The following is a 57,671-nucleotide window of genomic DNA, read 5'->3' on the forward strand; positions in this document are numbered from 1 at the left end:
TTATCAGGCTCTTGTTGTTTAAACGGTATACCCAGCCCTCTAAAAATGTGCGATTTCAGCAACTTCAGGTTGTTTGGGTATATGGCGGCAGTACAATAGCAAAAACAATCATTAAGGCTCGCCATGGAACTGGTTATTTCGTTGCTGCAGCAAATGTGTGTGTATTTGGTTCTTGCCTACACACTCAGCAAAACCCCCATCATTTTGCCATTGCTAAATATTTCCTCTCGGTTAAGTCATCGTCTTATTTGTTACGTTCTCTTTTCTGGCTTCTGTATTCTTGGCACTTACTTTGGGCTTCACATTGATGATGCCATTGCCAACACTCGTGCCATTGGTGCCGTTATGGGTGGCTTGTTTGGCGGGCCTGTCGTGGGCTTTTTTGTCGGGCTTACTGGCGGGATTCATCGTTACACTTTGGGCGGTTTTACCGATATCGCCTGTGCCATTTCGACCACAGCCGAGGGCCTGATTGGCGGTTTGCTGCATGTCTATTTAGTAAAACGTCACCGCGCCAGCCTATTGTTCAACCCCTTCGTGGTGTTCGGCATTACTTTTATCGCCGAAATCGTTCAAATGGCAATTTTACTGCTCGTCGCGAAGCCTTTTGACCAAGCCTATGCTCTGGTTTCAGCCATTGCAGCCCCGATGATCATTGCCAATTCACTCGGCGCCGCGTTGTTTGTAAGCATTCTTCAAGATCGCAAAACCATATTCGAAAAGTACTCCGCAACGTTTTCCCGACGCGCACTAACCATCGCGAAACGGTGCGTGGGTATATTACACAGCGGTTTTCATCAAGAAAGTGCCAATAAAATTGCCCGCATCATTTACGAAGAAACCCAAGTTGGCGCGGTGGCCATCACTGACAAAGACAAGATCCTCGCGTTTGTCGGGCTTGGCGATGATCACCATTTACCGGAAACGAAAATCTCCTCGCAAAGCACGCTCGACGCCATGCACCAAGACACCATTATCTATCTCGATGGCACGGAACATCCTTATCAGTGCTCACTCTCATCGGAGTGCAAGCTAGGCTCAGCCTTGATTATTCCGCTTCGCTCAGGCGATGACGTAGTCGGCACCATCAAGCTTTATGAACGTAAGCATAAGCTGTTTTCCACCATCAACATGTCAATGGCCGAAGGCATTGCCCAACTGCTGTCGAGCCAAATCCTATTCAGTGGCTACTTGCAGCAAAAGTCATTGTTAACGCAGGCTGAAATTAAGCTGTTGCAAGCGCAGGTGAATCCCCATTTCTTGTTCAATGCGCTCAATACCATTAGCGCTGTAGTTCGCCGTGACCCCAACAAAGCAAGGGAGCTTATCCAAAATCTTTCGCAGTTTTTCAGAAGCAACCTCAAGCAGAACATCAATACGATTTCGTTAAGAGAAGAACTGGCGCATGTGAATGCGTACCTGAGTATTGAAAAAGCACGCTTCACTGACAGGCTCAACGTCGACATCACTATTGACGAAGCATTGCTGGATGTTCAGATCCCCAGCTTTACGCTGCAACCCCTCGTGGAAAATGCCATCAAGCACGGGATATCTACCTTGCTAGAAGACGGGCATGTGCGAATTTACAGCCAGCCATCACCGCTAGGCTTTGCCATTTCAGTAGAAGACAACGCGGGCTGCTACACTCCCCCAGCGACGAATCATCAAGGGTTGGGTCTAGAAATTGTCACCAAACGACTCGAAAACCAGTTTGGGCGTGACTCACAGCTAAAAATAGACTGCGAGCAAGACCAATTTACGCGAATGACGTTTATCATTCCCGCCGCCAAAATGAATAAAGGTGCATAAATAGGATGTTAACGGCGCTCGTTATTGATGATGAACAGTTTGCCCGTGAAGAGCTGATTGATCTGCTGAGTGAATCCAATGAAATCACGGTTGTCGGTGAAGCGCCGAATGCCATTGTTGGGTTGAAGAAAATCAATGAATTGAAACCTGATGTGGTGTTTGTGGACATTCAAATGCCACAAGTCACAGGGTTAGATCTCCTGTCGATGCTCGATCCTGACACTATGCCATACGTGGTTTTCGTTACGGCTTACGACCAATATGCCATTCAGGCTTTTGAAGACAACGCGTTCGATTACCTCCTCAAACCTGTTGAACCACAGCGTTTAGTGAAAACCCTGCAAAAATTGGTGCGCAATGCCAACAAAGGAACCTTGTCACAGAATGTGACCCCGATTGCTAGCGAGCAATTGGCACAAGTTCCTTGTATGGGACACAACCGTATTGTGCTGATCCCCACGCCTAACGTTGAAAGCGTGTATACCGACCTCAGCGGCGTACATGTTCGCTCTGCCGACCAAACTGCCAGTACCCAACTCACGCTAAAAACACTGGAAGATAAAACACCCCTGCTTCGGTGTCATCGTCAGTACTTGGTTAACGTGCAACACATTCGTGAAATCACGCTATTGGAAAACGGGTTGGCAGAAGTCATCACCACCAGTAATTTCACGATCCCTATTAGTCGTCGTTATCTAAAAGCCTTAAAAGAAGTCATAGGACTAAAAGCGCACTAAATTCTCTCCTAGCCCAACATGACGTTGGGCGAAGCAATCATGCTCGACAGTTAGCGTCCATTGATGCGTTCTTTCTATGTCACCAACCCCCGTGCTTCGCTCTGCGGATCTGTTTCACCGCTCTGTTGCTCGAACCCATCCCTGATTTGTCACACATACGCGCCAACACCGCGTACGGCTGTGAACTATCGTCCTAGTTACCTTATTTCTTCACTCACCCGATAAGTATTCCTATGACAGATCCTAATGCGTCCCATCATCGACATATGACCCTTTGGGGCGTTGTGGCGCTAGGCGTCGGCTCAATGGTCGGTGCAGGTGTGTTCGCCTTACTTGGGCAAATCGCCGTCAATGTGCGGGGGGATACCTGGATTGTGTTTGTACTTGCGGGCATCGCCGCGCTGTTTTCTGCTTATTCGTACGCCAGACTCAGCGCCAAATTCCCATCTAGGGGCGGAGTGACTGATTTCTTTGCTCTGGGAATGGGCTCTCCCAGAATCGAACGTGCCCTCGCATGTTTATACCTGATCACGCTAGTTCTTACACTCGCGTTGGTGTCCAAAGCTTTTGGCGCTTACGCTGCTCGTGTCGTCCACCAGCCGGAGCATAGTGATTGGGCAAATATCTATGCCACAGGCGTGTTGATCGTGCTGACACTCGTCAATTTAATGGGGTCAAAAACCATCGGGCGCGTTGAAGTATTTCTGGTCGCCATCAAGCTCGCTATTCTCGCGCTATTTATCGGCGTGGGCGCGATGACACTCAAACCCGCTATGCTTGAAGTCCACGCGGATGTCGCGCCATCACTGATGTTTTCTAGCATTGGGTTGGCATTTTTTGCCTATTCAGGGTTTGGTATGATGGCTTCTGCCGCCGCCGATGTCCCTCTACCCGAAAAAACAATGCCCCGCGCATTTATGCTCGCGGTGAGTTTGGTGATGGTGCTTTATGTGGTGTTAGCCTTGGTTGTACTCGGCAACGTCACTCCCTCTGACCTCGTCGCGTATTCAGACACCGCTGTTGCACAAGCTGCCGCGCCGATACTGGGTGATTGGGGCTTTTTGCTTGTCTCTCTCGCTGCATTGTTCGCTACTGCTTCGTCCATCGTGGCGAATATATTCTCCATGCTCAACGTCTCCAAACAAATGGGAAACAACGGCACACTGCCCCAAGTATTTCGGACTCAAGCCATTGCAGGCGGTACTAGGGGGTTTTACAGCCTGATTGCCGTCATCATTGTGCTCACCAACTTCTTCGACTTATCGTCTATAGCCAACGTCGCCAGTGCGACCTTTCTTGCCTGTTATATCGCGGTATTTATTGTCTGCTGGCGAAGACGAAAAGACTGCCACGCCAACCCATTGATTATCGCAGTGGGTTTCTTGGTGATGTCCGGTATTTTTGTCACCTTCATTGGGGAAATGATTGCAGAAAAGCTTTGGCTACAGTGCATCACCCTTGCGGGGGCAGCCTTGCTCAGCCTGCTGATCGGTTGGCGATCCCCTAACAGCAGCGATAACCAACAAACAGATAGTCACCATAGTGGGCAACAATGAATGTCATTTCTAGTACGTTAAGTCGTATCCAAGGCGAAGCCAGAGGCCGTTTATTCACCCTAGTGGGCGTAATGATCCTGAGCTTCGACAGCTTGCTTGTCCGCTTGATTGATAGCGAAGAATGGACGCTGATTTTTTGGCGAGGTTTACTGCCTGCCATCGTGTTCTATTTGGCGCAATGGAAGATGGACAATCAAGTGCTTAAAGCGCATTTTTTTCACCCCAAGATCAGTACGTTGCTCACTGCTTCACTTTTTTCTGCTTCTACCATTTGTTTTGTATTTTCACTCGACCATACCGAAGTCACCAGCACGCTAGTGATCACCAATACCGCGCCATTAATCACGGCAGTTCTGGGTTTTTTCTTTCTTAAAGAAACGCTCAATCGCTCAACAATTGTCGCTATCATCATTTCTGTGGGAGGTATTTGGTTAGTGTTTGGTTATCAGCCAAACCCTGCAGAACTTGAAGGGGATTCGTTGGCGCTAGTCACCGCGGTTTCAATGTCTGTTTATATGATTATGCTGCGTAAAACCCAAGCGCGGTATGCCACTGTATTTTTGATTTACTCCGGCATCTTCACGGCCATTATCGCCCTCATCGCTGGCGCTAAACCGTTTTCCCTGCCGCCCATCAGTGATCTCTATATTGTCTTGCTGTGTGGCGTGGTATTACCTTGTTCATTTTTGCTGATCAACGTTGGCCCGCGATACCTTCCCGCCGCAGAAGCCAGCCTGATACTGCTGCTAGAAGTGCTGTTCGGCCCACTGTTGGTTTGGCTAATTCTTGGAGAAATGCCAGCGCCCGCCGTTGCGTTAGGCGCAGGGATCATCGTTGTTACACTGGCTGGTCACACGATCTGGAGTCAGCGCAAACACACATAGCCAGCGCTCGTGGCATACTTACCTGATTTAAAATCTCACTGCATGTGTGGAAACACGAAAGAAAACTAGTCGCTATTGGCTTCTTTGCCCGTTTCTTTAACAAGCCCCTGCCCCGAGCGCAGCAGCATGCTAAGCAGTTTGTCATTGTCGATCGCTTCACCAGACAAAATACTGGCGAGTATTTCGCTGCCAAACAACTGAGGGGAAAGAAGCACATCCGGTTTTACTTGCTTCACTTTGTTCATGTTTTTTGCGTCATTTACTGCAACCACAGTATGAATGTCTAGGTTCAACTCTTTCACTGATAACACGATAAATGCATTCGTTGCATCATCATCTGTCAAAGCGAGAATAGCGCGACTTTGTTCAATGCCAGCGGTTTTTAGCAACGCATCATCCGTACAATCCCCAGAAAGCATATCAAGCTTCATTCCCATTTTTTGCTCGATGAGAGGGAATTTGTCTTCGTCCTCTGACGTCAACACGGTGACATCCAATCCGCGCCGCTTTAGCTGCACAATCGTACTCGTTGCCAGCACCGACACACCGCAAACAATATAGTGATTCTTCCGATTCATTTTCTTGGGCGATCCTTTTACAAGTTTATTTAAACCACCCCAAATGAGCGGCCCAAATACCGTGGTTAACGATGTGGCAAAAACGGTGATCCCTGCGATGATCACCGAGATTGTGAACAGTCTTGCGCTTTCAGTCATGGGCGTAATATCTCCATACCCCACCGTTGTCATGGTGACCATGGAGAAATAAAAAGCCGTCATCAGATCATGAATTTGAGGGTGAAATCCGCCCCCAAAATAGAGTGCGCCATACGTGGAATAAAAGAGTAATGCGATGAAGCTAATGAACGCTGCAATCCCACCCGCTGTCGCACTCGAGTGACTAAAGTCGTTACTGGTGACCATCAGGAGGGCAATGGCGCCAAAGCTCCAATAGAAGTGCTTGGTAAGATGGGGGAAAAAATGCCATTCAAAGGCCAGCAAGATCAGCAACAATATAATACTGACAGCCCAAGCAATGCGGGCTCGGAACAGTAAACCAATGGCATTGAGCATGAGAAAAATGCCCAATAAAAACCAAGGTCCATTAGCAATATCAGCCCAATTGATACCGGTAAATGTTTTGATATTGAACACAGCAAAAACGTCGGTCGACTGCCCCCAAACCGACAGGAAGATAAACGCGCCGTTGGCGAAAACCATTCCCGCCACCAGATAGTGCCGGATGGTCATCCATGCTGACACGAAGTGCCGAAAAACCTGCCGTATGATGCCCAAACTGCACCCTCAATATGCTGATAACTCAGGCAGTATAGTCAGCGATAGGCGCACTAACGTGCTTCATTATTAGGTCAGTGCGGAACTATTGGAAAACCCCTCGGCATGAGGAAAATCACGGCAGACCGGCTTATCTAGTCACGAAGGGGAAGAACAAACGGAATAACAAAAGCAAAAATCAGTGATGGTATGGTCATAAACAAAAAAACCGCGGGAACATCTTATGATGTTTCCGCGGTTTTTTAACCGTCCAAACACTATCTCTATACTTGCGGATCTATTGATCGCAACCCATGATCACGACAGGGTTGGAACTAAATAGGTAGCCATCAAAGTTAGGGTCATCAATGTCAGACAGCTCTATAAGTCGTTGTTTTACATTTTCTAGGTGTTGCCACATAGCACTCTTTGCAGCAATAGGGTCTTTCCTCTGCATGGCTGCTAGAATCCGAGCGTGATCGTCTAACCATTCATCGCGGTAGTCTTGAGTGCTGATACGTGAATGAAGCTTTTTCCACATAGGGCTTTGCTCACGTCGATCCCAAGACTGCTTCAGCATATCCACCAACACAGAGTTTTGCGTCGCAGCAGCGATAGACATGTGGAACTCTTCATCACCACTGTATCCCGTGATACCGCAAGACAATTCACTTCGCTCTAATTCGAGCGCAGCACGCATCTTCACAATATCACTGGGAGTGACTTGAGTGGCCGCAAACTCGGCAATATTGCTTTCCAACAATTGACGAGCCTGTAGCATTTCAAACGGACCCGCTTCATCACTCACCTGATTATCATGCAAGTTAGAGACACTCGGAATATTCAGGATATACACGCCAGAGCCTTTCTTAACTTCAACTAAGTTTTCTAGCTCTAACATGATGATAGCCTCACGTACTACAGTGCGACTGACATCGAGACGTTCTGCAATATCACGCTCAGGAGGCAACCTATCACCGACCTTATATTGGCCATCGCTGAGTTCGTTTCTTAGTATTAGACCTATCTCTTGGTAAGGTCTTTTGGGTTCAAAAGGTTTCATGACAATACTTGTACTTTATCCGTTTGCTTTCTCGAACCATCATAACGACCAATGGAAATTGGTCAACCCAATTCCACTGGACAAATTTAAGGTATTGTTTTTAATTGATTTAAATCTAAAAAAATGAAAATGATTCGATGCATTGCTATCAACCAATTTACTCAACTAGCGCCTTTTCCTACCTGTAATTTATTGTGACTCGCGGTCGTGATCACCCGAGCTTAGCTTGGAGATGATACTAAGCGCTCTGACTTCATCATTCGATATGCAGTAATTACACCTAAAAACAACAGAATGCTTTCGATAGCAATGCCGCCGATTGACCCAATGATTACTGCATTTGAAATCCCGAAGAAACATGAAAAAATCAACACAAGGCGCATCTTAATCCCTTTAAGAGTAACAATGGCCATTGTATTGATAACCGCCCCAATGACAGGAAGCATATCAACGGGTTTTGACATAAGTAAAATACCAACAATTGAATAGATTGCTGCGAATATCAATGCCACCCACAGAGAACTATACCTAATAGAGACAACATTTCTTACAACCCCAACCATGAGAGTACTTGCTGTGACCATTGAACTTAACATGACGTAGTGAGATGCCAGCAACATATAACCAATGGTCATCCAAACTTTCAACTTAATATCATTTGTTTGTAATATCGCGATTATCGCTGTTGAAAATGCCAAATAACCAAGAATCTGAGACGGTGAAAATATTTCGTTCACGTTAGTTTTCCAAGTTAAGAAAAGGGAGGTTATACCCAAAAAGTGACATGCACGAAGCAGAAGACGAAGTTGTTCAATTCGCCATACAAAAAGAGCGGCCATATGACCGCTCTTTGCATTCGTATCGCTTAATTATTTTTGGTTGAAGTCTTTAACTACACCCCAACGAGCACGCAAGTGGTGTGCTGCCATCTTAGGTTGACGGTCACGAGTAAATGCACCCTTTTTGTTGCCGTTAACACGAATAATGCCTTGGCCAGTATTAAAGTCATGCATATTCCAGCAGTGCTCACCAACGACTGCGTCACAGCTATCAAATGCCGCAAAGTTCTGGTCTAAGTACTCGTTGTAATACTCTTCAGTGAACATTGTCGATGGCAGAGCGTGGAAGCCTGAAACCGTGTCGGCACCGAATTCAGTGATGATGACTGGTTTGCCTTCCGTCGCCCAGCCAGCAAGTTCTTTTGCGAATTGATCACCCGCATTTGGCAAGTCAGCACCGTTAGTCACGTACCAACCGTAGTAGCGGTTTAAACAGACAACATCTGCAAACTGAGAAGCTTTACAGTTGCCGTAAGCAGCCAGCATAAAGTTAACCATTGTCATCGGTCGGTCTTGTGCATCTAAGCCATCACGAGCAAACGCAAAGATTTCTTTGAAGTAAGCTTCGGATGATTCTTGAGATGAATCAGGTTCGTTCGAGAGCGACCACATAACAACACAAGGGTGGTTCTTATCACGTGCGATTAGCTTAGTAATCGCATCTTTGTGATTGACCATACCTTCAGTTTGCACATCTTCACGGTCGAAGTGCTTAACAGGAACGGCATTAGAACCACCCATACCCGCTTGAGAAACATCTGTCATATTCCAAGCACCAACGTGCGATACTTCGTCGATGATGACTAAGCCACGACGGTCAGCAAGTTGCATGAACTCTTCTGGATAAGGGTAATGCGAAGTACGTAAAGAGTTAGCGTGGATCCAGTCTAAACATTCAAGATCGCGTAGGTTCATAATGTCGCTGTGACCACGGCCGATGGTGTGTGCATCGATGTGGTGACCAAAACCTTTGAAGTAAAAAGGTTCGTTATTGATTAGGAATTTAGTTCCTTCAACTTTCACCGTACGAACACCAACAGGTAGCGTGTAGATGTCGACAAGCTCTTCACCTTCAACAATCGTCGCGACAAGGTCGTACAGGTAACCTTTGCGCGGTTGCCAAAGAATCACGTTCTCAACGGTTAGCGACCCTTGCTGACCATCCGCGGTAGCGACAACTTCACCCTCTGCATTAAGCAGCGATACACGGATCTCCTGACCAGCATTCAGTGCAGACTCAATCGTATATTCTACGGTACCGGTTGTCCCTTCGAAGCCGGTGACAACAGTGATATCATTAACACGCGTTTTAGGCACTGCAACCAAACGAACTGACGAATGGATACCTGCGTAGTTAAAGAAGTCGAATGCAGGCGTACATTCTTTCACGCCGTTGTCATGTGTCTTCACGGAACCAACAGGGATTGTTACCTTAGATAGTTCGTTGTTAACAACGACAACAACCGTGTTTTTCTGGCCAAACTTAGCGACGTCATTTAAGTTGCCACCAAAAGGCGTGAAACCGCCCTCATGTGACACAAGTTCTACACCGTTTACAAAAACAGTGGCACGATGTGTTGCTGAGCCAAATCGAATCAGTGTATCCAGTGCTTCGAATTCAGAAGGAATATAAAAGTCTGTTTGATACCAAACATCACCACAGAAATCTCGTTTTGCAGCTTCGGTGAAAATGTCGTTGTAAGAGCTTGGAACAACCATTTCGATGGTGTCGGTAAGACCATCTTTCCAATTTTCGTTACGACCTACACCTTGGGTATCAAACTTAAATTTCCAAATACCATCAAGTGAAATTACACGGCGCTTTTCATTATCTAGTGGGTACATGAATACAGACATTTTTATTCCTTTGATATAGTAATTTTTGATTAAAATAACTTATTTTAAAATTTGGTTAGTGACCTAAATCACCATTATTAATAAAACAATAAATTAAAAAAATTAATGATTAAAAAGCATTCAAACAAGTATCAGCATGGGACTACTGAAAGAAGTTAAAATCATATTGCGCAGCAAACTTAATATCATAATAATCAAGCTGACCTGCCTTTTCTCCTGTTTGATCCTCTTCAGCCTTGTTAAGAACAAGTGATGACTTTAATCCTTTAAGTTGGCCAGAAGTAAATTTATGGGAAATTGTCAAGTTAGCACCAATACCATCTACTACGGTTGTTTCGTATGAATCTAAATCACCATCAGTCTTAACGATGAATAATCCTGAAGACCAGTTTTCATTGAAGTTGTAGCCGCCACCAACTTGCCAAGATGTCGTATTGTGTCCATTCCGTGCAATTGACATATCAAATGGAAATACAATATCGGTATCGATTGAAGATCCTGTAATCTTGTCACCGACTTGACCAAAGCTAGCCACACCAAAAACCTGACCTTTGGCAATAGTTATTTGCGTCGAAGCGACATAAGTGTTTTCTACATCATTTAATTGGTTTTCTTTTGTGTAACCGATTGTTTGTCCATAGAAAATACGACCGTCGAACTTCACAAATAAGTCGCTATCAGTGACAAACGCATAATCTAAGTTGCTTTGTAATTGATAAGTGTCATCTTCTTGATAGCGGGCACCAAATGATGCGGCATACATTGGCGCGTCATACACGACACCAATATGATAACGCGGTGTATGTTTTCCGTTGACTGCGTCATCTTTCCAAGCGGTATCAAACCCACCCGCTGTTTTTGTTGTCACTGCACCATAAAAGTCCAGTGTATCGGTTGCTTCGTAATGAACTAAGCCACCCTCTTTCATCGATGGCATGGTTCGAACTGATGAATACTCCAACAATGGCACGATATGATCCATCGAACCATAAGCGTAATCGGTTCCCCAGCGACCTAACTTAATTTCAAGTCCTTGGACAGGTTTAAGATTGACAGAGCCACCAAGCAAATTGAATGATTCATCGTTTGCATCTAGATATGCACGCGATGTTGCATCATCAGCCACACTCATGAGTTTGTGGATCGAGTAGGAATAGGCTTCTACATCAAACCAACTGCTTAGGTTAGATGTTTCATAGTCAACCATGACACCTTGAACCCAAGCTTCTACGTTTCCGTACTTACAATCTTGAGCATCAGGATCACTGCCACAAGCACTTGGGCGATCTGCCATACGTAACTCATTGCGCAAACGAACACGTAAATCTTGCTCTAGTTCATCAGAAGTGGCTCCTGATTGACTTTCTGATGCCATCGCTCCACCAGATAGCGCCAATGCAATAGCAGATACTAAAAGTCCTACATTGAATTTCTTGCTCTTCATAAGATACCTTTCTGTTTCACGTTATGGTTTTTAATATTTATAAGTAACAACTTCATTTGGGTTACGTTTTTTATTATTTTGAGTCAGCACCAAGCTTCATCATTGCTTGGTTGTGTAAAACCATTTGTTCACGTTTTTCAGGAGTGATATTCCACATAAATTTGAAGATTAAGAACATGGCAACGGATGCGATGGCAGGCAGTAGGAAGATCATCGCGTGCAAGCCGTTTTGTGTTTCCATGGTCTGAGTGGCAAGTGACGGGTCATAGCCAATAACACCGATACCCACACCCGCTAGAGCACCCGCTAACGCGCCAGCCACTTTACGAGACAGGGAGTAAGACGCGTAAATAACGCCAGCTTCACGCTTGCCACACTTATATTGGTTGTATTCGATACAGTCAGAAACCAGGCACCACATAATCGCGACAGTAAACATACTGAACAGTTTTTCTGATGTGTAGAAAGCGAGATATTGCATTGGGGTTTCAACGTAGAAGTAACCCACCACGCATAGCAAAACTGTCATCAAGGAGCACATCATGATGATGTTACGCACACCAAAACGAGCAGTTAATTTCGGCGTAACAAGCAGAATCACAATCATTGCACCAAGGTCGATAATGCCCGTATACGCTAAGATTTCGAGTGCATTGTCCATGTTGCTCTTAATCCAGAAGATAAGAGTCGCACCGACACCGTAAAGCGCAGTTAGGCAGCAAAGTCCGGCTAAACTCACAGCAATTAAAGGACGATTCGAAGCAAGAGATTTAATTTGCTGTGTGAACGGCGTCATAGGCGCTGGTTCTGGTTTGATGTTTTCTTTAGTATTGAAAACAGCAATCATGTGGCAGGTAATACCAAATAAACCGAGTACCGCCATCGCAAATAAATAGCCTTTACCAATATCATCAGCAAATAGGGTTAACATGATTGGAACTACAAACTTAACCATGGTTGAACCAACAATCGCGCCTAACGTTCTGAATGTTGATAAGCTGGCTTGTTCCGCTGCATCTTGCGTCATTGAACTGGCTAGAGAACCGTAACTGATATTACAGATCGTATAACACATACCCCATGTAATATATGTTAGGTAAACCCAAGCTAATTTTTGCCCATCTGACAATGAGTCTGGAACAATAAACATGAGTATTGCTGAAGCCGCTAAAGTAAACGACCCCCACTTAATAAATGGTCTAAATTTATCCTCTGAAGGATTATTTAATTTAGCGTACCTCAGCTCAGCGATAGTACCCATCATTGGGTCGTTGATTCCGTCCCATATCCTGGCTAATAGAAATAAGGTACCTACTGCCGCGGCAGATATACCAACAACATCAACATAAAACGCAAGTAAGAATGTGGATGACATAGCAAATGACATGTTGTTACCTATGTCACCAAACATGTACCCCACTTTATTTCGTAGAGTTAACATTTTCATTTTTATTATTCCATGTTATTGAATTTGGCTGGGTGACCAAGACATTTAGCCACCCTAATCATTAAGTTCTATTGCTGTTCATTTATTAAAAAGGGCGCGTTTAATCCCTAGTTCTAAGCCGCGGACTTCTGCGAGTCCTTTTAGTCGACCGATACAGGAATAGCCTGGGTTGGTTTTTTTCTTCAGGTCATCAATCATTTGATGCCCATGATCGGGTCTCATTGGAATAGAGCGCATATCGCCTTTAGCAATACGTTTTTCTTCCTGAGTAATGAGTGCTTTAACAACCTCGTACATATCGACGTCACCCTCTAGGTGAGCCGCTTCATGAAAGCTTGATTGGTTTTCTTCACGTTGTGTTGAACGCAGGTGTGTGAAGTAAATACGATCGCCATGTTTATTGATCATGTTCACTAAATCATTATCGCCGCGAACACCGTAAGAACCTGTACACATGGTGATGCCGTTCGTCATGCTTGGCACGGCTTCGGTTAACCAGTCGATGTCCTCAATGGTTGATACAATTCGCGGTAGGCCCAAAATTGGACGCGGTGGATCGTCCGGGTGTACTGCCAGTTTTAGTCCATATTGCTCACAAACAGGCACTAACTCTCGTAAGAAAGCAGCCATATTTTCACGTAAAATGTCTTTGGTAATGTCTTGGTAGCGGTCAAGTTGGGATTGGAAGTCTTCTAGCGTGTAGCCTTCTTCCGCCCCTGGTAATCCCGCGATGATATTAGAAGTAAGCTTGTTTAAATCTGCTTCAGACATTGCGTTGAAGTAATGGTTAGCTTGTGCAATTTCTTCTTCGCTATATTCTTTTTCTGCACCAGGGCGTTTCAATATAAAGAGTTCAAATGCGGCAAAAGCGATGTGGTCAAAGCGCAGAGCTTTAGAACCATCACTCATTTCAAACTCAAGATCAGTTCGTGTCCAATCTAATACTGGCATGAAGTTGTAGCACACAGTGTCAATGCCACATTCCGCCAGATTAACAATGCTTTGTTTGTAATTCTCAATCCATTCGTTGTAGTTACCCGAGCGGGTTTTAATTTCTTCATGCACAGGGATGCTTTCAACAACAGACCAAGTCATGCCCATTTTTTCGATGGTTTCTTTGCGTTTCAATATTTCCGCCACCGGCCAAACCTGACCGTTAGGGATATGATGAAGCGCCGTAACAATGCCCGTCGCGCCCGCTTGTTTGATATCAGATAAGCCTACTGGGTCGGAGTCCCCATACCATCGCCACGTCTGTTCCATAAAATCCTCTATTTCTTTATTTTTCGTTTTAGGAGCGTTTGTTTGTTGAAATCGACAACATGGGAATGTTTTTAATCAATCAATCGACTCGAGGCAATTGTGAATGATCAATTGGTTGACCAAACCTGCAATAAAATTTAATTTTGGTGTGCCAACATTGATTTTGTGATGAATATCTGAGATTAAGCGCGGCTTTTCAATTACATCGGCATCAAAATGAAGGTATTTGAAGTAGGGAAAATGGCGTGTGGATGGATGAGAACCCTAGGTTCTTAGCGGCAGTAGGCTTTATTTCTGCAGTCAGCCAAAACCGGCCACATATCAGACGATTAACGGTAAATTGCTTTTAAATAACAAGTTTTTCACATTACCTGTCTTGTTTTATCTGTTCAGAGTGATCCAACGCCGAACACAATTTCGCAGTTGTTACCCAATCCAATGGCCGAACCAACCTAAATTGATTGACCAAAATCACAGTTATCAGCGGATTATTGGTCAACCAAAACAATTGTGATCATTCTCACTATCAGTCACAACCCCCTGTTTTATACTGCGATTCAATCGAAATCACGCCACCAATATGACGTGTCTCGCTCTTCTTCATTGGTTTACCAATAGAGCAACCACATCAATATGGCGTCGCAGAATCAATAACAACCCTCCGATCGGTTATATAGGACACCATCATGAAAACCGTTTATAACTCAATGCTCAATGACTTTGTGCAGCTACCCGACTACGACCGATCTGTACTGAAGAGCCGTATTGTTCACCTTGGGTTTGGCGCGTTTCATCGTGCTCACCAAGCGCTCATCACTAATGAGATGCTAAACAGAACAGGTTGTGACTGGGGCATTTGTGAAATCAATTTGTTCGGCGGTGAAGACTTAATCCAGTCGCTTCGCGCACAAGACCACCTTTATACCGTGGCGGAAAAAGGCGCTGATTCAACAACCTTAAAAGTGATTGGTTCAGTAACGGAATCAATGCACCCTAGCCTAGATGGCATTCACGCTGTTTTAGAGAAGATGGCAGAGCCTCAAGTCGCTATCGTATCCATGACTATCACAGAGAAAGGCTACTGTGCAGACCCAGCAACAGGGACACTCGACAAGAACAACCCACTGGTCGTTGCCGACCTTGCAAACCCTACTGAGCCAAAATCAGCACTGGGTTACATCGTTCAAGCGCTACTACTGCGTCGTGAGCGTGGCTTGTCTCCTTTCACTGTTATGTCTTGCGATAACGTGCAAGAGAACGGGCATGTTGCAAAGGCTGCCATTCTTGAGTTCGCTCAATTGCTTGACCCAGAGCTCGCGGCTTGGATTGAAACTCACGTAACGTTCCCATGCACCATGGTTGACCGCATCGTTCCCGCCGCGACTGAAGAAACGCTGGCTGAAATCTCTGAACTACTTGGATGTGAAGACCCTTGTGCCATTGCCTGTGAACCGTTCCGTCAATGGGTCATTGAAGACAACTTTGTTGCAGGTCGACCAAATTGGAATATGGCGGGCGCACAGTTCGTGGCAGACGTGGTGCCTTATGAAGAAATGAAGCTACGCATGCTCAATGGCAGCCACTCTTTCTTAGCCTATTTGGGTTACCTTGGTGGTTATGCACATATCTCCGACACCATGACCGACGAGGCATACCGTAGCGCCGCATTTAACATGATGATGCAGGCGCAAGCACCTTCACTCACTATGCCTGAAGGTACGGATTTAGAAGGCTACGCCACACTGCTTATCGACCGCTTTACCAACCCAAGCTTGAAGCACAAAACATGGCAGATAGCGATGGATGGCAGCCAGAAGATCCCACAACGTATGGGCGGTAGCTTGCAGTTCCATCTTTCGGAAGGTACTTCATTCTCTTGGCTAGCAACAGCCATTGCTGGTTGGATGCGCTATGTCTCCGGTGTGGATGAACAAGGCAACGAAATCGATGTTCGTGACCCAATGGCTGAAACCTTGCGCGCTATTTGTGACCAACACGGTCAAAGTCCTTCTGTCGTGCCCGCTTTGCTTAACATCGAAGCGATCTTCCCTGCCGAACTGGGCGAGAATCCATATGTGGTTGACGCAGTCAGCACCGCTTATCAATCTCTGATTGATCATGGCGCTCGCGCTACCGTTGCAGCATTGTAAGAGACATTTGCTATGAAGAATTTCCTGTGTGATGACTTTTTGCTCTCAAACGAAACCGCCCGTCGTCTGTATCACGAACACGCGAGCCATCAACCGATTTATGATTTTCACTGCCACTTAAATCCAGCGGAAGTTGCAAAAGACCGTCAGTTTGAAAACATCAGTAAAATTTGGCTTGAGGGTGATCACTATAAGTGGCGAGGCATGCGTTCGGCTGGCATTGATGAACGCTATATTACAGGTGATGCGAGCGACAAAGACAAGTTTGTGGCTTGGGCAAAAACCGTCCCTCTGACAATTGGCAACCCTCTATACCATTGGACTCATCTAGAGCTTCGCCGTCCATTTGGTATCACAAGCACCTTGTTTGGCCCAAACACAGCTGATCAAATATGGCATCACTGCAATGAGCTATTAGCGACCCCTGAGTTCTCTGCTCGCGGCATCATGAAACAGATGAATGTGGTGATGGCGGGTACAACCGATGACCCAATTGATTCCCTAGAGCACCACAAAGCGATTGCGACGGACACAACGTTTGAAGCTCAAGTATTGCCAAGTTGGCGTCCAGACAAAGCGTTCAAAATTGAGTTAGATGTGTTTGCGGATTACATGCAAGCGCTGGGTGAAGTTGCCGATGTGAATATTCGTCGTTTCGACGATCTACTGACAGCCTTAGATAAGCGCTTAGCGCATTTTGATGCTCACGGCTGTCGCGCAGCAGACCACGGAATCGAAGTGGTTCGCTACGCACCAATCCCGCGCGAAGCTGATTTAGATTCCCTGCTGGCACGTCGTTTAAGCGGGGAAACACTCACCGAGCTAGAATGCGCACAGTTTTCAACGGCGGTTCAAGTATGGCTGGGCAAGCGTTACGCAAAATTGGGCTGGGTGATGCAGCTTCATATCGGCGCACAACGCAACAACAACACGCGCATGTTCCTGCATTTAGGTGCCGATGCGGGTTTTGACTCCATTAGTGATAAAACCTTCGCGTTTGAATTAGCACACCTGCTGGACGACATGGATAAGAGTAACGAGTTACCACGCACAATTCTTTACTGCCTTAATCCTCGTGACAACGAAATGATGGCGACCATGATGGGTAACTTCCAAGGCGGCGGTATCGCTGGCAAGGTGCAATTTGGTTCGGGTTGGTGGTTTAACGATCAGAAAGACGGAATGCAACGTCAAATGGAACAGTTGTCTTCACTTGGTCTTCTTAGCCAGTTTGTAGGCATGTTGACAGACTCTCGCAGTTTCTTGTCATACACACGCCACGAATACTTCCGTCGCATTTTGTGCGAGATGGTGGGTCGCTGGGTCGAAAAGGGCGAAGCGCCGAACGACATGTCACTGCTTGGCCCAATGATAGAAAACATCTGCTTTGGCAACGCCAAACGTTATTTTGAAGAGAGGACTTAATGCATGAAACACATCGCCATTATCGGTGAATGTATGATTGAGCTGAACGGAAAGCCTTTCGGTTCAATGCATCAAACTTTCGGCGGCGACACGCTCAATGCAGCTGTGTATTTACGACGTGGCACCGAAGCCAATGCCCATCCAGATAACATTAAAGTGTCTTATGTGACGGCATTAGGCACAGATCCAATCAGCCAAGGCATGCTGACACGCTGGCAGCAAGAAGGTATCTCCACTGAATTGGTGCTTCAAGACAACACGCGTACGCCCGGCCTTTACCTGATCCAACTGGACGACCAAGGCGAACGCACATTCTTGTACTGGCGTAATCGATCTGCAGCACGCTACCTGCTTCAACACCCATCGTTTGACACGATTAAACTCGCGTTAATCGACGTTGATATGGTGTTTATAAGTGGCATTACGCTAGCGATTTTACCTAATGAAGATCGCATTGCCTTGCTGCATTTGTTGGGTGAACTCAAAGCCCAAGGTGTCGAGATTGCTTTCGATAGCAACTTCCGCCCTGCGTTATGGCCACAAGACAACAACCATACAGTCAAAAACGTGTATCAATCCATGTACTCATTAACCGATGTAGCATTAGTGACGTTTGATGATGAACAGCTCCTTTGGAGAGACGCATCACCAGAGCAGACCATTGAGCGCCTCGCATCGCTTGGTGTCACTAAGTGCATCGTCAAACTGGGCGAAGATGGCTGCTTAATTAAAGATTCCGGCGCGGCTTCGGCTCCACGGGCCGTGCCAACTCATCCCGTCGCTGAAGTTGTTGATACCACTTCTGCAGGCGACTCATTTAATGGTGGATTTCTGTCTGCCTACCTAGCAGATACCGACCTTATTTCGGCCTGCCAGCGCGGCAACGCCATGGCGGGTGTCGTCATTCAACATCGTGGCGCCATCATTGCGAAAGATCTTACTCTATCGGTCATCAAGCCCATTTAAGGATTACCAATGCCTAGCATTAAAGAACAACTGAAAGCCCTGAAAGTTATTCCTGTTATCGCGATCGACAACGCTGAAGACATTATTCCTTTGGGTAAAGTGTTGGCAGAAAATGGCTTGCCTGCTGCTGAAATTACCTTCCGTTCGGACGCCGCTGTCGAAGCAATTCGCCTGCTACGTGCTTCGCAACCGGACATGCTGATTGGCGCGGGTACTGTGTTGAACCGCGAACAAGCCATCGCGGCAAAAGAAGCCGGTGCTACCTTCGTCGTTTCCCCTGGATTTAACCCAAATACCGTGAGAGCTTGCCAGGAAATTGGTATCGATATCGTCCCTGGCGTGAACAACCCAAGCACCGTCGAAGCAGCATTAGAAATGGGCCTCACCCTGCTCAAGTTCTTCCCTGCAGAAGCATCAGGCGGTATCAACATGGTGAAATCGTTACTGGCGCCTTACACCAACGTAGAGCTGATGCCTACCGGCGGTATTAACCCAGCCAACGTGAATGACTACCTCGCTATTCCTCGCGTCGTGGCCTGCGGCGGTACATGGATGGTTGATAAAAAGCTGATCGAAGAAGGCAACTGGGATGAGCTAGCTCGCCTAACTCGTGAAGCAGCGGCATTGGTGAACTGAGCCTATTCGGCGAACTAAACGGCCCTAGATATCAGGGCCATTTTTTTTGCAGAAAGATGGAGAAACAACATGGAAATGTGGTTCACGCAGTTGGTTGGCGGCGTCGCCTGTCTGGTGGGTATTTCTGCATTTTGGCAAAAAGACGATTTACGATTTCGCTATCAGATGATGGCATTTTGTTTCGTCATGAGCCTTCACTTTGCGCTTATGGGCGCAGCAGTCGCCGCAACGGGTGTCGCCATAAACGGAGTACGCAGCTTTGCTTCCGCCAAAACCCGCTCTCGCGTCGTCATGTGGTTTTTCATTGCTCTGATGTGGGCGATGACTATCAGCAATATTTCCCACATTTTTGAATTGATGGCAGTGGTTGGGTCAACCGTTGCGACGTGGGCGCTGTTCACTTTGAATGGCATCGTTTTGCGCTCACTCATCTTGTTCAACTCTTCATGCTGGCTAGCACACAACCTGTGGCTAGGCTCCATTGGTGGAACAATTGTCGAATCCGCCTTTATCATCACCAACATCTTGACGATTTATCGGTTGTATTCGTCGCAACAAGCGACTCAAAGCCCCAGCCAAGTTTCCTAATCACGCGTTATCACTTTCCCTTGATCATCATGCGGCGCTATATCGCCGCATATTTAGGAGCAAAAATGTCACAAATCAAACCATTGAGTTGGAATGACCAATCAATCCCTCACAAGTTTTGGGTAGAGCAACAGGACGATGGTTGCAAAATCTGCTTGGAAGTCATTAAAGACGTCGAACCAGAACGGCTTTCTTTGGTCGTGCCCGACGTGGACATAGAGACGGTACTCACTGCATGGCAAGGACATGCAACCAATATTACGCCTGCTTTTGATGACGGTATTCTATTCACTCAAACCCGTGCGCTACTTAACTTACCTCAAGGATGCTTGCTTTGGGCTGTTACCCATATAAAACGCATAGATGACCTAAAAATGTCGGCAGATAAGCTCTTTTTTGTACCCTTGCGAACGATGGGTCAGTAAGGAAATGAGATAGCTTTAACATCACTAGAATGCAAAAAGGCCGCTGAATCATCAGCGGCCTTTTCTAATTTGGCGGAGAGATAGGGATTTGAACCCTAGGTGGGCTATAAACCCACGCCGGTTTTCAAGACCGGTGCTTTAAACCACTCAGCCATCTCTCCGTTGTTGGAGCGCATACTAATGGTGGAAGGGAATACTGTAAAGCCCTTTTGTTGATCATGGCGTTCAAGTGCGCCTTTTTTAAACAAACCTGTTCTTTTTCCACCACTTTCATGCGATTTCGCACCTCTGACGGCTCAAATACCGCTTTGCCCGACTCATTGACCTCTAGCTGATTGCTCTATTTCTCAACTATGTGACTACACTGATAAAAAAGCCTTGCGCAATTGATAGGTAAGTCAATTCGATTTCCTGAACGTCCAACGTGCTAACAGTGACGAATTGATTAAGTCGTTCCATCGCTTCTACCTAGCCTCAAACACGCACAAGGGCATAACGCTAACGAGACAATAACGAGAGTAATGTCATGAAAACATCGGATCTGTTTGTTAAAGCGCTTGAGAATGAAGGTGTTGAATATATCTACGGGATTCCTGGTGAAGAGAACCTTGATTTTCTCAACTCACTGAAAGGTTCAAATATCAAACTTGTCCTTACTCGACATGAGCAAGGTGCAGGGTTTATGGCTGCAACTTACGGGCGTTTAACCGGAAAACCCGGCGTATGTCTTTCCACATTAGGGCCTGGTGCAACAAACTTCGTGACTTGTGCTGCGTATGCACAACTCGGTGCGATGCCAATGGTAATGCTAGGCGGTCAAAAGCCGATCAGAAAAAGTAAACAAGGTCGCTTTCAGATCGTCGATGTTGTGAATCTCATGAAACCCATCACCAAGTATTCCGAACAGGTTGTCGATGGTAACAACGTACCCGCGATGGTGAGAGAGGCGTTTCGTCTTTGTGCAGAAGAGCGCCCTGGTGCTGGATATTTAGAACTACCAGAAGACATTGCCGACGAGCAATCTGGCGCGACTGTCTTTGACGTGGTGCAGCACCGTCGCCCAGACGCCAATGAACTCTGCCTCGATCAGGCTGCGGAAATGATCAAAGAAGCCAAAATGCCGCTATTGCTGATTGGTGCAGGTGCCAACCGTAAACGCGCAAGCCAAGCATTATTGAAATTTATTGATGATACAGGCATTTATTTCTTCAATACCCAAATGGGTAAAGGGGTTATCGACGAACGCCACGAGCGCTTCATTGGTACTGCTGCTCTTTCCAGCCATGATTTCCTACACTGCGCGATCGAAAAAGCGGACCTTATCATCAACGTCGGCCACGACGTCATCGAGAAGCCGCCATTCTTTATGGAAAAAGGCGGCACGAAAGTCATTCATGTGAACTTCTTTGCGGCACGTACCGATGAGGTTTACTTCCCACAACTCAACGTGGTTGGGGACATTTCGTCTTCCGTGAACCGATTAACTGAAAAAGTCGGCAAAATAGAGCAAGACATGAGCTACTTTGGTCGCGTCAAAGAAAACGTCGACGAGCGTACGACCAAGTATTTTGAAGATCGCCGCTTCCCAATGCTGCCACAGCGCCTTGTTAAAATCCTGCGAGACCAATTGGATGATGAAGACATTGTCACGCTGGATAACGGGGTTTACAAAATCTGGTTTGCTCGTAACTACCAGTGCCACTCAAACAACACCTTACTGCTCGATAACGCCCTCGCGACCATGGGTGCCGGCTTGCCATCCGCCATGGTCGCTAAACAACTCTACCCTGACAAAAAAGTCGTTTCTGTAAACGGCGATGGCGGTTTCATGATGAACTCGCAAGAGATCGAAACCGCAGTGCGCATGGGGTTAGATTTGGTCGTGATCATATTGAATGACAGTGCTTACGGCATGATCAAGTGGAAACAAGAAGGAATGGAGTTTGACAACTTTGGCCTCGATTTTGGTAACCCAGACTTTGTGAAATACGCCAACAGCTTTGGGGCAATTGGTCACCGTCCTGACAGCCATGACGAGTTTCAGTCAATCCTTAAGCACGCATTGAACAGCAAAGGCGTACATGTAATCGACCTGCCTGTCGACTACTCGCTCAATCACTCAATACTGAATGTGTTGATCAAAGAAAGCCGCTCAATCAAGTAAGAACGGAGAAATACTGACATGGCTGAACTTAATGTTTATCGCCCCTTTGATGGGGGGCTAATCCGTTCCATTCCGATGCAATCTGAGAGCGATGTTGAAACCGCCATTACGAGTGCTCATGCGTTATTTGAAGACCGAACAACGTGGCTCGCGCCACACGAACGCATCGAAATTCTTGAGCGTGTGGTGGAAATCATGTCGTCGCAAGTTGAAGCCCTCACTCGCTTGGCTGCCGAGGAAGGCGGAAAGCCGTATGCGGACTCAAAAGTGGAAGTGCTTCGCGCCATCAATGGTGTAAAGCTTGCTGTTGAGCACATTCCACAAATCAAAGGTGAACAGATCCCGATGGGCCAAACCGCCGCATCAGTGAATCGACTTGCTTTTACGATTCGTGAGCCGATTGGTGTTGTGTCTTCAATCAGTGCCTTCAATCACCCTCTCAACTTGATCGTGCACCAAGTCATCCCCGCCCTTGCGGTGGGCTGTCCTGTTATCGTGAAACCTGCTTTAACCACGCCGTTATCTTGCTTACGCTTGGTTGAAATACTACGCGAAGCCGGACTACCCAAAGACTGGTGTCAGGCCATTGTATGTGAGAACGAGGCGGCCAGTAAGCTGGTGACTGATCCTCGCATCAATTTCCTGTCTTTCATTGGGTCTTCGAAAGTGGGTTGGGCGCTGCGCTCACAACTTGCTCCCGGTACACGGTGCGCACTGGAACACGGCGGCGCAGCACCTGTGATTGTTGATACCACCGCCAACATTGAAGAGGTGGTACCTAGCCTTGCCAAAGGTGGGTTTTACCATGCTGGGCAAGTGTGCGTATCTGTTCAGCGCGTTTATGCGCATCAATCCTTTTGCCGTGAATTGGCGATAAGAATTGCTGCAGCAGGTGAACAAATGATTGTCGGTGACCCTCTCAATCCCAATACGGAAATCGGCCCATTGATTCTTCCGAGAGAAGTGGATCGTGTTGACGATTGGGTGAACGAAGCCATTGAGGCTGGCGCGGAGCTATTGACGGGCGGTAAGCGAATTTCAGATACCTGCTACGCACCTACTGTTTTGCTAAACCCGCCTGAGAACGTGCGCGTTTCTCAAATGGAGATCTTTGGCCCTGTCATCTGTGTTTACTCCTACGGCGACAAGCAAGATGCGGTTAAACGGGCGAATTCACTACCTTTCGCGTTCCAAGCGGCTGTGTTTACCAATGATCTAGAAAATGCATTGCTACTAACCCAACAGTTGAACGCCACCGCGGTAATGGTCAACGACCACACTGCATTTCGTGTAGATTGGATGCCATTCGGCGGCCGAGATTCATCGGGTGTCGGATTAGGTGGCATTCAGTATTCAATGCATGAAATGACCCGCGACAAGATGCTGGTATTCAAAAGCCCAAATCTTTAAGTCACAGACTTCCCATCGCGGGAACGATCACTAAAAACGAAAGGAACCGAATGTATCACTGCATTCGGTTTCTATTTCTTCAACAAGTGCCAGAAAACCCGCAAATGCGGAGCAAATCAGCTTGCTTACCTTCCCCTTCTCTCTTCATTTATACGTGATCGATATTTTCATGCATGTTTAATGTGGATAAAAAATGACCACTCATATAGAATCCCCGCTCCTTGGGTAATATGACTTACCTTAAGCATTCAGACAGTGCATCAGGAGACCGTTTCTGTCTGCGTTTACACAAGCACAGGCAATACCTAATGCACATACTTAAACTTAGCGGCACGCTCGCAGTAGCAACGCTTTGCATCCAGCTCGTCAACATGATGAGTGTCCGTTACCTTGATACTTCCAACTTATTGGTTTCCGCAGCGAAGATTTGTCTAGTCGCTATTCCATTCATGTATGTCGGCAGTGTCGGTTTCTCTGTTTATTACGGTAGCGGCGCGCAAAAATTTCCCTATGTTTCTCTGGTGCTGATGGCGGCGGGGTTTTCTACCTTGTTCGGTATTGTACTGACCTTATTCTTTCAAAAAGTCATACCCACACCCCAGCAGCTACTTGGCTGTGTGCTGTTACTGGCGGGCATTGGTGTTACAGTTCTGGGGAAAAGTGCGTGATGGTACTAGAGCGTTTTTGGAGACAAAACCAACTGAGAATTTCTACTTGAACCTGTTACGTCCGAATTAGGAATGGCATGAGATAACTTCACCTCCCCCCTTCTACAAACAAATACAAGGTACTGCGAAGTTGCTAACTGACTTCTGCCCCACTAATACACAATGTTCAATGAAATTAGATAGCAGCACAGAGTTTTGAACATGGACTTATCAAAATGTAGCTGTATTAGGATTCGCTAGTTGGAAGAAACAACAGAACACTAAACAGGACTTACGCCATTATTCATGCTCTGCCAGTTCGGGTTCCAAACTCTTCATTCAGCTTATCTAGATAGTTTTGTATTGGTCGCCTGTTATTAAATTATTATTTACTAGCCACTCGGTACTGCTGTCGAAATTCTCGTGGAGTCAATCCAGTCTGTCGCTTAAAAAATTTCACAAAGTTGGTGATCTCATCAAATCCCAACTCATCACCGATTAATGATATCTGGTCTGCTGTATGCGCAAGCATACGCTTTGCTTCCAGTATCAAGCGATTCGACAGGTATTGTTTCGGGGATATACCTAACACCTCAATAGTGGCACGAGACAACGTTTTTTCCGCATATCCAAGCTGCTTCGCATAGCTTTTTGACTGATGAGAGGTCTTATAGTGACGCTCAACAGCGAGCTTAAATCGCTCAACCCGTTCTAGCGCAGATGCAGACGCAGGGAGATCGGGTACTGATGCCGATCGCGAATTAGTTAGTCTGATCAGCAAAGTCTGCAATTGAAGCTGGAGCAGAGTAAGTGTCTCTTTATTACCCCGCTTCGCATCATGTTCCATCTGGCTTACAAGGTCCGTAGCGGTTGCATGTTCACTGGACGATAAAGACATGCGTTGTTCAACATCATCTAACTGCACCATATTGCTCAACTCGAAAGTCACTCTGTTGGCCATTTTTGGTAATAACACTTCCGGCCTAAACATTACTAACCAAGCATCCCATTCACTTTCAAGATCAAACTGTAGTACTTGGCCTGGAGTAACGAGCAGCCAGTCTCCTGGATTACACTTATGTAGAACAAAATCCAGATTATGTAAGCAATTCCCTTGGGTTATACCCAACAACAGATAAAAATCTAACCGCTGAACCGCCCTCAGATGGGACTTTTTTCCCCTTTGCTTAATCTCGCTGAAATGACAGATTTCAATTGGCAGCGGATAACCAGATTGGGGATTAAAGCTCACATCAAGAACAGATTTTGAGTCTATCGCACCCATTACTTGTCCATTTTTTACCATTAGTTGGCGTTTTTATACCTGTTGTCATACAGCAACTCAATAGAAACTGTACTCATACGAATTACCACTTACCAAAGTAGCAAATAAAGGTGCAAAAAAATGAACAATGAAGCCATCGTTCCATTCAAGATTGATATCCCTGATGAAGATATTGCCGATTTGAAAGTACGTCTAAAACAGACTCGATTTACCGACGAGATTGATGATGCTGGCTGGGATTACGGTACTAACCTTAGCTACCTTAAGCAGTTAATTCAGTACTGGCTCACTGAGTTTGACTGGCGAACTGAAGAAAAGGCGCTCAATGAATTTGATCAATATAAGACAAATATTGATGGGATCGATGTTCATTTTATTCATCAAAGATCAAATTATAAGAATGCAAAAACACTAGTACTGACCCATGGCTGGCCGGGTTCGTTTATGGAGTTTTCGAAAATCATTGGACCTCTGACCGATCCTGTCCGTTACGGAGGTCAAATTGAAGATGCCTTTAATGTGGTCGTTCCATCGCTACCAGGTTTTGGCTTTTCAGACCGCCCAAGTAAACGCGGTTATACACCTGAACGCATGGCGAATATCATTGCATCGCTCATGAACAGACTCGGCTATGAACACTATGGTTTGCAGGGCGGGGACTGGGGCAGTACGGTGAGTCGATATATTGCCACTAATCATTCAGAGCACGTTACTGGATTACACCTTAACTTTTGCGACTCAACCCCACCCGCGAATGTGCAAAATACGGATCCTGTTATTGAAGAGTTAACGCCGCTTGAACTAAAACGTTTAATCGCTAGTCGTGCATTTGCACATGAAGGGAGGGCATATTTTGAGCAGCTGTCAACAAAACCACAAACGGTAAACTATGCACTTAATGATTCACCAGCAGGCCTAGCTGCTTGGATGATTGAAAAATTCCAAAGCTGGAGCGACTCTGATGGCAACCTTGAAAACAGCTTCACTAAAGATGAGCTGCTCACGAACATTTCAATTTATTGGTTTACGCAAACGGCATCATCTGCATCACGAATCTATTACGAACAACGTCATGCTGAATGCAAACCAAGGCCAAATGTTACCGTACCCACAGCCCGTGCTTTGTTCCCTTCAGAAATAAAGACGCCACAACGAGAGTGGGTACAAGCAGCGTATAATCTTGTTCGCTGGACCGAAATGCCCCGCGGTGGCCATTTTGCTGCACTCGAAGAACCTACGCTGCTTGTCGATGACATTCGTGCTTTTTTCCGCGATCTTCCTGAGCATAAATAGCGAATATACCAACAACACCCATCACACCATAATGTGATCTGAATACCCCCCAGCTATGCTGGGGTGACTCGCATAGGTTTGACCGTAGCATCGGTACATGTAACTTCTTTTCTCGCCTACAAGTAAAGAGGTTACAACCTATGTGAGCCAATAAGAGCTAGCACTCCCCTCCTGTAGACTCCCAGCAGCCTAAAAAAGATCAAAACTCAAATCCAATACATACAAAAAAAGCCCCGCCATTTTCTAACGAGGCTTCGTTGTATTGGCGGAGCGGCCGGGCTGGCGCACCAGCGGGACTCAAGCCGAAGGCTAGTGAGAGTCCGAAACACAAATCCAATAAATACAAAAAAGCCCCGCTATTTCTAGCGAGGCTTCGTTGTGTTGGCGGAGCGGACGGGACTCGAACCCGCGACCCCCGGCGTGACAGGCCGGTATTCTAACCAACTGAACTACCGCTCCAATTCTGTATGAAATCCGGTTTTTCAACCCAACTTCTAGAATGTGGCGGAGAGATAGGGATTTGAACCCTAGGTGGGCTATAAACCCACGCCGGTTTTCAAGACCGGTGCTTTAAACCACTCAGCCATCTCTCCGTTGTTGCCGCGAATATTACTGTCCTATTGGGGGCGTGTAAACCCCTTTTCTACTCCAAACAAACCAAACGCTCAAAAAGCCAGCAAACCTCGGTTTTTTATCACTATATGTGTCAAAAAGATAACATCTTTGAACACTCCATTCAGAATTTTCACCTTTCTGAAATATCTTTACATCGCTCCCCTTCCGTCCGCTACAATATTGGCCTCGACCATGATCCAAGAGTATTCAGATGCGACGCTACGTGATTGCCCTTTTACTTTCGCTTTTTACCCTTTCAACGTCATTTGCCCAAGAAACGACAGAAAACATCAAGGGAGCTGCTTGCTTAGTTTCCGATGACCAAGGGCGAGTGCTTGTCACCCACGATATTCTTAACAACCGTATTTCAATTCCTGGTGGCTATGTCGACAGCGATAACCCTGCCGATGCCGCCATTCGTGAAACATTGGAAGAAACCGGTATTCCTGTGATTGCCGTTGGCGAATTGACACGTATGGGCAACGCTATCTTGTTTGATTGCCAAGCAACGTCGTCAATCCCTGTGGCTAATACCCAATATAACAAGGCTGCCGTCGCCGCATGGGAAGCCGAACACTTTGGTCGAGAAGTGCGAGCGGTATACATGATGAAGCCCAATCAGGAGATGCTTGATAACGCACGCTTCCCTGAGCAAGTAAAACTGTTTCCTACACTGCTTGAATCAGCCACATCGAGCCCGATTGAATCATTGGATGATTTCAGCGCCCTCGCCTCGCCGTTTACGGTGTGGAATGCTGGGCTGAACCGAGGCTTCCAACAGGCGGTTCTCGCGCTGCCGGCTCCAACTGCCACTGTGCTGATTAAATTGCTGGACAATTCATCTGCATTGGGCAGCGGTGTGCTGTTCTTTTTACTGATCCCATTGGCAATGGCCACGGGCGGAATAAAACGCGCCGCTGAGGTTTTGTTTGTCACCATCGTCGCAACTGTCATTGTCACCTTCGGCAAGCTCTACTTTGGTGTCCCGCGTCCGTTCTATGTTTTTCCTGATTTACAGTTAAGCGGCGCATCGGGTTTTGCATTTCCAAGCGGACATACTGCCACCGCCTTTGCTGTTTGGGGATTAGTGTACTCATGGATTAAACAATCGGGTCGTCGCGCTACTCTGGCTATCTGGCTGGTTCCCGCCACGCTTGTTGCACTCAGTCGCGTGTATCTCGGCGTTCACTATGTGACGGACGTAATAGCAGGCGCGGTTGTCGGCGTGCTAGTGATATTGTTAGCGCAACCGCTTTCACAACGCATGCTTTCCAGCCGACTCTGGTTAACCATGGGTGCGCTGTGCGTTCCTTTTGCATTAACCCAAATACAGCCCCTGTTCCTTTATTGCACTGCATTTTCATTTGCCTTCGCGGCTGTGTCCTATTTGTCTAAATATCCACCTGAACAAAGTTCAGTACCGATGAGAGCAAAAGGCTTTGTGGTTAGCTTTACTGGCGTTGCTCTATTGGCGGCTGCACTGTATGTGGTGTCTCAGGTCTCTCGCTCAAGCATTGAGATATTGCTGTCAAACACCCTGGGCATGGTAATACTCGCCATTTGGCTGGGTTGGGGAACGCTGAAGTGGGGTTCAAAGGCGAGGTCTACGAAAGCAGAGTCTTCGAAAGCAGAGTGCTCGAAAGCTGGGTTTTCTAAAGCTAAGTCTTCAAAAACGCGATAACAAGCGGTATGAGCAATATCAAAAGCTTCCGATAATAGACAAAAAAAGAGCGCCTTTTGGCGCTCCTTTCTCAACATGCGTTCGAACTAGTCTTTGGCGGCATCCGCCAACTCTTTCTCTGCATCATGGTCAATTTCAACATCCAAAATTGCACCCGCGTTTGGATCATTGAAGACTGACTCGTCAAGCTTACCTTCGCTTTTCGCAACGATACAGCTAACAGTCGCATCACCGGTTACGTTAACCGCGGTACGAACCATATCAAGCAGACGGTCAACACCCAAGATCAGGCCAATGCCTTCTAGTGGAAGACCAACCTGCGCGAATACCATCGACAGCATGATCAAGCCTACGCCAGGAACACCCGCCGTACCGATAGAGGCTAATACTGCCATCACGATAACTGTCAGGTAGCCACCAATGCCAAGGTCAACGCCATAAATGTTCGCAATGAACACCGTGGCAACACCTTGCATGATTGCCGTACCATCCATGTTAATGGTGGCACCGAAAGGTACGGTGAATGAACCCACAGAGTTCTTCACGCCTAAACGCTCAGTCACTGTACGTAATGTTACTGGGATTGTTGCATTCGAGCTTGCAGTACTGAATGCGAACACTTGCATGCTGCGTACTTTTTTCATGAAGGTCGCAATGTTCAAGCCAGTAAAGACTTTCAGGAACGTTGGCAACACAACAAAGAGGTGAAGTAGAAGCACACCGATCAACACCACAACGTAACCAATCAGCTCAGCAAACAATGCCAAACCTAGGCTTGCCATGGCTTTTGCAATCAAGCAGAACACTGCATAAGGTGCGATTTCCATGATGACGGTAACCATCTTCATCATCACTTCGTTTAGCACTTCAATGAGCTCAACGACTTTCTTCGCAGGCTTGCCGACCATCAAGATACATACACCCATCAAGATAGCGAAGAAGATGATTTGCAGCATTTCACCTTCAGATAGCGCACTGACTGGGTTGTTTGGAATGATATCGATTAAAACTTGAGATAGCGGTGGCGCGTCTTTTCCTGTGAAAGCCACATCCGCAACCATGTTCATGCCAGCACCAATACCACTTAATGAAGACACGGTAATTGCAATCGCAATCGCAATCGCTGTCGTCATTAGATACAGGAGGAAGGACTTACTACCCACACGTCCCAGCATTTTGATATCGCCAATCCCGCACACACCACATATGAGTGAGAAGAGGACAAGCGGCACTACCATCATTTTTAACGCGTTCACAAACATCTTGCCCACGACGTGGAACAGACCATTTGTAATGTAGGTATCGACGAATCCACCCGCTGGATTCAAGCCGAAAATATTGATTGCCAATCCAAGAATAATACCGGCGACTAAGCCGATAACAACCTTGGCAGTCAGGCTCATCTTGCCATCACTGTTCGTTGTTGTGTTTACCATATTGCCTCCATGACTAGGTCTATTATCCAGTCATGAAAACCCTTTCTTTTTCTGTTCTCTCATGGCGATCAGTGCAAACTGACGGGCTGACCTTTGAATAATTAGTCACTATGGAGTGATATTCCATTCACAACACAATATAAAAGTGAGATCAGCTTAAAATTAACCAAATGGAGACGTAAATATCTGGGGTCTTCATAACGGGCAATAGATATATCCTGAAAAGGAAATTCACACTGTCTCATTAGTGAGTCGACACGGACATTTTGTTAATATAACGTTAAATCCATATCCTAAGGCGGCATAGCCCACACGAATGTTTCGCCATTTCAGCGATACTCATGCGATGAAAAAGGATCACTGTCACTGAACCGAGATGATGACAGCATCTTGCGGTACAATGGCGCCATCAACCAAAAACTCGTCGTGACCATGAGCCATTGTCCCGAGTGCGGAGACGCACTAACTTGTACCGCTGAATCCGGAAACTGTTGGTGTATGCAGTTCCCGAATGTCCTTCCAGTCAACGATAAGGCGAATCTGGCTTGCCTTTGCCAAACCTGCTTAGCAAAGAAAGTGAACGCCCAACTCAGCGAGATCTATCAAACCTACACCGCCAACGAACTCATTCGCCTTGCTAAACCTTATGCAGCAAATACTCAGCTTGTAGACGGGTTGGATTACACAATGGAAAACGGCTTTATGGTGTTTTCCGCGTGGTATCACTTAAAACGTGGCACTTGCTGCGGAAACGGTTGTCGGCATTGCCCGTTTGGTAAATCGCCAGATTCCTTGGTTGACCAAGAAGATCCTTTTAACAACGTGGGCTAAGTCACTGACGCAAAGTCATTCTTCAACGACAATTCGCGCCCTCTGTTTTACTGACCCAAAAACAACATCGAAACAATAACCATGAAAATAGTCGCCGTTACCGCTTGCCCAACAGGCATTGCCCACACTTATATGGCTGCTGCTGAGTTGAAAAAGGCAGCGCTGCAATCGGGCATAAACATCAACGTTGAAACACAAGGTGCAATGGGTATTGAAAACCCTTTGAGTATCCAAGACATCGCGCGCGCAGATGTGGTGCTTATTGCCTCTGACATTGAGATAGAAGATCGCGCTCGCTTCTCTGGCAGCAAGATACACTGCGTGACGATTGAAGAAGTGCTGACTGACCCACAATCCGTATTGGCCCGCTGCAAAGGGTTATGATCACGCGACGGATCACCTTCTTTATTGGTAAAGAAGGGCTACCAGCATGGAGGCTGAACCGTTTAAAGACCTTGGCGGGACATTTCCGTTCGGTCACTATTTTTGTGAATTTGTCACAGCGTAAATCTGCCAACGCAGAACAACCCATGCACATTCTCAGCCTAAGTGCTTTGCCGAACGATCTGTGTCAACTTCAGATAGAAGGCAACGATGCAGAACTTGCATCAATGGTGCTCACGGCTTTTGTTGAAGAAAACGCTGTGCTGATTTCTGGCGGAAAGTCTTCTGCTCCTATCGTACCGTCAGAATACGAAACCTTGCCCTTTCATTGCATGATTCACCGAGTGCCAAATGCCGCTCTCGATAAACACGGACTCTTGGCACACTTTGCTTTGCTCGTGGCGGAAGATGAATGCAAGCACGGTAATCTGGTTGATCAAGAAACCTTGTTTGATGCCTTGTACAAACGCGAAGCTGTGTCTTCAACAGGAATGGGGAATGGCATTGCTCTCCCTCACGTAATGCTGAACAGCATTAAGAATGCGCATTTAATGATTGCCACCACCAGCTCTTCGCTTGATTGGGCGTCTCAACGTGGCGATGTAACCTGTGTGATTGGGTTGATGTTACCAACGCCTCCAATACGTGAACACTTGGTTGCTTTCTCTGGTTTCTCTCAACAGCTGATTGAAGAGGAATTTTGCGGCTACCTAACCCAAAACAAACAATCAGATGTGCTTGAACTCATTATTTTAAACGCACTCAATGTGCCGTTTCGCTGAACGCTTTATTTGCTCCTCGATACTCAGATGGCGTCATGCCAGTTTTGGATTTGAATACGCGATAAAAATAGTTCACATCCTGAAAACCACAGCGTGTCGCCACTTCATTCAAACGAAAGTCATAGCGTTTAAGCATGAACTTAGCGCGATCAATCCTCACCCACGTAATGTAATCTGCCATTCGCATGTGGCCTTGTTGGCGAAACAGGCGTGACAAGTGGTTGGGGGTCATGGTGAAGCGCTGAGCGATAGATTCACGTGTGATTTGGCGGTGAAAGTTTTCTTGTATATATATACAAATGCCTTGGTAGAGATCTTCCACACGATTACGTGTTCCCGCCACAGGCGACGCGAGCATTTGCTGGCAATAGCTTAGCAGCGCATGCAACAAGTGTTCATCCATGGGTTTTCTAACGGGCTCGGTCGCCAATGTATTCAACGCGCTAAGAATATGATCAAGCGCGTGACCCGTCCGAGTCTGAATACTGAATTTCTGAACATCATAAAAGCTAGGTTGATTTTTGGCTTTACTCACCAAGCTAAACCCAAGCTGCCGCTTACCAAATAGCAAACTCAGCACCGAGCAATCTGTATCCCAGTTTGGTTGATTCCAGCTATTCGGTGGCACAAACAATGCGTCGCCCGCCAGCAACTTCACTTCACTGATGGTTTTATCTGGGTTTTCGAGCTGATTCGGGTATTCCCCACTGATCACCAACTCCAAACGTGGAAAGTTCACCTGATAGCTAAATGGCGGCGGTGTGACTTGATCACTCGCAAACCAGATACGGTTGAAGTTCTCACGCTCTGCCAGCAAATTCTCCAATAACAGTTGAAAAACCTGACTCATCAATATCCTCAAATTCCCATGCCATTAACGGGGCGATTATGCGACCTCCCCTCCCGCACCACTAACCATTCTCTGAGATATCACTCAATAGCGTGAACTGGCTCAACAAAATGCTCGACCTCACCACAAAACCTAGTTACTTATTTCTAGCCACATCCATTAGCCATCATCTTTTAAAATCTTACCTTCAGACCCAAAATTATCATAAACATCTGTTATATAGATAATTTTACATTCCAATAACGAAATCTGACTATCTACATTTAATGGGATTATGATCACAGCAGGAATTCAGTGTTACAAATATCCAGCAAAAGCCTTTTCTCTGCTCTTTCTGGTTTGGGGTAATACATCGAAAATAGTCACATCGGCTAACGCCATCAATAAGAACAATTTATCTAGGGGTGACTTCATGATTACAAAGCTAATCAATGAAAATCTGATTTGCCTAAACCTGAGCGCAACAACCAAAGAAGCCGTGTTTGTCGAGATGATCGAACTGCTTCACGCTCAAGGTCGAGTGAACGACAAACAGCAGTTTCTGGCAGACATTCATGCGCGTGAAGAGCTAGGCAATACTGGCTTTGAGGATGGCGTTGCCCTTCCTCACGCGAAAAGTGCTGCAGTGATTGAACCTGCTGTTGCTATCGGCATCAGTCGTCAAGGTATCGAGTACGGTGCTGAAGACGGTCAACCTTCAAAACTCTTTTTCATGATTGCTTCGCCTGATGGCGGTGCTAACCACCATATTGAAGTGTTGGCTGAGCTATCGTCCAAGTTGATTGAAGATGGTTTCATCGACCAATTCATGAATGCAGAGAACTCAGAGCAAGCATTGGCGTTACTGCTAGAGAAAAAAGCGCAAGAAGACTCACCTGAAGCCAACAAAGGCCTATTGATTGGTGTCACTGGCTGCCCTGCTGGTGTTGCGCACACTTACCTTGCTGCAGAAGCGCTAGAGAAAGGCGCGGCGGCACTCGGTTTTGAGATGAAAGTCGAAACCAACGGCTCGATTGGCGTCAAAAACAGCCCAACCGCTGAAGAAATCGCACGTGCGGAAGCCATCATTGTCAGCTGTGACAAGCAAGTCGACATGGCACGCTTTGCCGGAAAACGTTTGATTAAAACAGGCGTGAAAGCGCCAATCAAAGACGCAAAGGGTTTGATAAACCAAGCGCTACAAGCGCCAGAATATGTTGCCTCTGCGGACGACAACGCGACCAATTCAGGCGAAAGCAAAGCGTCACAAGCGCGTTCTGACTTGTATCGCTACCTGATGAATGGCGTGTCTCACATGATCCCGTTTGTTGTAACGGGTGGTCTACTTATCGCATTGGCACTCGCTATCGGTGGTCAACCTACCGAAGCTGGCATGGCGATTCCGCCAGATAGCCTTTGGAACAAAGTACTCGATGTAGGTGTGGTCGCATTCACACTGATGATCCCTATTCTTTCTGGCTACATTGCTTACGCGATTGCTGACCGCCCAGGTCTAGCACCCGGCTTGATTGGTGGCTGGATTGCCAACAACGGTTCTTTCTATGGTGCTGAAGCAGGTACGGGCTTTATCGGTGCTATCGTTGCGGGTCTGCTGGTAGGTTACTTTGTGAAATGGGTAGCTACACGCAACTACCACAAGTTCATTCAGCCTCTCGTTCCTATCATGATCGCACCTATCACGGGTAGCTTGTTCATCGCGAGTTTGTTCATCTTCGTTATCGGCGCGCCAATTGCGGGTTTGATGGAAGGCTTGAACGCAATGCTAACCAACATGAGCTCAGGCAACGTAATTCTTCTGGGTATTGTACTGGGTGGCATGGCCGGCTTTGACATGGGTGGTCCATTCAATAAAGTGGCGTTCCTGTTCTCGGTTGGCATGATTGCAAGTGGTCAAACGCAATTCATGGGGGCAATGGCTTGTGCAATCCCTGTTGCTCCACTTGGTATGGCACTGGCCACTGTAATTGGCCGCAAGTTCAACATCTTTGAAGATTCAGAAATTGAAGCGGGTAAAGCATCGGGCGCTATGGGTCTGGTGGGTATTTCTGAAGGTGCGATTCCATTCGCAGCCCAAGACCCAATGTCTGTTATCCCTGCGAACGTTATCGGCTCAATGGTTGCGGCTGTGATGGCCTTCTCATTCGGTATCACTAACAGCGTGGCACACGGTGGCCCAGTGGTTGCCCTTCTGGGTGCGATGAACAAGCCTGTTCTTGCGCTGGCTTGTATGGCTGCAGGTGCGATTGTGACCGCCCTGGTTGCTGTTTCGCTGAAGAAGATGCGCCAAGCCAAAGCACAAAATGCAGCTACCGTTAACGCTGTGTAAGTAAGAACGATGCGCTCCCTTATATTCAGGGAGCGTTTTCGTGCATTGATTTTCTTGCGTTGACACATCTATCCAGGGTTTAACTTCTGGTAAACTATCCCCAGATATTTAACGAGTCCAAAAACCACAATGACTGCATATTTTTATCCTCTCAACAACGTGATTCAAGATTACGCTTGGGGCAGCTACACCTCGCTGAATACCCTTTTTGGCATCGCAAACCCTGAGAATAAACCGCAAGCTGAAATCTGGATGGGCGCTCACCCAAATGGTTGTTCGACAATCCTTGTTGATGGTCAAGAAACCCTGCTTTCTGATTTCATTAACAAAGACATGTCAGCCATTATTGGCGCGAAAACCGCGGAAACGTTTGGCGAGTTGCCGTATTTGTTCAAAGTGCTGTGCGCCGAAAAAGCACTTTCCGTGCAGGTTCACCCAAGCAAAGCACAAGCAGAAGCTGGTTATGCGAAGGAAGAAGCGGCAGGCACTCCTCTGTCAGCGAGCTTTCGTAACTACAAAGATCCTAACCATAAACCTGAGCTGGTTTACGCCCTGACGTCTTACACGGCAATGAATGGCTTCCGCGATTATGCGGAAATTCTGGCCTTCTTCCACCAGCTCAATATCGACGTGCTGTCTGAGCTAGTTGCCAACCTTGATGCTAACCAAAACGAGCAAGGGCTAAGTGCATTCTTTAAAGCCTTGCTTTCACTGGATGGCGAGCAAAAAGACACCGCAGTTAAAGCGTTACTGGATTTTGCCGCAAACAACCAAACCGACGAACTGTATTCGTTGTTAATGACATTGTCTGAGCAATACCCGGGTGACATTGGCCTATTTTCGCCGCTGATCCTAAACACGTTAACGCTTCAACCTGGTGAAGCCATGTTCCTCGATGCATGTACGCCACACGCTTACATCAAAGGAACTGGGCTTGAGATCATGGCGAACTCAGACAACGTGCTTCGTGCAGGTTTAACACCAAAGCATATGGACGTTGAAGAACTTATAGCGTGCACCCGCTGCGTACCGATGCCGAAAGACACTATTCTTCTTTCACCAAACTCGAATGTTAAAAGCAATGTGAAGATCTACCCAATTCCAGTGCCTGATTTTAACTTCGGTGTTTACCAGCAAACGGACAATGAACCTCTGCACACTACCAGCGCAGAAATTCTAATTGCCATTGATGCGCCACTGACCGTCTCTCACGCCAAGGGTGAAAGCGTCACGCTGCAAAAAGGTGAATCCGTTTTTGTTCCCGCGTTTGTCGGTGAATACTTAGTGACTTGCAGCGGTTCATTTGCCCGCGCATTTAACTAACAGATTTAATTGACCGAGTTACCGCGAGTCTGTGTCCCCCTCACAGGCTTGCAACCTAACACCTTAAGTCTAAAGAAGCACCGGTAACATTCGGGCTTCTTTGTTTCCCTTTCAGGTTTATCTCAATGCACATGATATTTACCTACTCTTACTTTCCATTTCACCTTCCACTTTAACCACTCCCTTTAATCACCTGCTTTAGTCACCTGCTTTAACTGTCTGTTTTAATTAATTTAAAAACCATTCCCACACCTTGCCCACGACAATGATTGCATATATTTCGAGGCGAAATGTCTAATATTATTTAACACCTGAATTCCCTCTATTGAGAATGTGTTGCGTAGAATAAATACGCTAACATGTTTCATACTTCAACTATGTTTAATGTATGAATTTGCCCTACCATTGCCCAGAGTTCTGGCGCTATTTTTCTACATGGATAGAAAATGGCGACCTGAATATACGGCGTACTCGAGGGAGTATTTGACCAAGATAAGAAAGCGCTTTCATGTCTAATCAAATATTGAGTACACAGTCGAAAGACAATTGGAAGACCCTCGGAGGGGCATCATGCTCAAAGGAAAAATCATCGTGTCAGGAATGACCTCGTTGGCCATTTTGTCTGGCTGCTTTTATGAATCAAAAGTGCCTTACTTCCCAGACTGGCCTCAGATAAACAGTGCAATTGCGAAAGATCCTGAGATAGAGCGTCGCGTGTCGGACATTCTGGTGCAAATGACGCTGGAAGAGAAAGTCGGGCAAATGATCCAGCCCGATCTACGCAGCGTGACACCGGAAGAAGCCAAAGAATATAAACTCGGCTCCATTCTTAATGGTGGAGGCGGTTGGCCTGATGGCAACAAATACGCTACAGCACAAGATTGGGCGGATGAAGCAGACAAATACTATTTGGCGCTTGAAGAAGGCTATGCCGATCGCGGCTTTCGCATTCCATTCATGTGGGCAACAGATGCTGTTCACGGACATAACAATGTGTTCCGCGCGACCGTTTTCCCCCACAATATCGGACTCGGTGCCGCTAACAACCCGTCACTGATCAAAAAAATCGGTCAAGCCACAGCGCAAGAAGTGGCTGCCACTGGCCTTGACTGGACATTCGCCCCCACCGTTGCCGCCCCACGTGATTATCGCTGGGGACGCGTGTACGAAGGCTACTCTGAAGACCCTGAAATCATCTACCAATACGCATCGCAAATGGTTGAAGGATTACAAGGTGGCGCCAGTGGACTGAAAAGTGAAAATCATGTCATCTCCAATGTGAAGCATTGGCTCGGAGACGGCGGCACCACCAAAGGTGCTGACCGTGGTTCGAATGAATACACCGAAGAGTACTTGCGGAACATACACGCCACAGGCTACTTTTCTGGCTTGGACGCGGGCGCACAAGTGGTCATGACCTCTTTCAATTCCTGGGACAACGACGCCAACTATGACGTCATGGGAACTGACAACTACAACAAGAAGCTTCATGGCAGTAAATACATCGTCAACGATGTGTTGAAAGACAAAATGGGCTTTGATGGGTTGGTCGTCACAGACTGGAACGGACACAGTGAAATCAATGGTTGTACCGCAGGCAATTGCCCTCAAGCGGTTCTCGCAGGCAACGACATCTTCATGGTGACGGCCCGCAAAGACTGGCAAGCCTTTTACCGCAATGTGATTGACCAAGTGAAAGACGGCACGATCCCAATGTCTCGCATTGATGATGCGGTCACCCGTATTTTACGCGTAAAAATGCGTGCGAATCTTTGGGAGAAGCCACAACCCTCGCTACGTCGTCTCGCTGGTAAACAAGAGATTTTAGGCTCTGACGCGCACCGAGAATTGGCGCGAACTGCGGTGAGCGAATCCCTTGTTTTGCTGAAAAACAAAGATAAAGTGTTGCCTCTTTCCAACAATCAATCTTACTTAGTCTTAGGCAGTGCTACACATAACATTCAGAAACAAACGGGCGGTTGGTCTCTCACTTGGCAAGGCACAGAAAATACGCTTGAGAATGACTTCCCGGGTGCAACCACCATGTTAATGGCCATGCAACAGCAAGTCGGCGAAGACAATGTTTATACTGATGCTGATGCCGCTCCCGATGATGCCATTGCTGTCGTTGTGATTGGTGAAGACCCATACGCTGAAATGTTTGGTGATATCAACGCCACGAAAACCCTTGAATACGCTACGTTGAAATCGGCATATGGTGCCGATCTTAGGTTGATAAAATCACTGAAAGAACGCGGTTTGAAAGTCGTTACCGTGTTTTACTCCGGTCGCCCACTGTATGTGAACGATGAGATCAACCATTCTGATGCCTTCATCGCCGCATGGTTACCGGGTACAGAAGCAGGCGGTATTACGGATGTGTTGTTCCGTGAAAATCGTCAAGATTTTCGCGGTCGTCTCTCGTTTTCTTGGCCAAACACCAAATGCTCGACCACCATCAATCGCAAAGCACCAAACCTGATGGATTATGAAACGCCAGAGATGGAACAATATATTGAAGGTGACCACGCTCCGCTCTTTGCTTATGGCTATGGCTTGTCTTACAACAAGAAAAAGAGCAGCAAGGTCACCACTGATCTCGATAACCTTCCTCTCGACCCGCGTGAGTATGGCTGCGGCTTAGATGCGCCAGATGATGGCATTGCAACCACTAACCTTGAGATCTTCGGACGCTCTGCATCCGATGAATTCGTCCCGCGTATTGCTGGGTCATCAAACGGTTGGGCGGGTGTGACTGTATCCAATGGCTCTCCAACCAGTATTGGTTCAATAACCACAACACCTATTGACCATCTGCACCAACAAGATGCCATTAACGTGAAGTTTACTGGTGAAGCACCTGCACAAGTGTACATGCAAACACCTAACGAGCAGACGGTTGATAAACAAAGCTACCTCAACGCCGATGCCACGCTGCAATTCGACATCGACATGAAATCTCAAGCGCCAGACAGCATGGTGCTCGCGCTTCACTGTCAGTGGCCTTGCCTCGGACAAGTGGCTGTCCACAAAGTGCTGCCAGCTCCGACAGGTGCTAACGAAACACAGTGGACGACCATTAAGATCCCACTTGAATGCTTCGCCGATGAGGGCATGGCATTTTCCATCCTCAATACACCGTTCCTGATTTACGCAGACCAAGAGGTTGAATTTAACCTTGGTGAAGTGCGTTACGTGCCGAAAAGTATCGACCCTGCTGACGATGCCATCAGTTGTGACGATCTGAAAGCGCCGACATTGCCGCCGTTAGAAGGCGAAACGGTTGATGTATGGGAAGCGTGGGAACCCAACCTCGTCACATGGCAGGCACGAACCGACACGTGGGAGAGCCTTGAAGATCACGTCGTGGTATCAGGTAACGACCCTTCTGATTCAACACATGAATTCACCGTTAGTTATGACCCTAACAGCCCCGAATTCTTCAAAGGATTGGTGCTGGTGCAAGGAGAAAACCGCAATTTGGTCAATTTCACGTCAGGGCAGCTAACCTTCGACATTTATGTCGAAAGCTATGGCACACCAGCGAACTCTGGCGAAACCCAAAGTGAGAGTATTGTAGTGAAAATGGAGTCCACGGCGGGCTCGGGTAACGATTATCCTTTGGGGTATTTGGCGACGGGAGAATGGCATGAAATATCAGTGCCCGTTTCGGAGCTAAATACTGGCGCGCTGGACATCACTAAGGTGAACAAACCCTTTGCTACATTGGCTGAATGGGATGCGTCGCAAGCGGGCGTGGTGTATCGAGTAAGAAATATAAAACTGGAGATGTAACACGGCCACGAATACGGGGTGGTGATATGCATCTTACGTATTCATCTAACATCATTTAGCCAGCACACACAAAGGCGACCGCTTCTTAGGTCGCCTTTTCTTTGTCAGGAAGACTGAATATTGATGCTGTAACCATCACCTCACGAGTCAGCGCGGCTTTTGAGACGATGAATGCAGAGAAATCCATTGGGCTGAGGTAACATTTGCCCTGAGTACTTTTCATCGTCATCGTTTAATGCCCCAGCCCAATGAGGCGTTTTGTTCGACGGTATTGTTGCCAAAGCTAGGCGCTGATTAAGCCGCTCTTTTTCCAAGGACAGGATGTAAATAAGAAGGATGATACATGCCATTTGATACCATGACGTTTTGCTATCCATGGCGTCCCTATCAATCCCGAGTACTGAACGCGGTGCATGAGCACCTCAATGACAAACGTCTGCACATCGTCGCCGCTCCTGGAGCGGGGAAAACCACACTCGGCCTCGAAGTGTTTCGTATCCTGAGAAAACCAACGTTAGTCCTTTCGCCGACACGTGTTATTCGTGATCAATGGATAGACAGACTGAAAGATTTTTGTGCCACAGACGACGCTCAATCCCTTGATTGGGTAAGCCAATCCATCAGCAGCCCTAAAACACTCACATCAATTACTTATCAAGCGTTGCACGTCAAAATGGCAGACTCGCTTGAAGCAGACCAATTGACTGACGAAGAAAGCGAGGAAGCTGAATTACTCGAAAATGACTGTGGATTGAAAGGCGATGAGCTCAATCACTTCATTCAATTGCTCGAACGCCATAACATCGAAGTTCTGATCCTAGACGAAGCTCACCACTTAAGAAATGAATGGTGGCGAGCATTAGAAAAGGTCTGTGAGCATTTCCCTAACATTACCTTAGTCTCACTCACTGCCACTCCGCCTTATGATTCACAAGGCCACGAATGGTCGAGGTATGAAAAACTTTGCGGCCCCATTGATGAAGAAATTTCAGTGCCAGAACTCGTCAAAGCTGGCACATTGTGCGCGCATCAAGATTACCTGTGGGCATGCAATGCCACGTTATCGGAAAAACAGCAGATTGAAGAGTATGACCAGAGAGTGTCCACGCTCTGCCACTCATTGATTGAGAGTGAAGCCTTCGAAAATGCTGTGTTGTCCCACCCTTGGCTGCATCAAGATGACATAGAGCAAGCGCTGCTCAAAGAGCCAGAAATCGCCATCGCAATCCTCAGTTTTATAAAAACCAAGGGGCTGTCTACCGACATAGCGCTCAAGCAGCTATTAGATCTCACGCATGACGATATACCTGAACTCGGGCGTCACCACTGGCAAGTGTTGATCGCGGCGCTGCTGTTTTCTAACACTTACCAACACCAAAATGAGCACCTGCTTTTTGTTGAACAATTAAAGAAACAACTGAACACGTCAGAGTTACTTAGCAAGCGCGAACTATCACTAGAACGTTCAAAACGACTTGAACGTACGTTGTCACTCAGCGCCTCAAAAATTGAAGGTTGTTGTAATATCCACCAGCTCGAGTTCCAGCAGCGTGGCAGTGACCTTCGACAAGTGATTCTAACGGATTACATCCGCGATGAAGCCCTTATATCCGGAATGGACACTGGCGAGGTCAATCTCGGGGCATGGCCAATATTCAATGCCATCACCGCATCATCACCTGTATCGAATCAAATTGCTTTGCTAACGGGACGCTTGAGCATCATTCCAACCCCTCTTTTACCCGCATTACTCACTCAAATCAGCAGTCAAAACGTCAAAACGGAGCCAATGGGGAACCAGAAGCAATACCACAAGGTTTCTGCGCCGCTCAACCAGTTAACGGGAGCTTTCACTGCTCTGCTCATGCGTGGCGATATCAAGGTTCTTGTCGGCACCCGATCACTCCTTGGTGAAGGCTGGGATGCTCCCGCAATCAATTCGCTGATCCTTGCAAGCTCAGTGGGCTCATTTATGCTCACCAACCAAATGCGTGGACGTGCGATTCGTATTGACCCAACCAACAAGGAAAAAATCAGCTCTATTTGGCATTTAGCAGCAATCAACCCCAAATCAATCACTGGCTGGTCAGATTTTCACAGCCTCAAGCAGCGCTTTGATACATTTGTCGGGCTATCCGAAAAAATGCTCACCATTGAAAGCGGCTTTGAACGCATGAAAGCTACAGCCATAGAGTCTCCTATCTCTCTCAAAGCGACCTTACCGATAGCAGCCAGCAATCAGCAAATGACGCGCCGTTTTCACGCTATCGATACAGTTGCCAAGCGCTGGCATGAAGCACTGTCACTGGAAGAAACCGCCAGAGTCATTCCTTCCGTCAAAACCAACAAACTGCCACAAATTCGAGGCTATTTACTCAAGCGGTCATTTAGCTATTTATTTTTGCAACTCGCGGGCGTTGTCAGCAGCGCCACATTAGGCACGATGGTCGCGTTCAAGCAATCACCCTCCGTCATTCTGCCTGTTTTGGCCTTGTCGATATTGGGTGCCATGCTTTATAAGCTCCCTAAAACACTTTTCACCATCAAGGTCGTGCTTCGTTATCTGCCCGTTGACGGCGCACTAAAACAAATCGGTATTGCGCTAGCAGAAGCCCTTTGTCAGGCTGGGTTTGTCGAAACGTCTATCCGGCAAATGAAAGTTAACGTGATAAAAACACCAGAAGGCGCTTTTTTCCTCACCCTGTCAGGCTGTACTTTCTATGAGTCTTCCCTATTTGCAGACTCTCTCCACGAAATTCTTTCCCCTATTGATAACCCAAGATATTTAGTCATTCGCGAAGGAAAATTTCTCGGGATGGCACGAGATGATTACCACGCTGTTCCACTGAGGTTCGGTGCCAAGAAAGATACCGCGATGATCTTCTACAAGTCTTGGTGCAAGAACGTCAGCCTGTCAGAATTGATATATACCCGCACACCGGATGGGCGAAAAAGACTGCTCAAAGGCAAAATGAAAGCCTTTTCATCGAACTTCAGTGACGAAGTTAAACGCCAAGATCGTTGGAGCTGACACCCCCTGTAATATAAAACCCAAAGTCAGTGAGCAAAGGAATTCGCCAATTTACAGGAGGGAAAATGGTGCACATTTCACTGCCCCATCGTCAGGCTCTCTTAAGTCGTTGAAAATCAAAAACTTGACATGCCTCGCATAAAGTACAGTGACCTGTAAATAATACTGCAGAATTTCCGATACAAGATACGGTATGAATTTAAACGTTGAGTTAGGGAAGAAACATGTCCATGAAATTATCCGTTCGCCAGAAGTTGTATCTAGGATTTGGCGGCATTATGGCTCTCATGGTTGCCATGGTTACGTTAGTTTGGTTCGAAGTCACTGGGCTAAAAAATGAAGTAACCAAAATACGAACGGATGACGTCCCCGAAGTCCTTTCCTATCTAGTGTTGATTGACGAAGCTGGCGACGTTTACCGTGACAGCATTGGCGTTGTCACGGGTGTTTCGGGCGCTAAAGCATCACTGGCCGAAAACAATAACGAGTTTCAGGCAGTCGTCTCTCGTGCGATGAAACAAGAAGAACGCGGCAGTTCGGATTATCAAACCCTTGAACGTGCTAGCGAGAAAATGCGAGATTTCCAAGCAGCATTTGACCGCGATATCGTCTCCCAATTGTCTCTCAACGAAAACAACCAAGCGCTAATAACAACACTTCATGCCCTCTACGTTGAGCATCTTCAACCGATTGAGAACATGCTGGACCAAAGTTCGGTGATTGAAAATGCGCAAATGGAAGCATCTTTCGACACATTAATGGCTGACTTCGACGACATCAAAAAGATGAATGTGATCATCTCTCTCGTCGCGATCATACTGTCTTGCCTCATTGCATATTGGTTGTCTTCATCCATCACTCACCGCTTGACGGTGCTCGACGAAACGGCGCAACGTATTGCGAGAGGCGAATTAAATGGCGATGGTATCGAGGATAAAACTGGCGATGAGCTTTCCAGCCTCGCGGTATCAATCAACACCATGCAACAATCTCTTATTGAGTTAATCAGCGCAATTTCTAATGTCACCAATGATGTTCATCAGTCAACAACCGAACTATCGACGTTAGGCAGTAACGTAGTGGCTGGCGCATCAAGTCAGTCAGATAAAGCGGCAATGATTGCCACTGCCGCCGAAGAACTTAGCCTGACCATTTCCGAAGTGGCTCACCAAGGCACATCCACGTTCGATGAAGCGAAAAAATCTGAGCTTCATGCGGTGGAAGGTCGCAAAGTCATCGGGGAAATGGTCAATAGTATTCAGCATGTTTCCATTCAAATGCAGGATATGTCGACCACCATGGAACAGCTTGGCGAGCACAGCGAAGAGATTGGAAATGTGATTAAGGTGATCAGAGGTATCGCCGAGCAAACCAATCTTTTGGCACTCAATGCTGCCATTGAAGCCGCTCGCGCCGGCGAATTTGGCCGAGGCTTTGCCGTGGTTGCAGATGAAGTAAGAGCGCTTGCTGAACGCACAACCAAAGCGACGCAAGAAGTCGCGAACATTGTTCAGGCCATTCAAACTGGAACCCAAGATGCCGTATCTCGTACCCAAGAAAACTACAAATTGGTTGAGATGGGCGTCTCTCAGAGTGACGGCGCCGTCAAAGCACTGGAGGACATTGTGTCCGGTGCAGCCATGGTACAGAGCATGATTAGCTCAATCGCGACAGCGGCCGAAGAGCAAACTGCCGTCACCAAAGAAATTGCATCAGATATTACGGCTATTAGCGACATCTCTAATCAGTCTCTTTCTCAAGCACAGCAAAGCGCCACAAACATTCAGCGATTGGAAGGCAAAGTAGAAGAACTAAATCAACTGATGAGTCGATTCAAGATCGCTTAGTTCGAGCAATCCATACTTTCGACATACTCTTTTTACTCATCCAGGATATGTCCGCTTACATACGTCTACTACCAAGGTAGACGTATGACCTTGTCGCTACTCATAGCCTAAGATACTGCAACTAACCCCCATGTCGCTAACATCGTATTGCCATTAACACCATCCCCCTCCATCTATAATTAAGTCACAAAGTCATGTCGTCAATACGCGCCATTTCCTTGTCCCTGCTCTTAGTTAAACATTCGCCTTACACCCGCACAATATGACCAGTTATATAGACTCACACTGCAAGGAATAACAATCACACATCAATTGATGAGACTTTCAAAAACCCATGCCTTTCAAGAATATGATTCTTGATTTAGAGACATGAATTCTTGTTTAACACTGCCATAGTCATATCGCTAATCAGCACACATAGTTAGACAAACAGAGAGGAAGAACGATATGACAACAATGACAGGAACGTCACACGACGACACCATTATTAGCCATCATCACGTAGGGTGGATTTACGGTAAAGACGGTAACGACTACATCGAAGCCTATGGAAACGAGTGCTTGATTGATGGAGGGAACGGCGACGACAAAATCATCGGTAGTTATGACCACGACTACATCAAAGGTGGTTATGGCAATGATTGGATAGAAGGAGGCTATGGCAACGACAAGGCTTATGGCGGTTTTGGTTGTGACACCATCTACGGTGGTTGGGGCTGTGATGTCTTGTATGGGGGACATGATAACGACCAACTATTTGGTGGAAATGACAATGACACCCTAAAAGGCGAAGAAGGCAATGATTATCTTTCCGGCGGTTCGGGTAGAGACCACCTGTGGGGAGGTCAAGGGCACGACACGCTTGATGGTGGTGATGGCAACGATTATGTCGACGGTGGTGACGGTAATGATGTGCTGTTTGGTGGTTGCGGTGATGACAGAATGATCGGCTGGCACGGAGACGACAACATCCGTGGCGGAGAAGGCAGTGATCATATTGACGGACACTGGGGTAATGACGTTATCGATGGCGGCGCAGGAAATGACAAAATGTGGGGCGGCGATGGCTACGACATCATGTCCGGCGGAACCGGTGATGATTACGTCGATGGTGGCTGCGGCAATGACGTGTTAGAAGGTAATGATGGTGCCGACAAACTCGTTGGATACTATGGCGCAGACAAGCTCTATGGTGGTGACGGATGCGATGAACTTTATGGCGGCTGCGACGACGACTTTCTCAGTGGTGGCAATCACAGTGACACGCTTTGGGGCGGATGGGGTAACGACATTCTTCTCGGTGGTGAGGGCAACGACAAGCTAAAGGGAGAAGCAGGTGCCGATAAGCTCTACGGTGGTTCAGGTAACGATGAACTTTGGGGACATGGCGAAAACGATACCCTTTACGGTGACTGCGGAGACGATAAACTCGATGGCGGCTGTGGCGATGATCAACTTAATGGCGGTTGTGGTGATGACAATATCGATGGCGGTTGGGGCAACGATTACATCGTTGGTGGCTCGGGTGATGACATTCTTAAGGGCAACTGCGGCAAAGATGTTTTCTACTTCTGCCGCGGTGACGGCAATGACACTATCACGGATTTTCATGGCTGGTATGACAAAATCCAAATCGACACCTCTTTGGCCTCATCAATCCACGAAATCAACATCACTCAAACATGGAATACTGTAACGCTTGATTTCGCAGATGGCTCAACCGTCGAACTTCAAAACTTCTGCGGTCAATTTAAAAATGACTATGTTGATTTCGTCACAGGCTGCGAAATGGTTGGTTAAGGCAACACGAATTGACTAGAGCGATATGCGCTGGGCAATGCCAACTTCCCTGCCCGTGATTTAAGGCGGGCAGATATAAAAGAATGAAACATAAGCAGATTGTGAAGACGTGACATCTCCTTTTTTGGAAAGAAAAAGCGGCCAAACTACTGGCCGCTTTTCACATCAACTCAACCAAGCGTAGAGGCTGTTATTTTGCCATTAGAGACACAAATTCAGGCTGGTTGATCGTCGCTTTAATCAAATCCTGAACCGCAGGTGAAAGCGCATCGGCAGTCGCGTTACAGGCAGTAATGGCATCAAATCCACTCTTGAATGTGTATTTGTTGCTCACGTCTAAAGACTCACCGTTAGAAGACTTAAGCTTCAGGCCGATATCCCAATAGCCGTTTGTTAGGCCAGACACAGACGAAAACTCAATTTTGGTGATTTCGCCAGTAATGTCGATACCCTCGGCAGAAAAGCGGTCAGCCATTTTGAGTTCATCATTAAACGCCTTTGTGATGAAATCTGGGATAGAAAGCCCATCAGCTGGTTCAATCGGCCCCATTAAGCGACAGTTTGAAGAAAACGGCACTGTTTGGCTGAGAGAAACAAATTCTCCCTCAACGGTTTCCAGTTGTTTGAGTTTCTGAATATTGTCCACGGATACTGCGTATCGCGGCGGTTGCATGGTTGAACAAGCACTTAACACCAACGCTGCTGCTACAACAAGTAACTTTTTCATAGATCCCTCTGAGTCCTTTTTATTATTCATCCATTGAGCGGATAAATGACATCGTACCGCGAGATTAATGGCTCAGCTGGCTGATAGTTAAGACTCAGTTCACAACAACTTCTCGCTCTATCAGAGCCTTATCGCTTTCTTATCCAACGTCTAAGTGGTTCCAGTCCTCGGTAAATTAGCAACGACAACATGATCAACGCGCAGCCTGCCACCTTATGTGCAGGCATAGATTCGCTATACCACACCACGCTCAATATCACTGTCCAAACAGGCTCCAAAATCATAATGATGGCAGCGTTCGCCGCACTTGCGCTTTTCTGACCCAGTGTTTGCATCAAATAGCGCAGGCTGGTTGCCACTAACACACTTAAAGAGAACCAACCCCAGATAGATGGCGATATGGTGTCCGGCCATGTTTCTGTCAGCAATGAAGCAATGGTGGCGACCACACCCGTTGAGAATAACTGAACACAGGTAAGTACAAGTGTCGGAATACGCTGGGCGTAGCGGTTATTCAAATTAAAATGAACAGCAAGAAAGAGAGCAGCGAGCAAAAACCAGAGCTGGCTTGGTGACAATTGCCAACCCACACCGCCTAAAGACAGCAACGCAAGACCGCTGACAGCAATAGGCATAGAGAACCAAAAAATACGCGGAGGCTTTTGCTTGAACATCAGCCAAGCAATCAGGGGCACGATCAGCATGGACAAGCTCATAATAAATGCGCCCTCTCCCAGTGATGTACTGACAGACATTGCAAAAATCCAGAACAAGATGGCACACGCCAGCACGCTGCCAACCCCTGCTGCTCGCATAAGAACGCCTCTTTCAACCACTTTCAATTGTCGAAAACAGAACGGCAGAATACACAAGGAAGCAAGAATAAAGCGTAAGCCGATAAACCCAAACGCAGGCATACCCTGAATGGCTTCTTTAGAAAATATCCACCCCCATGCAGCCAAAACGGTAACAAACAACAAGATCAAAGAAGCACGTTTTTCGGGCAACATTTAACACCAACAGAATAGGGAAAGAGAAAGGCGCGGACATTATTTCACTGGATGAGGAGATTGAACATCGTATATTCACTATTTGACCATAAATTAAAGAAGCGGCACTGATGTGCCGCTTGGAAAGTAGGTGCAATATGGCACCCATTTTATGCTGAGCGTTCAGCGTCCTTGGGGGAATTAAGAAGCACCGAGCACCGCAGTCATATCCGTTTTAATGTTGTCAGATTGCGTGGCTGTTTCTCCACAACGCCAAGAAGCCATTAGCCATTAGCCATTAGCCATTAGCCAACTAATGAAAATATCAGCGAGTGAGCACTTTGGAAGTTAATAAGGAAATTAGTACGGAAATTTGAATAGGTATTACTTACTCACCTATTGCCCGCTTTTTCCGGCGGGCAATAGGGTCAAACTACTCCTGTGCCACTATTTGTCCTCTAATTTCGCCGCTGCCCACCGCGGGGGTATGAACATTGACGTAGTGCCCACCTGTCTGAAATGCCTCTTGCTGGCTTAAATCCAACATCGTGCCTGTTGGTGTCATCCACACACTATCGTTATCGACACTTTGCTCAAGCCCAACGACAACACCGCCATTGGATCCAGAAACACCTTGATGAATATGAGCCGCCACAGCATCGTCTACACCATGAGTCAAAACGCTTAGTTCGACATACCCATTAGAATTATTCAGTAACGCATAGCCATCACCAAACGCATCGGTGGTCACCGGCGGCACTTCTTGTGAGCCGCTCATAGGAAAGGCATAAAGTGAATAATCTGATGAGAAGACTTGCCCGCGAATTTCGCCGCCTTGGTGCGCTGGCGTATGAAAATTGGTGTAGTACGCGCCAGAAAGCATGTTACTAAATGTCTCTTTGCTTAAAGAAGTATCTGTTGGCGCAGTCCAAACATTTGCGTCTTCAGCATCTTGGTTGAGTGCCACTAAAACGCCACCATTGTTACCCACACGACCCTCGTGAATATGAGCCGCCATCGCAGACTCAATACCTTGCGTAATGACTCGCATGTTCAATGTTTCTGCGTCGCTGTTATACGCTAGGTACCCTTCGCCATTTGCGTCGGTCATGACGGCAGGAACTTGTTGGCGTCCATTGACTTTAAAGGAAATAATCGTCGTGGTTTTCGGTACGATTTGAGCACGAATTTCACCCGATGGAACGGCGTCAGTATGCACGTTGATATACCAATCCCCCGCTAATAGTGCTTCGATTTGTGCGTAGCTCAGTTTGTCCTCACGCACTTCGAGATAACGACGCTCCCCGTGTTTCCATTTGTGCTTTTTAGGTGTTTCAAAGGTAAATTCAACGCCTCCCGTTTGCCCAATCCCCCCGCTGTGAATATGCGCAAACTTAAAGCCTTCAATATCTTCGACAAACAATTTTGCACGCAGTTTTTTGCGATTTTCATCCAACTTAACCTTGGCTTTTGTTGTCAGTTCCGAGCCATTTATAGGCACTGCCTCTGCACCACTAAGCGTTAATTTGTAGGTTTCTGTTGCCTCAAACCCACACGCTGACAGCAATAGCAACGCAATAACCACCACGAGTTTTTTCATCCACATATCCTCATTCGTCCATCTATAGAGGCCACCAGAGGCCCGATCATAAAAAAGACGAACCAATGAAAATAATGGATGCAGACATTGGTGGTATTTACTTGGCTATTGATAACTTACGCATTCATGCGTCATTCTTCGTAATATTGAGAGACAGACGACCGCACTACCATGTGGGTCTGGTTACATATAGGGAGCCGAGGTGGTGATTTATTTGATTGCCGTCAACGCGGGTTGCCCCTTCAAGCTAGCCAATAGCTTCTGCTTGAACCCCAACCCAATAAGGGAAGAAAACACCGCCCTCACTTAGTGAAACGAAGCATGCCTCTGTCTACGGTTGACGTACCATTGCCCCACGTTCCTACTAACGTTTGCTCGTCCGAAGACGCCAACATACCCTTTCCAGATTCGCTGCCCATCTTCCAATCGAAATGAAGTTCAATACCGGTAACTGCTGTTGGCGTTGTTTTACTGCCCCAGACCTTCTGACCTCTCACCTTCTTGGTATTCATTGTGATGGTTCCTGTTATCGTGCCACTGTTCATTACAGGGCCAACGCCACCTTGTATAGTACCTTTGATTTTTCCGCCCGACGTGGCACCCAAATCGATAAACACCGTGTCATGCGAAACAGGGAAAAGTGTTAATGATGTGCCCGACCACGAGCCTTTGAGTAAGTTGGACCATACTTGCCCGCCGACACTTTTCTCGTAGAAATTAGGATTCGTCTCTTCGTTCCAATTGCTGTTGATGTAATTCGAAATGGCAAAGGACAACGAAGGATTAGCGACCAAATCTTTATAAAATTTCCCGCCAGTGCGATTGGCTTCCTGATCCGCATTGGAATATACCCCTGTGGTTTCTATCCCAAATCCCCCTCCTTCAGTGCGTTCACTCTCTTCTTCTGCTGCAGCGGTACTCTTTGTTGCTTCGGTCTGAAAATAGGTTAGCCCTTGCTGGAAGAAATGGCCCAACTTGTCACTGCCGATACAAATTCCATGTACCTTCATTGTCGGGTTTAATATAGGAAATAATGGATTGGCCCAGATCCCGTACCCCACTCCTTTGTACTTTGTGCTGCTTTGCGCGGGTAGCGAAATTTTCGATGACGGCAACGTATCCGCCCATACCTCTATCGCACTTCGCCCAACGGACTGATTCACTGCTAAGTCATTGGCGAGTCCTTTGACAACGATGCTTGCTTTGGGTGGTTTACCTGCTAACTTCCTCGCATTGGTCAGCGATGTATTTACCTTTTTATCGATGTCAGACTCACAGTCTTTTAGGCTGGCACAATTCCCTGCTGTATCCGTTTCTGCACGTTGAATGACACCGCTACCCGAATTCGATTGCTGTTGAATCACATGGGTGAGTTCATGCGCAATCAGTCGTCGCCCCGCGTCTGTCTGTGGTCTATATTGTCCCGTCCCAAACACTACCTGACTGCCGACCGTATAAGCTCGCGCATGAATACTACGTGCGGATTTCGCCGCATCATTGTCTGTATGAATTCTTACCTGACTAAAGTCAGCACCAAACCTTGGTTCCATAAATGAACGAGTTTGATTGTCTAATAACTCCCCTGGTTTACGCAGAGTCTGGTGAACCGCCAAAGGCACAGAGGAAGTTTGCCTCGAAGAACTTTGCGGCATCGGCGGGCTACTAAGCACGGGCGTATTCTGTGCCTTTCTTTGCACGCCCAACTCCCTGGAACCGCTAGCGCTCTTGCACGCCGAACATACTCCACCGCATGAACACGCCCCCTGAATAGCAGACATTGGCATGCTCACTACCTGATCTGCGACCCGATCTGCTTCTTGCTCGAACACATCGTGGCTGCTACCCATCGTCAGTTTGGCTTGCAAAGGCATAGGTCTTGCTGTCACTGGCATTGGGCGAGCAATTGCTGGAAAACCAGTAAGTGGGCTTGATGCGCCATGGTGTAAGTCGCTGTTGATGTGACTGGGCTGAAAGCTAAACATAATCGCCTCTTTAATTTCATACAGCCTGATGAAAGCTTAACCAGCAAAAATAGACGCGCTGTCTTTATTTGGACACTCACCGCCAAGAACCGTTTTTCTGCCCGCCCATCGGCTAACAAACGTCAGTTAACAAATTGTGACAATGTCACTTGTTTTGTGATTTTTTCGAATTGCCCATTAATGCGTCAAGTACGAGGTTTCATTGCTGTTAGGCTCAAAGTGACATCAATTACCGCAAAGGATAAGCATGAAAAAATTGTTATTGGTCGCCACGATGGCGCTGTCAGCATTCGCGCACGCTGACCAGCTAGAGGACATTCAGGAAGCGGGCGTTATTCGCGTTGGCACTACAGGTGACTACAAGCCTTTTTCGTTTTTTGATGGCAATAGCTATTCCGGTTATGACATTGATGTGGCTCAGCATGTGGCCGACCAATTGGGCGTAAAACTCGAAATCGTTCCCACCACATGGAAAGGCCTTGTCAGCAATTTACAAGAAGACAAATATGACATTGCGATGGGTGGCATCACGCGCCGAATGTCTCGTCAGTTAGCAGCAGAGCAAACCCAAGGTTACATGGTGTTTGGTAAATGTTTCTTAGTGGCTGACGGCAAAGTTGAACAGTTTGATTCCTTGGAAGAAGTGAATAAACCCTCCGTTCGAGTGGGCGTAAACATTGGTGGGACCAACGAAAAGTTTGCCGAAGCGCACCTTCCCAATGCGACCTTCACTAAATTCGAAAACAACCTAGATGTTCCCAAAGCCGTTGCGGCTGGCGACATAGATGTCATGGTGACTGAAACACCTGAAGGCGTGTTCTATGACGTGACCGATACGCGTCTCGATGCTTCTCGATGTGATGACCCGTTCACACGCAGCCAGTTTGGATATCTGATCCCAAAAGGCGAACAGCGCATGTTGAACACGGTTAATTTCATTCTCGATGAGATGGTACTTAAAAGCGTTCAAGACGACCTGATGGCAAAGAATCAACTTAAATAAATCAGCGTAAACATCTGTCTATCTTGAAACTCTCGCGATCCTGAACACACACTTAGAAATACAGACAACAGCGTTAAAACAGATAAGAGGTCGATATGCTTCGTTTCTTCACCATCGAATCTGGTGTGATCACTGAAATTCATGCTTATGACTTTTCTGACATGAACCAGTTGATCGCTAAAGCTGCTTGGATAGACGCCCATGATCCCAGCGAACATGAACGTGAAGTGATTAGTTCGCTGCTAAAAATTGAGCTGCCTGAAGCTGACGATGTAGATGAGATCGAATCGTCAGCTCGTTTCTTTGTCGACCGACGTGGATTGCATGTTCACTCTTTGTTTTTGGCAAAAAGTGAGGGCAAACACAACACCGTTTCTGTCGCCTGTATTTTGCAAAGTCAGCGCCTCATCACGATGCGTGATGGGGATATCGCTGATTTTCGCCTAATGAGGCTTCGCGCCCGACGCGGTCAGATACGATGCAAGGATATCGAAACCTTACTCCTCACCATATTGGAGCAAAAAGTCGAAAACCACGCTGATATGTTGGAAGATTTACACCGTGAGTTGGAAAAGATAAGCCACGCGGTATTGGAAGACGATGACTCCGACCTAGAAGAGTGCATTAGCCAACTGGCAAGACAAGAAGACAGTAACGGTAAAGTTCGCCTTTGTTTAATGGACACACAGCGAGCGATTTCATTCTTGCTGAGACACTTACAATCACGCAGTGAGCACCGTGAAGACTTAAACGAAATCGTGCGTGATATCGATGCGCTGCTTTCTCACACCACCTTTCTGTTCGACAAAATCAACTTCCTGATGGACTCCACCCAAGGCTTCATCAACATTGAACAAAACCAGATCATCAAGATTTTCTCCATTGCTGCTGTGGTTTTCCTCCCTCCGACGGTTATCGCCAGTATCTACGGCATGAACTTCGAACATATGCCCTTACTCTCCTGGCACTACGGCTACCCCTTTGCCCTCGGGCTGATGGTTGCGTCAGGTTTCGCTCCACTGTTTTATTTCAAGAAGAAGGGATGGTTGTAATGCTAACGCTACCCGTACCGTAGGCTTAGCCGTTCACTTAACGAAAATCATCAATAATATTTTCACCCCATTTTTCGGATTTCCAAAGATACGCATCAGGGGAGAGTTCTGAGGTTCGAGCATAAGCGACTCTGGCTTCCGCTTCAGTTTTTTCTAAATACCCACCCAAGGTGATCGCCCAAACGAGCGTCCCCTTTTTATCGGTGGTTTTATAAACCGCGACTTTATATTCAAAATTTACATCACCTATTTCTTCTAAAAAATTGAGTAAGTCTGATTCACGATAAGCTGAAGCAATAACAGGAAACCAAATTTTCTCAGGCGTTTTCTCATCAGAAATAGCGCTAATATCCACCAAGGAGTTAGACAACTCCGCAATGGTGATATTGGTTTTTTGAAGAGAACCAGGTATGCTTGAAACATCAGGTGAAAGTAAAGTTGCTTGAACTCTCAATTCATTAAGTGTTGTTTCAGTCCGCGTCTTCGCTAGTTCTAACTGTTCATTTTTTTTCTGATATACCGCTATTTCTTTCTCTAGGTCGATCTTCGCAGCCTTATGTTCTTCAACCTCCAGCTCTAGCTTGGCTTGTGCTTTCCTTTGCTCATACTGAAGTTCGTAGAGTTTTTTGATGTGATCAATGGCAAATGCCCAAATCAACGCCCCTGCGACAATACCTGCAATGCAGGCCTGAAACCAACGACCATCGAACCATGAAAGCGGACTTCCCTGCTTCCCATTTTTCAGAGCCTCGACTTCAATTTTAAGCTTCTCGTATTCAAGCTGTTTTTTCTGCAATTCTAAGTTCTGTATCGCCGTTTCATGTTTCCCATCAGAATCAGGCATAACACACTCTCCTCAAAGTGTATTAATCAATTATGTCAGCCAATTATCAACGTCGGTTCTACATATCTGAGACGAGATAACTTTAATTGTTCGACCCAACACAAATGAAACACAAAAGCTCAAACTGACGTCATTTGGATTGCATTTGAGCTTTTGTGTACACTAATGCTTGGCAGTCATCGATATGCTGGCTATCCCATCGAAAAGGAGAGCCACCATGAAAAAGACATTGTTGATCCCATTGATTACCGCCATATCATTTGGCAGCCACGCGCTAACATTAACCAGCAATGACATCCAAGAAGGAACGCGAATGGCCGATACGTTCGCCTTTCAAGGATTTGGCTGCACAGGAGATAACGTGTCTCCACAGCTACAGTGGAAAGATGCGCCACAAGGAACCAAGAGTTTTGCGATCACCGCCTATGATCCTGATGCTCCAACTGGAAGCGGATGGTGGCACTGGGTTGCATTGGATATTCCAGCGTCACAGAACAGTGTTGATCGTGGCGCATCAGGCAAACTTGATGGCATGCGTGAAATGAATAACGATTATGGCGTTGCAGGGTTCGGTGGCGCTTGCCCACCTAAAGGTCACGGCATGCATCGTTATCAATTTACGGTATGGGCACTGCCAACCGAAAAACTTGAGCTACCAAGCAACCCGTCGAATGCACTGATTGGCTACATGCTTAACGCCTCTGCATTGGACAGCGCCAAACTCACAGCGACTTACGTGAGTGAGTAACAATATAGCGAACGGAAAGGAAGAGTAAATGACGAAAACACTGGTGCAAGCGGGGCAATTTCGCGGAGCAAAATCTCAACCGCTCCGCAATGTGTTGATCTACGCGCCGACCATTATTTGGGTCAATCAGGGACATAAAAAGCTCTGGTGGCACGATGAACCTCGTCATTACACACAAGAGGATTGGTTGGTAGTTCCAGCCAATCATCACCTCACCTTTGTCAACGAGCCTTCCCACGTTGCGTTTTACTCGCGCACGCTGACGTTTCTGGTGCCACCACCCGCTGAGTGGCTGGAAGAATCACGTCAAAAAAAGCCAGATCATGAACCACGTTTATCAGTCACACCACCGCTTGCTTACTGCTTTGAGATGCTTTTTGATATGAAAGATAAAGAACTCGCCTTAGAGACTCAACAACAGTTCCTTCTGGGATTTTATGCGGAATTAAAGCAGCTTGGTTCGCTTCACCTGTTGTTTCCTGGCAAAGCCGGATCAATAAGGGAGCGATTAGCAAGCTACCTCAGCCTAAACCCAGGTGAACCACATAATGTGGAAAGTGTTGCATCGCACTTTTCTATGAGCCCTGCAACGTTAAAACGTAAGCTCGCTGCTGAAACAACCTCATTCAGACAAATCCTGACGCAGATAAGAATGGGCTATGCCCTTTCACTGATGCAAAAATCTGGCAACCAACTCAACGTCGCGCTGGCCTGTGGTTATCAATCGGAAGTGCGTTTTGCTCATCGTTTCAAGGATACCTTTGGCCTAACACCCAAAGAGTACGTGCAAACACTATGCACCCAAGTGACCTAAAGATGCACCCTTTCTTCATTTCTTGAAATTACTCTGTGTATTCGCTTTG

The 57,671-nt window shown here is 46.8% G+C and carries 44 protein-coding genes and 3 tRNA genes; 28 read left to right on the forward strand and 19 right to left on the reverse strand.

Annotation, left to right across the window (positions count from 1 at the left end; all coding sequences use genetic code 11):
- The first annotated feature begins 123 nt into the window (after positions 1-123).
- The 4 genes from LRP50_RS20320 (at position 124) to LRP50_RS20335 (ending at position 4,986) form a co-directional block, all read left to right on the forward strand.
- Entirely contained in the window at positions 124-1,809 is a 1,686-nt protein-coding gene (locus LRP50_RS20320; RefSeq protein WP_274166276.1) for a sensor histidine kinase, read from the forward strand.
- Positions 1,810-1,814: 5 nt separating this feature from the next.
- A complete protein-coding gene (gene btsR / locus LRP50_RS20325) occupies positions 1,815-2,546 on the forward strand; it encodes a two-component system response regulator BtsR (protein ID WP_274166277.1) in 732 nt (243 codons plus the stop codon).
- A 233-nt stretch (positions 2,547-2,779) separates the two neighbouring features.
- Positions 2,780-4,102: an APC family permease gene (locus LRP50_RS20330; RefSeq protein ID WP_274166278.1), complete on the forward strand. Its 1,323-nt coding sequence runs from the start codon at positions 2,780-2,782 to the stop codon at positions 4,100-4,102.
- Positions 4,099-4,986 (forward strand): DMT family transporter, encoded by an 888-nt coding sequence (locus LRP50_RS20335; RefSeq protein WP_274166279.1) that lies wholly within the window; start codon positions 4,099-4,101, stop codon positions 4,984-4,986. Before LRP50_RS20330 ends, LRP50_RS20335 begins: the two co-directional genes overlap by 4 nt.
- 65 nt (positions 4,987-5,051) lie before the next feature.
- Here the strand turns inward: LRP50_RS20335 and kch are convergent, their stop codons facing one another.
- The 7 genes from kch to uxuA form a co-directional block, all read right to left on the reverse strand.
- On the reverse strand, positions 5,052-6,281 hold the full coding sequence (gene kch, locus LRP50_RS20340) for a voltage-gated potassium channel protein (RefSeq protein ID WP_337992926.1): 1,230 nt from the start codon (positions 6,279-6,281) through the stop codon (positions 5,052-5,054).
- A 277-nt stretch (positions 6,282-6,558) separates the two neighbouring features.
- The gene (locus tag LRP50_RS20345) at positions 6,559-7,323 is read right to left on the reverse strand and encodes an FCD domain-containing protein (protein ID WP_274166281.1); all 765 of its coding nucleotides are present in this window, start codon (positions 7,321-7,323) and stop codon (positions 6,559-6,561) included.
- Positions 7,324-7,544: 221 nt separating this feature from the next.
- Positions 7,545-8,162, reverse strand: coding sequence for a YgjV family protein (locus tag LRP50_RS20350; protein ID WP_274166282.1), 618 nt, complete (start codon positions 8,160-8,162; stop codon positions 7,545-7,547).
- Positions 8,163-8,192: 30 nt separating this feature from the next.
- The gene (uidA, locus tag LRP50_RS20355) at positions 8,193-10,019 is read right to left on the reverse strand and encodes a beta-glucuronidase (RefSeq protein WP_274166283.1); all 1,827 of its coding nucleotides are present in this window, start codon (positions 10,017-10,019) and stop codon (positions 8,193-8,195) included.
- A 142-nt stretch (positions 10,020-10,161) separates the two neighbouring features.
- Entirely contained in the window at positions 10,162-11,463 is a 1,302-nt protein-coding gene (locus LRP50_RS20360; protein WP_274166284.1) for an OprD family outer membrane porin, read from the reverse strand.
- Between the two features lie 73 nt (positions 11,464-11,536).
- Entirely contained in the window at positions 11,537-12,910 is a 1,374-nt protein-coding gene (locus LRP50_RS20365) for a glycoside-pentoside-hexuronide (GPH):cation symporter (RefSeq protein ID WP_274166285.1), read from the reverse strand.
- A gap of 78 nt (positions 12,911-12,988) precedes the next feature.
- Positions 12,989-14,173 (reverse strand): mannonate dehydratase, encoded by a 1,185-nt coding sequence (uxuA, locus tag LRP50_RS20370; protein ID WP_274166286.1) that lies wholly within the window; start codon positions 14,171-14,173, stop codon positions 12,989-12,991.
- Positions 14,174-14,859: 686 nt separating this feature from the next.
- Between uxuA and LRP50_RS20375 the strand changes: the two genes are divergently transcribed.
- The 6 genes from LRP50_RS20375 (at position 14,860) to LRP50_RS20400 (ending at position 20,363) form a co-directional block, all read left to right on the forward strand.
- Positions 14,860-16,323 (forward strand): fructuronate reductase, encoded by a 1,464-nt coding sequence (locus LRP50_RS20375; RefSeq protein WP_274166287.1) that lies wholly within the window; start codon positions 14,860-14,862, stop codon positions 16,321-16,323.
- 12 nt (positions 16,324-16,335) lie between these two features.
- Positions 16,336-17,748, forward strand: coding sequence for a glucuronate isomerase (uxaC, locus tag LRP50_RS20380; RefSeq protein ID WP_274166288.1), 1,413 nt, complete (start codon positions 16,336-16,338; stop codon positions 17,746-17,748).
- A gap of 3 nt (positions 17,749-17,751) precedes the next feature.
- On the forward strand, positions 17,752-18,714 hold the full coding sequence (locus LRP50_RS20385) for a sugar kinase (RefSeq protein WP_274166289.1): 963 nt from the start codon (positions 17,752-17,754) through the stop codon (positions 18,712-18,714).
- Between the two features lie 9 nt (positions 18,715-18,723).
- Complete coding sequence (locus LRP50_RS20390) at positions 18,724-19,350, forward strand: bifunctional 4-hydroxy-2-oxoglutarate aldolase/2-dehydro-3-deoxy-phosphogluconate aldolase (protein WP_274166290.1); 627 nt, start codon at positions 18,724-18,726, stop codon at positions 19,348-19,350.
- Between the two features lie 69 nt (positions 19,351-19,419).
- Entirely contained in the window at positions 19,420-19,938 is a 519-nt protein-coding gene (locus LRP50_RS20395) for a YgjV family protein (RefSeq protein ID WP_274166291.1), read from the forward strand.
- Positions 19,939-20,003: 65 nt separating this feature from the next.
- Positions 20,004-20,363: a hypothetical protein gene (locus LRP50_RS20400; protein ID WP_274166292.1), complete on the forward strand. Its 360-nt coding sequence runs from the start codon at positions 20,004-20,006 to the stop codon at positions 20,361-20,363.
- 70 nt (positions 20,364-20,433) lie between these two features.
- Here LRP50_RS20400 and LRP50_RS20405 read toward each other — a convergent pair.
- A tRNA-Ser gene (locus LRP50_RS20405) sits at positions 20,434-20,524 on the reverse strand.
- A 365-nt stretch (positions 20,525-20,889) separates the two neighbouring features.
- On the opposite strand from LRP50_RS20405, the gene LRP50_RS20410 reads away from it, so the two are divergent.
- The 3 genes from LRP50_RS20410 (at position 20,890) to LRP50_RS20420 (ending at position 24,605) form a co-directional block, all read left to right on the forward strand.
- Positions 20,890-22,527 (forward strand): acetolactate synthase large subunit, encoded by a 1,638-nt coding sequence (locus tag LRP50_RS20410; RefSeq protein ID WP_274166293.1) that lies wholly within the window; start codon positions 20,890-20,892, stop codon positions 22,525-22,527.
- Positions 22,528-22,545: 18 nt separating this feature from the next.
- Positions 22,546-23,937 (forward strand): aldehyde dehydrogenase family protein, encoded by a 1,392-nt coding sequence (locus LRP50_RS20415; RefSeq protein ID WP_274166294.1) that lies wholly within the window; start codon positions 22,546-22,548, stop codon positions 23,935-23,937.
- Positions 23,938-24,245: 308 nt separating this feature from the next.
- Entirely contained in the window at positions 24,246-24,605 is a 360-nt protein-coding gene (locus LRP50_RS20420; protein ID WP_274166295.1) for a hypothetical protein, read from the forward strand.
- 364 nt (positions 24,606-24,969) lie between these two features.
- Here the strand turns inward: LRP50_RS20420 and LRP50_RS20425 are convergent, their stop codons facing one another.
- A complete protein-coding gene (locus LRP50_RS20425; protein ID WP_274166296.1) occupies positions 24,970-25,869 on the reverse strand; it encodes a helix-turn-helix transcriptional regulator in 900 nt (299 codons plus the stop codon).
- A 120-nt stretch (positions 25,870-25,989) separates the two neighbouring features.
- Between LRP50_RS20425 and LRP50_RS20430 the strand changes: the two genes are divergently transcribed.
- Positions 25,990-27,162 carry an epoxide hydrolase family protein gene (locus LRP50_RS20430; protein WP_274166297.1) on the forward strand — a complete coding sequence of 391 codons (1,173 nt, stop codon included), beginning with the start codon at positions 25,990-25,992 and terminating at the stop codon, positions 27,160-27,162.
- Positions 27,163-27,544: 382 nt separating this feature from the next.
- Here the strand turns inward: LRP50_RS20430 and LRP50_RS20435 are convergent.
- Both LRP50_RS20435 and LRP50_RS20440 read right to left on the reverse strand, forming a co-directional pair.
- Positions 27,545-27,621 (reverse strand) — tRNA-Asp (locus LRP50_RS20435).
- 43 nt (positions 27,622-27,664) lie between these two features.
- Positions 27,665-27,755, reverse strand: a tRNA-Ser gene (locus LRP50_RS20440).
- Positions 27,756-27,988: 233 nt separating this feature from the next.
- Here LRP50_RS20440 and LRP50_RS20445 point away from each other — a divergent pair.
- Positions 27,989-29,458, forward strand: a complete 1,470-nt coding sequence (locus tag LRP50_RS20445) for a bifunctional NUDIX hydrolase/phosphatase PAP2 family protein (protein WP_274166298.1) — start codon at positions 27,989-27,991, stop codon at positions 29,456-29,458.
- Positions 29,459-29,544: 86 nt separating this feature from the next.
- Here the strand turns inward: LRP50_RS20445 and LRP50_RS20450 are convergent, their stop codons facing one another.
- The gene (locus LRP50_RS20450; protein WP_274166299.1) at positions 29,545-30,894 is read right to left on the reverse strand and encodes a dicarboxylate/amino acid:cation symporter; all 1,350 of its coding nucleotides are present in this window, start codon (positions 30,892-30,894) and stop codon (positions 29,545-29,547) included.
- A gap of 390 nt (positions 30,895-31,284) precedes the next feature.
- Between LRP50_RS20450 and LRP50_RS20455 the strand changes: the two genes are divergently transcribed.
- The 3 genes from LRP50_RS20455 to LRP50_RS20465 all read left to right on the forward strand — a co-directional run bounded on the left by LRP50_RS20455 (position 31,285) and on the right by LRP50_RS20465 (position 32,891).
- Entirely contained in the window at positions 31,285-31,725 is a 441-nt protein-coding gene (locus LRP50_RS20455) for a C1orf53 family protein (RefSeq protein WP_274166300.1), read from the forward strand.
- Positions 31,726-31,806: 81 nt separating this feature from the next.
- Positions 31,807-32,109 carry a PTS fructose transporter subunit IIB gene (locus LRP50_RS20460; RefSeq protein WP_274166301.1) on the forward strand — a complete coding sequence of 101 codons (303 nt, stop codon included), beginning with the start codon at positions 31,807-31,809 and terminating at the stop codon, positions 32,107-32,109.
- Positions 32,106-32,891, forward strand: coding sequence for a PTS sugar transporter subunit IIA (locus LRP50_RS20465; protein WP_274166302.1), 786 nt, complete (start codon positions 32,106-32,108; stop codon positions 32,889-32,891). Before LRP50_RS20460 ends, LRP50_RS20465 begins: the two co-directional genes overlap by 4 nt.
- Here LRP50_RS20465 and LRP50_RS20470 read toward each other — a convergent pair.
- Positions 32,872-33,741, reverse strand: a complete 870-nt coding sequence (locus LRP50_RS20470; RefSeq protein ID WP_274166303.1) for a helix-turn-helix transcriptional regulator — start codon at positions 33,739-33,741, stop codon at positions 32,872-32,874. The two genes, LRP50_RS20465 and LRP50_RS20470, sit on opposite strands and share 20 nt — an antisense overlap.
- A 412-nt stretch (positions 33,742-34,153) precedes the next feature.
- On the opposite strand from LRP50_RS20470, the gene LRP50_RS20475 reads away from it, so the two are divergent.
- The 3 genes from LRP50_RS20475 to LRP50_RS20485 all read left to right on the forward strand — a co-directional run bounded on the left by LRP50_RS20475 (position 34,154) and on the right by LRP50_RS20485 (position 41,185).
- Positions 34,154-36,067, forward strand: coding sequence for a PTS fructose transporter subunit IIABC (locus LRP50_RS20475; protein WP_274166304.1), 1,914 nt, complete (start codon positions 34,154-34,156; stop codon positions 36,065-36,067).
- Between the two features lie 129 nt (positions 36,068-36,196).
- Complete coding sequence (gene manA, locus LRP50_RS20480; RefSeq protein ID WP_274166305.1) at positions 36,197-37,390, forward strand: mannose-6-phosphate isomerase, class I; 1,194 nt, start codon at positions 36,197-36,199, stop codon at positions 37,388-37,390.
- A gap of 570 nt (positions 37,391-37,960) precedes the next feature.
- Entirely contained in the window at positions 37,961-41,185 is a 3,225-nt protein-coding gene (locus LRP50_RS20485) for a glycoside hydrolase family 3 protein (protein WP_274166306.1), read from the forward strand.
- A gap of 85 nt (positions 41,186-41,270) precedes the next feature.
- Here LRP50_RS20485 and LRP50_RS20490 read toward each other — a convergent pair whose 3' ends face one another.
- Complete coding sequence (locus LRP50_RS20490; protein ID WP_274166307.1) at positions 41,271-41,414, reverse strand: hypothetical protein; 144 nt, start codon at positions 41,412-41,414, stop codon at positions 41,271-41,273.
- A gap of 114 nt (positions 41,415-41,528) precedes the next feature.
- Here LRP50_RS20490 and LRP50_RS20495 point away from each other — a divergent pair, with 114 nt between their 5' ends.
- From LRP50_RS20495 to LRP50_RS20505, 3 genes are all read left to right on the forward strand, one after another.
- A complete protein-coding gene (locus LRP50_RS20495) occupies positions 41,529-44,216 on the forward strand; it encodes a DEAD/DEAH box helicase family protein (protein WP_274166308.1) in 2,688 nt (895 codons plus the stop codon).
- Positions 44,217-44,446: 230 nt separating this feature from the next.
- Positions 44,447-46,063, forward strand: coding sequence for a methyl-accepting chemotaxis protein (locus tag LRP50_RS20500; RefSeq protein ID WP_274166338.1), 1,617 nt, complete (start codon positions 44,447-44,449; stop codon positions 46,061-46,063).
- Positions 46,064-46,510: 447 nt separating this feature from the next.
- Positions 46,511-47,863, forward strand: a complete 1,353-nt coding sequence (locus tag LRP50_RS20505; protein ID WP_274166309.1) for a calcium-binding protein — start codon at positions 46,511-46,513, stop codon at positions 47,861-47,863.
- Positions 47,864-48,053: 190 nt separating this feature from the next.
- Here LRP50_RS20505 and LRP50_RS20510 read toward each other — a convergent pair whose 3' ends face one another.
- From LRP50_RS20510 to LRP50_RS20525, 4 genes are all read right to left on the reverse strand, one after another.
- Positions 48,054-48,590, reverse strand: a complete 537-nt coding sequence (locus LRP50_RS20510) for a hypothetical protein (RefSeq protein WP_274166310.1) — start codon at positions 48,588-48,590, stop codon at positions 48,054-48,056.
- 128 nt (positions 48,591-48,718) lie between these two features.
- On the reverse strand, positions 48,719-49,600 hold the full coding sequence (locus LRP50_RS20515) for a DMT family transporter (RefSeq protein ID WP_274166311.1): 882 nt from the start codon (positions 49,598-49,600) through the stop codon (positions 48,719-48,721).
- Positions 49,601-50,012: 412 nt separating this feature from the next.
- Positions 50,013-51,179 carry a CHRD domain-containing protein gene (locus LRP50_RS20520; RefSeq protein ID WP_274166312.1) on the reverse strand — a complete coding sequence of 389 codons (1,167 nt, stop codon included), beginning with the start codon at positions 51,177-51,179 and terminating at the stop codon, positions 50,013-50,015.
- 302 nt (positions 51,180-51,481) lie between these two features.
- On the reverse strand, positions 51,482-53,161 hold the full coding sequence (locus tag LRP50_RS20525; protein WP_274166313.1) for an eCIS core domain-containing protein: 1,680 nt from the start codon (positions 53,159-53,161) through the stop codon (positions 51,482-51,484).
- A 247-nt stretch (positions 53,162-53,408) separates the two neighbouring features.
- On the opposite strand from LRP50_RS20525, the gene LRP50_RS20530 reads away from it, so the two are divergent.
- Together LRP50_RS20530 and corA are read left to right on the forward strand one after the other, a co-directional pair.
- A complete protein-coding gene (locus tag LRP50_RS20530; protein WP_274166314.1) occupies positions 53,409-54,164 on the forward strand; it encodes a transporter substrate-binding domain-containing protein in 756 nt (251 codons plus the stop codon).
- Positions 54,165-54,259: 95 nt separating this feature from the next.
- Positions 54,260-55,216, forward strand: a complete 957-nt coding sequence (gene corA, locus LRP50_RS20535; RefSeq protein ID WP_274166315.1) for a magnesium/cobalt transporter CorA — start codon at positions 54,260-54,262, stop codon at positions 55,214-55,216.
- 37 nt (positions 55,217-55,253) lie between these two features.
- On the opposite strand, the gene LRP50_RS20540 is transcribed toward corA, so the two are convergent.
- A complete protein-coding gene (locus LRP50_RS20540; RefSeq protein ID WP_274166316.1) occupies positions 55,254-56,060 on the reverse strand; it encodes a hypothetical protein in 807 nt (268 codons plus the stop codon).
- Between the two features lie 217 nt (positions 56,061-56,277).
- On the opposite strand from LRP50_RS20540, the gene LRP50_RS20545 reads away from it, so the two are divergent.
- Both LRP50_RS20545 and LRP50_RS20550 read left to right on the forward strand, forming a co-directional pair.
- Positions 56,278-56,808, forward strand: a complete 531-nt coding sequence (locus tag LRP50_RS20545; protein ID WP_274166317.1) for a YbhB/YbcL family Raf kinase inhibitor-like protein — start codon at positions 56,278-56,280, stop codon at positions 56,806-56,808.
- A gap of 28 nt (positions 56,809-56,836) precedes the next feature.
- Positions 56,837-57,622, forward strand: coding sequence for a helix-turn-helix transcriptional regulator (locus LRP50_RS20550; protein ID WP_274166318.1), 786 nt, complete (start codon positions 56,837-56,839; stop codon positions 57,620-57,622).
- Positions 57,623-57,671: the final 49 nt, after the last annotated feature.

This window comes from Enterovibrio gelatinilyticus (assembly GCF_028683095.1).
Taxonomy (GTDB): Bacteria; Pseudomonadota; Gammaproteobacteria; order Enterobacterales; family Vibrionaceae; genus Enterovibrio; species Enterovibrio gelatinilyticus.

Excerpts from the sequence above, each read along its gene's own strand:
- LRP50_RS20320 (WP_274166276.1), top strand. The coding sequence starts at position 124 with ATGGAACTGGTTATTTCGTTGCTGCAGCAAATGTGTGTGTATTTGGTT.
- btsR (WP_274166277.1), top strand. The coding sequence starts at position 1,815 with ATGTTAACGGCGCTCGTTATTGATGATGAACAGTTTGCCCGTGAAGAG.
- LRP50_RS20330 (WP_274166278.1), top strand. The coding sequence starts at position 2,780 with ATGACAGATCCTAATGCGTCCCATCATCGACATATGACCCTTTGGGGC.
- LRP50_RS20335 (WP_274166279.1), top strand. The coding sequence starts at position 4,099 with ATGAATGTCATTTCTAGTACGTTAAGTCGTATCCAAGGCGAAGCCAGA.
- LRP50_RS20345 (WP_274166281.1), bottom strand. The coding sequence starts at position 7,323 with ATGAAACCTTTTGAACCCAAAAGACCTTACCAAGAGATAGGTCTAATA.
- LRP50_RS20350 (WP_274166282.1), bottom strand. The coding sequence starts at position 8,162 with ATGGCCGCTCTTTTTGTATGGCGAATTGAACAACTTCGTCTTCTGCTT.
- uidA (WP_274166283.1), bottom strand. The coding sequence starts at position 10,019 with ATGTCTGTATTCATGTACCCACTAGATAATGAAAAGCGCCGTGTAATT.
- LRP50_RS20360 (WP_274166284.1), bottom strand. The coding sequence starts at position 11,463 with ATGAAGAGCAAGAAATTCAATGTAGGACTTTTAGTATCTGCTATTGCA.
- LRP50_RS20365 (WP_274166285.1), bottom strand. The coding sequence starts at position 12,910 with ATGAAAATGTTAACTCTACGAAATAAAGTGGGGTACATGTTTGGTGAC.
- uxuA (WP_274166286.1), bottom strand. The coding sequence starts at position 14,173 with ATGGAACAGACGTGGCGATGGTATGGGGACTCCGACCCAGTAGGCTTA.
- LRP50_RS20375 (WP_274166287.1), top strand. The coding sequence starts at position 14,860 with ATGAAAACCGTTTATAACTCAATGCTCAATGACTTTGTGCAGCTACCC.
- uxaC (WP_274166288.1), top strand. The coding sequence starts at position 16,336 with ATGAAGAATTTCCTGTGTGATGACTTTTTGCTCTCAAACGAAACCGCC.
- LRP50_RS20385 (WP_274166289.1), top strand. The coding sequence starts at position 17,752 with ATGAAACACATCGCCATTATCGGTGAATGTATGATTGAGCTGAACGGA.
- LRP50_RS20390 (WP_274166290.1), top strand. The coding sequence starts at position 18,724 with ATGCCTAGCATTAAAGAACAACTGAAAGCCCTGAAAGTTATTCCTGTT.
- LRP50_RS20395 (WP_274166291.1), top strand. The coding sequence starts at position 19,420 with ATGGAAATGTGGTTCACGCAGTTGGTTGGCGGCGTCGCCTGTCTGGTG.
- LRP50_RS20400 (WP_274166292.1), top strand. The coding sequence starts at position 20,004 with ATGTCACAAATCAAACCATTGAGTTGGAATGACCAATCAATCCCTCAC.
- LRP50_RS20410 (WP_274166293.1), top strand. The coding sequence starts at position 20,890 with ATGAAAACATCGGATCTGTTTGTTAAAGCGCTTGAGAATGAAGGTGTT.
- LRP50_RS20415 (WP_274166294.1), top strand. The coding sequence starts at position 22,546 with ATGGCTGAACTTAATGTTTATCGCCCCTTTGATGGGGGGCTAATCCGT.
- LRP50_RS20420 (WP_274166295.1), top strand. The coding sequence starts at position 24,246 with ATGCACATACTTAAACTTAGCGGCACGCTCGCAGTAGCAACGCTTTGC.
- LRP50_RS20425 (WP_274166296.1), bottom strand. The coding sequence starts at position 25,869 with ATGGGTGCGATAGACTCAAAATCTGTTCTTGATGTGAGCTTTAATCCC.
- LRP50_RS20430 (WP_274166297.1), top strand. The coding sequence starts at position 25,990 with ATGAACAATGAAGCCATCGTTCCATTCAAGATTGATATCCCTGATGAA.
- LRP50_RS20445 (WP_274166298.1), top strand. The coding sequence starts at position 27,989 with ATGCGACGCTACGTGATTGCCCTTTTACTTTCGCTTTTTACCCTTTCA.
- LRP50_RS20450 (WP_274166299.1), bottom strand. The coding sequence starts at position 30,894 with ATGGTAAACACAACAACGAACAGTGATGGCAAGATGAGCCTGACTGCC.
- LRP50_RS20460 (WP_274166301.1), top strand. The coding sequence starts at position 31,807 with ATGAAAATAGTCGCCGTTACCGCTTGCCCAACAGGCATTGCCCACACT.
- LRP50_RS20465 (WP_274166302.1), top strand. The coding sequence starts at position 32,106 with ATGATCACGCGACGGATCACCTTCTTTATTGGTAAAGAAGGGCTACCA.
- LRP50_RS20470 (WP_274166303.1), bottom strand. The coding sequence starts at position 33,741 with ATGAGTCAGGTTTTTCAACTGTTATTGGAGAATTTGCTGGCAGAGCGT.
- LRP50_RS20475 (WP_274166304.1), top strand. The coding sequence starts at position 34,154 with ATGATTACAAAGCTAATCAATGAAAATCTGATTTGCCTAAACCTGAGC.
- manA (WP_274166305.1), top strand. The coding sequence starts at position 36,197 with ATGACTGCATATTTTTATCCTCTCAACAACGTGATTCAAGATTACGCT.
- LRP50_RS20485 (WP_274166306.1), top strand. The coding sequence starts at position 37,961 with ATGCTCAAAGGAAAAATCATCGTGTCAGGAATGACCTCGTTGGCCATT.
- LRP50_RS20490 (WP_274166307.1), bottom strand. The coding sequence starts at position 41,414 with ATGACGATGAAAAGTACTCAGGGCAAATGTTACCTCAGCCCAATGGAT.
- LRP50_RS20495 (WP_274166308.1), top strand. The coding sequence starts at position 41,529 with ATGCCATTTGATACCATGACGTTTTGCTATCCATGGCGTCCCTATCAA.
- LRP50_RS20500 (WP_274166338.1), top strand. The coding sequence starts at position 44,447 with ATGAAATTATCCGTTCGCCAGAAGTTGTATCTAGGATTTGGCGGCATT.
- LRP50_RS20505 (WP_274166309.1), top strand. The coding sequence starts at position 46,511 with ATGACAACAATGACAGGAACGTCACACGACGACACCATTATTAGCCAT.
- LRP50_RS20510 (WP_274166310.1), bottom strand. The coding sequence starts at position 48,590 with ATGAAAAAGTTACTTGTTGTAGCAGCAGCGTTGGTGTTAAGTGCTTGT.
- LRP50_RS20515 (WP_274166311.1), bottom strand. The coding sequence starts at position 49,600 with ATGTTGCCCGAAAAACGTGCTTCTTTGATCTTGTTGTTTGTTACCGTT.
- LRP50_RS20520 (WP_274166312.1), bottom strand. The coding sequence starts at position 51,179 with ATGAAAAAACTCGTGGTGGTTATTGCGTTGCTATTGCTGTCAGCGTGT.
- LRP50_RS20525 (WP_274166313.1), bottom strand. The coding sequence starts at position 53,161 with ATGTTTAGCTTTCAGCCCAGTCACATCAACAGCGACTTACACCATGGC.
- LRP50_RS20530 (WP_274166314.1), top strand. The coding sequence starts at position 53,409 with ATGAAAAAATTGTTATTGGTCGCCACGATGGCGCTGTCAGCATTCGCG.
- corA (WP_274166315.1), top strand. The coding sequence starts at position 54,260 with ATGCTTCGTTTCTTCACCATCGAATCTGGTGTGATCACTGAAATTCAT.
- LRP50_RS20540 (WP_274166316.1), bottom strand. The coding sequence starts at position 56,060 with ATGCCTGATTCTGATGGGAAACATGAAACGGCGATACAGAACTTAGAA.
- LRP50_RS20545 (WP_274166317.1), top strand. The coding sequence starts at position 56,278 with ATGAAAAAGACATTGTTGATCCCATTGATTACCGCCATATCATTTGGC.
- LRP50_RS20550 (WP_274166318.1), top strand. The coding sequence starts at position 56,837 with ATGACGAAAACACTGGTGCAAGCGGGGCAATTTCGCGGAGCAAAATCT.